At 62.4% G+C, this 57,671-nt stretch carries 43 protein-coding genes and 3 pseudogenes (1 of these 46 running past the window's edge); 23 read left to right on the forward strand and 23 right to left on the reverse strand.

The window, feature by feature from the left end:
* Window positions 1-24 precede the first annotated feature (24 nt).
* A pseudogene (locus KO516_RS05640) lies at window positions 25-1,198 on the forward strand (IS30 family transposase); the annotation flags it as partial.
* A gap of 7 nt (window positions 1,199-1,205) precedes the next feature.
* Here KO516_RS05640 and KO516_RS24080 read toward each other — a convergent pair.
* Window positions 1,206-2,063, reverse strand: a pseudogene (locus tag KO516_RS24080) (IS3 family transposase); the annotation flags it as partial.
* A gap of 194 nt (window positions 2,064-2,257) precedes the next feature.
* Window positions 2,258-2,683 (reverse strand): Fur family transcriptional regulator, encoded by a 426-nt coding sequence (locus KO516_RS05660; protein WP_216002827.1) that lies wholly within the window; start codon window positions 2,681-2,683, stop codon window positions 2,258-2,260.
* Window positions 2,684-3,070: 387 nt separating this feature from the next.
* Here KO516_RS05660 and KO516_RS05665 point away from each other — a divergent pair, with 387 nt between their 5' ends.
* From KO516_RS05665 to KO516_RS05680, 4 genes are all read left to right on the forward strand, one after another.
* A complete protein-coding gene (locus KO516_RS05665; RefSeq protein WP_305833083.1) occupies window positions 3,071-3,976 on the forward strand; it encodes a metal ABC transporter substrate-binding protein in 906 nt (301 codons plus the stop codon).
* A 92-nt stretch (window positions 3,977-4,068) separates the two neighbouring features.
* Entirely contained in the window at window positions 4,069-4,971 is a 903-nt protein-coding gene (locus tag KO516_RS05670) for a manganese/iron ABC transporter ATP-binding protein (RefSeq protein WP_371742032.1), read from the forward strand.
* Entirely contained in the window at window positions 4,968-5,831 is an 864-nt protein-coding gene (locus tag KO516_RS05675; RefSeq protein ID WP_216002828.1) for a metal ABC transporter permease, read from the forward strand. Before KO516_RS05670 ends, KO516_RS05675 begins: the two co-directional genes overlap by 4 nt.
* Entirely contained in the window at window positions 5,828-6,676 is an 849-nt protein-coding gene (locus tag KO516_RS05680) for a metal ABC transporter permease (RefSeq protein ID WP_216002829.1), read from the forward strand. Before KO516_RS05675 ends, KO516_RS05680 begins: the two co-directional genes overlap by 4 nt.
* 112 nt (window positions 6,677-6,788) lie before the next feature.
* Here KO516_RS05680 and KO516_RS05685 read toward each other — a convergent pair whose 3' ends face one another.
* The 3 genes from KO516_RS05685 to KO516_RS05695 all read right to left on the reverse strand — a co-directional run bounded on the left by KO516_RS05685 (window position 6,789) and on the right by KO516_RS05695 (window position 13,267).
* Window positions 6,789-11,141, reverse strand: a complete 4,353-nt coding sequence (locus KO516_RS05685; RefSeq protein WP_216002830.1) for a Calx-beta domain-containing protein — start codon at window positions 11,139-11,141, stop codon at window positions 6,789-6,791.
* Window positions 11,142-11,465: 324 nt separating this feature from the next.
* Window positions 11,466-12,230 (reverse strand): class I SAM-dependent methyltransferase, encoded by a 765-nt coding sequence (locus KO516_RS05690; RefSeq protein WP_216002831.1) that lies wholly within the window; start codon window positions 12,228-12,230, stop codon window positions 11,466-11,468.
* A 44-nt stretch (window positions 12,231-12,274) separates the two neighbouring features.
* A complete protein-coding gene (locus KO516_RS05695) occupies window positions 12,275-13,267 on the reverse strand; it encodes an NAD(P)-dependent oxidoreductase (RefSeq protein ID WP_216002832.1) in 993 nt (330 codons plus the stop codon).
* Window positions 13,268-13,745: 478 nt separating this feature from the next.
* Between KO516_RS05695 and KO516_RS05700 the strand changes: the two genes are divergently transcribed.
* Window positions 13,746-14,735 (forward strand): glycosyltransferase family 2 protein, encoded by a 990-nt coding sequence (locus tag KO516_RS05700; RefSeq protein WP_252737421.1) that lies wholly within the window; start codon window positions 13,746-13,748, stop codon window positions 14,733-14,735.
* Window positions 14,732-15,655 (forward strand): glycosyltransferase family 2 protein, encoded by a 924-nt coding sequence (locus tag KO516_RS05705; RefSeq protein ID WP_216002834.1) that lies wholly within the window; start codon window positions 14,732-14,734, stop codon window positions 15,653-15,655. Before KO516_RS05700 ends, KO516_RS05705 begins: the two co-directional genes overlap by 4 nt.
* 7 nt (window positions 15,656-15,662) lie before the next feature.
* Here KO516_RS05705 and KO516_RS05710 read toward each other — a convergent pair whose 3' ends face one another.
* The 5 genes from KO516_RS05710 to KO516_RS05730 all read right to left on the reverse strand — a co-directional run bounded on the left by KO516_RS05710 (window position 15,663) and on the right by KO516_RS05730 (window position 22,344).
* Window positions 15,663-16,493, reverse strand: a complete 831-nt coding sequence (locus tag KO516_RS05710; RefSeq protein WP_216002835.1) for a sulfotransferase — start codon at window positions 16,491-16,493, stop codon at window positions 15,663-15,665.
* A 46-nt stretch (window positions 16,494-16,539) separates the two neighbouring features.
* Window positions 16,540-18,717 carry a polysaccharide biosynthesis tyrosine autokinase gene (locus KO516_RS05715; RefSeq protein ID WP_216002836.1) on the reverse strand — a complete coding sequence of 726 codons (2,178 nt, stop codon included), beginning with the start codon at window positions 18,715-18,717 and terminating at the stop codon, window positions 16,540-16,542.
* A 75-nt stretch (window positions 18,718-18,792) separates the two neighbouring features.
* The gene (locus KO516_RS05720) at window positions 18,793-19,833 is read right to left on the reverse strand and encodes a glycosyltransferase (RefSeq protein WP_216002837.1); all 1,041 of its coding nucleotides are present in this window, start codon (window positions 19,831-19,833) and stop codon (window positions 18,793-18,795) included.
* A 68-nt stretch (window positions 19,834-19,901) separates the two neighbouring features.
* On the reverse strand, window positions 19,902-20,813 hold the full coding sequence (locus tag KO516_RS05725; protein WP_216002838.1) for a glycosyltransferase family 2 protein: 912 nt from the start codon (window positions 20,811-20,813) through the stop codon (window positions 19,902-19,904).
* Between the two features lie 178 nt (window positions 20,814-20,991).
* Window positions 20,992-22,344: a polysaccharide biosynthesis/export family protein gene (locus KO516_RS05730; protein ID WP_371742037.1), complete on the reverse strand. Its 1,353-nt coding sequence runs from the start codon at window positions 22,342-22,344 to the stop codon at window positions 20,992-20,994.
* On the opposite strand from KO516_RS05730, the gene KO516_RS05735 reads away from it, so the two are divergent.
* Window positions 22,283-23,476 carry a glycosyltransferase gene (locus KO516_RS05735; protein WP_252737425.1) on the forward strand — a complete coding sequence of 398 codons (1,194 nt, stop codon included), beginning with the start codon at window positions 22,283-22,285 and terminating at the stop codon, window positions 23,474-23,476. The two genes, KO516_RS05730 and KO516_RS05735, sit on opposite strands and share 62 nt — an antisense overlap.
* Window positions 23,477-23,591: 115 nt before the next feature.
* Here KO516_RS05735 and KO516_RS05740 read toward each other — a convergent pair whose 3' ends face one another.
* Complete coding sequence (locus KO516_RS05740) at window positions 23,592-27,077, reverse strand: G8 domain-containing protein (protein WP_216002840.1); 3,486 nt, start codon at window positions 27,075-27,077, stop codon at window positions 23,592-23,594.
* Between the two features lie 1,235 nt (window positions 27,078-28,312).
* Entirely contained in the window at window positions 28,313-28,651 is a 339-nt protein-coding gene (locus KO516_RS05745; protein ID WP_216002881.1) for a hypothetical protein, read from the reverse strand.
* A gap of 2 nt (window positions 28,652-28,653) precedes the next feature.
* Between KO516_RS05745 and KO516_RS05750 the strand changes: the two genes are divergently transcribed.
* Entirely contained in the window at window positions 28,654-29,460 is an 807-nt protein-coding gene (locus KO516_RS05750; RefSeq protein ID WP_252737426.1) for a sulfotransferase domain-containing protein, read from the forward strand.
* The gene (locus KO516_RS05755) at window positions 29,457-30,620 is read left to right on the forward strand and encodes a glycosyl transferase (RefSeq protein ID WP_216002842.1); all 1,164 of its coding nucleotides are present in this window, start codon (window positions 29,457-29,459) and stop codon (window positions 30,618-30,620) included. Before KO516_RS05750 ends, KO516_RS05755 begins: the two co-directional genes overlap by 4 nt.
* 12 nt (window positions 30,621-30,632) lie before the next feature.
* Here KO516_RS05755 and KO516_RS05760 read toward each other — a convergent pair whose 3' ends face one another.
* Window positions 30,633-31,580, reverse strand: coding sequence for a glycosyltransferase family 2 protein (locus KO516_RS05760; RefSeq protein ID WP_216002843.1), 948 nt, complete (start codon window positions 31,578-31,580; stop codon window positions 30,633-30,635).
* 250 nt (window positions 31,581-31,830) lie between these two features.
* On the opposite strand from KO516_RS05760, the gene KO516_RS05765 reads away from it, so the two are divergent.
* Genes KO516_RS05765 through KO516_RS05785 form a run of 5 tightly spaced genes read left to right on the forward strand, consistent with a single transcriptional unit; the run spans window position 31,831 to window position 36,770 of the window.
* Window positions 31,831-32,430: a family 16 glycosylhydrolase gene (locus KO516_RS05765; protein ID WP_371742033.1), complete on the forward strand. Its 600-nt coding sequence runs from the start codon at window positions 31,831-31,833 to the stop codon at window positions 32,428-32,430.
* Window positions 32,423-33,385, forward strand: a complete 963-nt coding sequence (locus tag KO516_RS05770) for a glycosyltransferase family 2 protein (RefSeq protein ID WP_216002844.1) — start codon at window positions 32,423-32,425, stop codon at window positions 33,383-33,385. Before KO516_RS05765 ends, KO516_RS05770 begins: the two co-directional genes overlap by 8 nt.
* Before the next feature lie 5 nt (window positions 33,386-33,390).
* Window positions 33,391-34,533, forward strand: coding sequence for a glycosyltransferase family 1 protein (locus tag KO516_RS05775; RefSeq protein WP_371742034.1), 1,143 nt, complete (start codon window positions 33,391-33,393; stop codon window positions 34,531-34,533).
* Window positions 34,530-35,462 carry a sulfotransferase gene (locus KO516_RS05780; protein WP_371742035.1) on the forward strand — a complete coding sequence of 311 codons (933 nt, stop codon included), beginning with the start codon at window positions 34,530-34,532 and terminating at the stop codon, window positions 35,460-35,462. Before KO516_RS05775 ends, KO516_RS05780 begins: the two co-directional genes overlap by 4 nt.
* Window positions 35,463-35,501: 39 nt before the next feature.
* Window positions 35,502-36,770, forward strand: a complete 1,269-nt coding sequence (locus KO516_RS05785; RefSeq protein ID WP_216002846.1) for an O-antigen ligase — start codon at window positions 35,502-35,504, stop codon at window positions 36,768-36,770.
* Here KO516_RS05785 and KO516_RS05790 read toward each other — a convergent pair.
* Window positions 36,767-38,179, reverse strand: coding sequence for an oligosaccharide flippase family protein (locus KO516_RS05790; protein ID WP_216002847.1), 1,413 nt, complete (start codon window positions 38,177-38,179; stop codon window positions 36,767-36,769). The two genes, KO516_RS05785 and KO516_RS05790, sit on opposite strands and share 4 nt — an antisense overlap.
* Window positions 38,180-38,451: 272 nt before the next feature.
* On the opposite strand from KO516_RS05790, the gene KO516_RS05795 reads away from it, so the two are divergent.
* The 4 genes from KO516_RS05795 to KO516_RS05810 all read left to right on the forward strand — a co-directional run bounded on the left by KO516_RS05795 (window position 38,452) and on the right by KO516_RS05810 (window position 46,930).
* Window positions 38,452-39,606: a glycosyltransferase family 4 protein gene (locus KO516_RS05795; RefSeq protein WP_216002848.1), complete on the forward strand. Its 1,155-nt coding sequence runs from the start codon at window positions 38,452-38,454 to the stop codon at window positions 39,604-39,606.
* The gene (locus KO516_RS05800; protein ID WP_216002849.1) at window positions 39,603-39,812 is read left to right on the forward strand and encodes a hypothetical protein; all 210 of its coding nucleotides are present in this window, start codon (window positions 39,603-39,605) and stop codon (window positions 39,810-39,812) included. The genes KO516_RS05795 and KO516_RS05800 overlap by 4 nt, the downstream gene beginning before the upstream one ends.
* Window positions 39,813-40,037: 225 nt before the next feature.
* Entirely contained in the window at window positions 40,038-41,672 is a 1,635-nt protein-coding gene (locus tag KO516_RS05805) for a hypothetical protein (protein ID WP_216002850.1), read from the forward strand.
* A gap of 260 nt (window positions 41,673-41,932) precedes the next feature.
* The gene (locus KO516_RS05810; protein WP_216002851.1) at window positions 41,933-46,930 is read left to right on the forward strand and encodes a family 16 glycosylhydrolase; all 4,998 of its coding nucleotides are present in this window, start codon (window positions 41,933-41,935) and stop codon (window positions 46,928-46,930) included.
* 30 nt (window positions 46,931-46,960) lie between these two features.
* Here the strand turns inward: KO516_RS05810 and KO516_RS05815 are convergent, their stop codons facing one another.
* The 3 genes from KO516_RS05815 to KO516_RS05825 all read right to left on the reverse strand — a co-directional run bounded on the left by KO516_RS05815 (window position 46,961) and on the right by KO516_RS05825 (window position 49,672).
* Window positions 46,961-48,400 (reverse strand): FAD-dependent oxidoreductase, encoded by a 1,440-nt coding sequence (locus KO516_RS05815; RefSeq protein WP_216002852.1) that lies wholly within the window; start codon window positions 48,398-48,400, stop codon window positions 46,961-46,963.
* Window positions 48,397-49,089 carry a hypothetical protein gene (locus KO516_RS05820; protein ID WP_216002853.1) on the reverse strand — a complete coding sequence of 231 codons (693 nt, stop codon included), beginning with the start codon at window positions 49,087-49,089 and terminating at the stop codon, window positions 48,397-48,399. The genes KO516_RS05815 and KO516_RS05820 overlap by 4 nt, the downstream gene beginning before the upstream one ends.
* A 397-nt stretch (window positions 49,090-49,486) precedes the next feature.
* Entirely contained in the window at window positions 49,487-49,672 is a 186-nt protein-coding gene (locus KO516_RS05825; RefSeq protein WP_216002854.1) for a hypothetical protein, read from the reverse strand.
* Window positions 49,673-50,912: 1,240 nt separating this feature from the next.
* Here KO516_RS05825 and KO516_RS05830 point away from each other — a divergent pair.
* From KO516_RS05830 to KO516_RS05840, 3 genes are all read left to right on the forward strand, one after another.
* Window positions 50,913-51,539: a sugar transferase gene (locus tag KO516_RS05830; protein ID WP_252737428.1), complete on the forward strand. Its 627-nt coding sequence runs from the start codon at window positions 50,913-50,915 to the stop codon at window positions 51,537-51,539.
* A gap of 144 nt (window positions 51,540-51,683) precedes the next feature.
* On the forward strand, window positions 51,684-52,649 hold the full coding sequence (locus KO516_RS05835) for a lysylphosphatidylglycerol synthase transmembrane domain-containing protein (RefSeq protein ID WP_216002855.1): 966 nt from the start codon (window positions 51,684-51,686) through the stop codon (window positions 52,647-52,649).
* 49 nt (window positions 52,650-52,698) lie between these two features.
* The gene (locus KO516_RS05840) at window positions 52,699-53,469 is read left to right on the forward strand and encodes an acyltransferase (RefSeq protein ID WP_216002856.1); all 771 of its coding nucleotides are present in this window, start codon (window positions 52,699-52,701) and stop codon (window positions 53,467-53,469) included.
* 62 nt (window positions 53,470-53,531) lie between these two features.
* Here the strand turns inward: KO516_RS05840 and KO516_RS24705 are convergent, their stop codons facing one another.
* The gene (locus tag KO516_RS24705) at window positions 53,532-53,864 is read right to left on the reverse strand and encodes a transposase (RefSeq protein WP_371742036.1); all 333 of its coding nucleotides are present in this window, start codon (window positions 53,862-53,864) and stop codon (window positions 53,532-53,534) included.
* On the opposite strand from KO516_RS24705, the gene KO516_RS05850 reads away from it, so the two are divergent.
* Window positions 53,821-54,000, forward strand: coding sequence for a hypothetical protein (locus tag KO516_RS05850; RefSeq protein WP_216002858.1), 180 nt, complete (start codon window positions 53,821-53,823; stop codon window positions 53,998-54,000). The two genes, KO516_RS24705 and KO516_RS05850, sit on opposite strands and share 44 nt — an antisense overlap.
* A gap of 238 nt (window positions 54,001-54,238) precedes the next feature.
* Here the strand turns inward: KO516_RS05850 and KO516_RS24620 are convergent, their stop codons facing one another.
* The 5 genes and pseudogenes from KO516_RS24620 to KO516_RS05875 all read right to left on the reverse strand — a co-directional run.
* Complete coding sequence (locus tag KO516_RS24620; RefSeq protein ID WP_305833093.1) at window positions 54,239-54,772, reverse strand: ATP-binding protein; 534 nt, start codon at window positions 54,770-54,772, stop codon at window positions 54,239-54,241.
* A complete protein-coding gene (locus tag KO516_RS05860; protein ID WP_216002859.1) occupies window positions 54,744-55,148 on the reverse strand; it encodes a helix-turn-helix domain-containing protein in 405 nt (134 codons plus the stop codon). Before KO516_RS05860 ends, KO516_RS24620 begins: the two co-directional genes overlap by 29 nt.
* Window positions 55,149-55,369: 221 nt before the next feature.
* Window positions 55,370-55,871 (reverse strand): annotated as a pseudogene (locus KO516_RS05865) (hypothetical protein); the annotation flags it as partial.
* 90 nt (window positions 55,872-55,961) lie between these two features.
* The gene (locus tag KO516_RS05870; RefSeq protein ID WP_216002860.1) at window positions 55,962-56,816 is read right to left on the reverse strand and encodes a PCC domain-containing protein; all 855 of its coding nucleotides are present in this window, start codon (window positions 56,814-56,816) and stop codon (window positions 55,962-55,964) included.
* Window positions 56,813-57,671, reverse strand: partial view of an acyl-CoA synthetase gene (locus tag KO516_RS05875; RefSeq protein WP_216002861.1) — the 3' portion only. The gene runs 764 nt beyond the window's last position; the window shows 859 of its 1,623 coding nt (coding positions 765-1,623); its start codon lies beyond the right edge, outside the window; the stop codon is at window positions 56,813-56,815. Before KO516_RS05875 ends, KO516_RS05870 begins: the two co-directional genes overlap by 4 nt.

The raw sequence follows: 57,671 nt of genomic DNA on the forward strand, positions 1-57,671 counted from the left end.
TATGAATCCTGACCCTAACCGTAATCAGCCTCCGGAAAAACCGGGGCGGTTCAGTTCGACTATCGGGCCACTGCCGCGCAGTGGCATGCGGATCGTGCGACCAAGCGTCCAAAGATCGGCAAGCTTGCAGTGAACCCGGTCCTGCGCGACTACGTGCAGGATCGGCTCTCCGGCCTCATTGCCACACCGGACGGAATCGCCTTCGAAGGTCCCGTCAAGCTATGGAAAGGACGGCGAACCGTTCTCCGGCATCGCCGCCGCTGGTCATCTGCCTGGAGCCCAGAGCAGATCTCACAGCGCCTGAAGGTGGACTTTCCCGAGGATCCAACCATGCGCATCAGCCATGAAGCCATCTATCAGGAGCTTTACATTCAGGGACGCAGGGCACTGAGGCGAGAACTCTCAGCCTGTCTCCGCTCTGGGCGCGCACTCAGGCTGCCCCGCGAACGAGCCCGGAACTGGGGCAAGGCCTTCATCGCCGATGCCCTGATGATCAGCGACCGCCCAGCGGAGATCGGCGACAGGGCCGTTCTTGGTCATTCATTGCTCGGCAGTGCATTTGCAAAGAAAATGGCACGAGAGGGGGAAGGCGACCTCATTCTTGGTCTCGGCAGATCGGTGATCGGCACACTGGTCGAACGCACGACCCGCTTCACCATGCTCCTGCACTTGCCGCGAATGGAGGGGCACGGAACGGCCAAGTCCGTCAAGAATGGGCCGGCGCTTGCTGGTCACGGCGCCGAGGCCGTCCGGGATGCCATCGCAGGGACGATCAGCTGCCTGTCTGCCGAGCTACGCCGCTCGTTGACCTGGGACCAGGGGGCCAAGATGGCCCAACACGCGCAACTGCGGATTGCTACCGGTCTTGAGATCTACTTCTGCGGCCCTCAAAGCCCTCAAAGCCCTCAAAGCCCTCAAAGCCCTCAAAGCCCTCAAAGCCCTCCTCGGCCGATTGCCGCGCAATCGTCTGGTGGGCAATGCATGGCAACGCGGCAGAAATGAAAACATCAATGGTGTGCTCCGCCAATACTTCCCAAAGGGTACGGACCTAAGCTGGCATGGCGCTGATGAGCTGAGCGCCGTTGCAAACGCGCTGAACACGCGCCCCAGGGAAACATTGGGCTGGAAAACACCGGCAGAGGCTCTCAGCCAGCTGCTCAAACAGGATATGATCGACGGTGTTGCGACGACCGGTTGAATCCGCCTTGGCTGCCGCGATCAGTGTGGTGCAAGCAGCCCTTGAGCGGTTGCCGCAGTGCGATGCCCATTTTCAGCGCCCGGATGGCCAGGTCGCGTTTCATCCGGTTGCTGACCGCCCAGCCAATGACACACCTCGAATGCAACTCGAGGATCACGGCGAGGTAGAGCCAACCCTCCTGCGTGCAGACATCGCTGATGTCGCCCGCCCACGTCTGGTTCGGACAATCGGCCGAGACGTCGCGATCCAGCAGGTTCGGCGCGATATTGAACCTGTGGTTGCTGTCCGTGAACGCATTGAACCTCTTGTTTCTTTCCACGGAAATGCCGTTCTCACGCATCAGCCGACCGACGCGACGACGCCGACACCCAGATCCAACTCTTTCAGTTCTCCGGTCATGCGTGGGCGGCCATAACTCCCCAGAGACAGGGCGAACTGTTCGCGGATGTGCGCGAGGAACACCATATCCTTTCGCTGGCCCTGGCTCAGCGGACGATTACGGTAGCCGCGATACCCTCGTGGGCTGACATCCAAGATCTGGCACAGCCGCTCGACAGAGAGCATGTCCGCGTTCTTTGCAATGAAAGCAAACCTCATGCCAAGAATTGGATAGCCTTTTTTAATACCTCCCTCTCCTCCCGAAGCATGCGGTTCTCTTTGCGCAGCTCCGCAGCTCCGCAGCTCCGCGTGCAAGATCAGATTGGGCAGCAGGCTTCTCTGGATTGCGCCGATCCTGCTGTATCCAGCGGCTCAGCGTCGAGAAGCCAATCCCGAAATCCGCCGCCACCCGCTTGCGCGGCAAGCCGCTCCTCAACGCAACGCGCACGGCTTTTGCGCGGTATTCCTCGGTCGGTCGTGATGCCATCTGTGTTCTCCCTTGCGACACAAGACGTGGTCCAAGGAGCGGCACAATCCCGCGACAGGTGTCAAAGATATATCATTCGAGACGCCGCTATGCACGGATCTCTGGTCATGAGGGCAGCCTCAGGCAGCCGGTCCAAATCGGGTGGTTCCTTTTCTGGGGGCAGGGCCAAGCTTGAAAACGAACCGGCTCTGGGCCTACCGGCGTTTCTTTGCTCTCACGTAGATCTCGAAGCGATGCCCGACGATATCGAAGCCGTGCTCATCGGCGATCTTTTTCTGAAGCTCTTCGATCTCATCGCAACGAAATTCGATGATTTCATCGGTCTCGACGTTGACGAGATGATCGTGATGTTCCGAACCGCCCGCCTCATACCGCGCGCGACCGTCGGCGAAGATATGACGCTCGATCAGACCGTAACTCTCGAGCGTATTCATCGTGCGATAAACCGTGGCGATCGAAATGCTCGGAGCGAGCCTGACAACACGCCGGTGGAGCTCCTCGGCATTGGGATGGTCGGGGGAGTCTGACAGGATCTTGAGAATGATCCGTCGCTGCTCGGTCACCCGCATGCCTTTTTCCTTGCAGAGCTCTTCCAGCTTTTTCTCGAGATTGTCTGTCATTCCGCCCGCTTCTTGCGTTTTTTCGTCACCCGGCATCGATGCGCCCCCGAGACTGGCTCGCAAGATAGCAGGTCGGCCCGGAGGGGTCATTACCGGATACGCCCCTGACCAGAGTGTCCATGTTTACGGCGGTTGCATGTGGTGTGGCCAGGGCGGGGTAGGGCGCAGATCCCAGACGAAACTGTGATCCTGCGCGGCGGGTCCGTGGCGACTTTGATCTGGTGCAAAAAGGGGCTGCGCCATGGGGCAGCCTGAGGAGGTACCATTATTGCGAATGAATTGCAGTTGCAATGCGTGCGCGATGCGCTATCACTATTGCGACTCACTCTCAATTATTGTGCAGGCGGTGGACGCCAGAGATTTGATTGGACCATGAAAGGACCAGCTATGACTTTGACGATGATGCGGCTGATGGGGGCGGTGACGGCAACGGCGCTGACGAGCGGCGCCGCATTCGCTGACGAGGAGCGGATGAAGGTCGTGACCACCTTCACGGTTCTGGCGGATATGGCGCAGCAGGTGGCAGGCGATGCGGCGGATGTCGTCTCGGTGACGCGGCCGGGGGCCGAGATCCATGGCTATCAGCCAACGCCGCAAGATATCGTGCGCGCGCAGGGTGCGGATCTTATCCTGTGGAACGGCATGAATCTGGAACTGTGGTTCGAGCAGTTCCTCGCCAACCTGAAAGATGTGCCGTCGGTGACCCTGACAGAAGGCATCGAACCGATCCCGATTGCCGCGGGGGCCTATGAGGGGCTTCCCAACCCGCACGCTTGGATGGGGCTTGATAACGCGCTGATCTATATCGACAACATCCTCAAGGCCTTCGTCGAGAACGACCCGGAAAACGCGCAGATCTATGCCGACAACGCCGCGACCTATAAGGAAGAACTGCGCGCCACGCTCGAACCGTTGCGCCAGCAGGTTGCTGCGATCCCCGAAGCGCAGCGCTGGCTGGTGACCTGCGAAGGCGCGTTCAGCTATCTCGCGCGCGACTTCGGCATGCGCGAGCTGTACCTCTGGCCGATGAACGCCGACCAGATGGGCACGCCGCAACAGGTGCGCGCGGTGATCGACGGTGTGAAGGAAAACGATATCCCCGTGGTCTTCTGCGAGAGCACCGTCAACACCGCACCGGCCGAGCAGGTGGCGCGGGAAACCGGCGTGCATTATGGCGGGGTGCTGTATGTCGACAGCCTGTCGGAACCCGATGGCCCGGTTCCGTCCTATCTCGATCTGCTCAGGGTCACGTCACAGACGGTGGCGGATGGCCTTACGGCAGACACGCACTAAGATCTTCCTTGAAGAAACAGCCTGCTGGGCAAAGGATCGCCCGGCAGGTCTTTGCCGTTCGAGGGACCGACCTCTCCAACAGAAGGCGCAAGATGAAACATGACATGCAGATGAATGACGCAATACCCTCCGAAGGGTTTGGTCCCGGAAGCGGGATCGAGGCGCGGGATGTGACTGTAAGCTATCGCAACGGCCATACCGCCTTGCGCAACGCCACGTTCGAAATTCCCCGCGGCACGGTGACGGCTCTTGTGGGGGTGAACGGGTCTGGGAAATCGACGCTGTTCAAGGCGATCATGGGCTTTGTTCCCGCGGCCAAAGGCAACATCCGCCTGCTTGGGCTCGACGTCAAGCAGGCGCTGAAGCGCAACCTAGTTGCCTATGTGCCGCAATCCGAAGAGGTCGATTGGTCCTTTCCGGTTCTGGTCGAGGATGTGGTGATGATGGGCCGCTACGGGCATATGGGCTTTCTGCGCCGCCCCGGTCAGGCCGACCGCGACGCGGTGGACAGGGCGCTCGGGCGCGTGAACATGCTGGAATTCCGCCACCGCCAGATCGGTGAGCTGTCCGGCGGGCAGAAAAAGCGCGTCTTCCTTGCCCGGGCGCTGGCGCAGGACGGTCATGTGATCTTGCTGGACGAGCCGTTTACCGGCGTCGATGTAAAGACCGAAGACCAGATCATCGCCCTGCTGCGCGAATTGCGCGACGAAGGGCGGGTGATGCTGGTCTCGACCCATAACCTCGGCACGGTGCCGGAATTCTGCGACCGGACGGTTCTGGTGAAAGGCACGGTTCTGGCCTATGGGCCGACGAAATCCACCTTCACCCGGGAAAACCTCGAAGCGGCCTTTGGCGGCGTGCTGCGGCATTTCACCCTCGGCGGCGCGGATCTGCACGATGACGACGATACGCGCAAGCTGTCGATCCTGACCGATGACGAGCGGCCCTTCGTGCAATATGGCAACAAGACCAAGGTGGTGGAAGAGCAGCAATGAGTACGCTTCTCGAACCGTTCACCTATGGCTACATGACCAATGCCATGTGGGTTTCGGCCCTTGTCGGCGGCGTCTGTGCCTTCCTGTCGTCTTACCTGATGCTCAAGGGTTGGTCGCTGATCGGCGATGCGCTGTCGCATTCCGTGGTGCCGGGGGTGGCCGGGGCTTATATCCTTGGTCTGCCCTTCGCGCTTGGCGCCTTCATCTCGGGCGGGCTCGCGGCGGCGGCGATGCTGTTCCTGTCGGACCGCTCCGGGCTGAAGGTCGATGCGATCATCGGCATCATCTTCACCTCCTTCTTCGGGCTGGGTCTGTTCATGGCCTCGGTCAATCCGATGGCGGTGTCGATCCAGACCATTACCATGGGCAACATCCTTGCCATCACCCCGGAAGACACGCTGCAGCTGGCGCTCATCGGCTTTGTCTCGCTTGCGATTCTGCTGCTGAAATGGAAAGACCTCATGGTCGTCTTCTTCGACGAAAGCCACGCGCGGTCGATCGGCTTGCGCCCCGGCCTGTTGAAGGCGGTGTTCTTCATGCTGCTCTCGGCTTGCGTCGTGGCGGCGATGCAGACGGTCGGGGCCTTCCTCGTGATTGCCATGGTGGTGACACCTGGGGCCACCGCCTATCTGTTGTGCGACCGGTTCTCGCGGCTGATCCTGACCTCGGTCGCCATCGGCACGATCACCAGCTTTGTCGGCGCTTACGTCAGCTACTTCCTCGATGGGGCGACGGGCGGGATCATAGTGGTTCTGCAAACGCTGATCTTCCTGTGCGTCTTCGTCTGGTCGCCCAAGCATGGGCTTCTGGCGGCGCGGCGCAAGGCCGCACAAGCGCTTCAGACGGAGGTGGCGCAATGATGGACACCCTTCTTTTGCCGTTCCAGTTCAGCTTCATGCAGAATGCTTTTCTGATTTCGCTGATCGTTTCGATCCCCACCGCGCTGCTGTCCTGCTTTCTAGTGCTCAAGGGCTGGGCGCTGATGGGGGACGCGGTCAGCCATGCGGTGCTGCCGGGGATCGTGCTGGCCTATATCCTTGGCTTTCCGCTGATCCTCGGGGCGTTTGGCGCGGGCATGGTGACGGCCCTCGCCACTGGCTTTCTCTCTGACAACAGCCGCGTGAAGCAGGACACCGTGATGGGGGTGGTGTTCTCGGGCATGTTCGGGCTGGGGATCGTGCTCTATGTTTCGATCCATACCAACATTCATCTCGATCACATCCTGTTCGGGAACATGCTGGGCGTCGGAACCGAGGATCTGTGGACTGCCGGGCTGATCTCGGCCTTTGTCAGCGCTGCGCTGCTGCTGAAATGGAAGGATCTGATGCTGCATGCCTTCGATCCGGCGCAGGCGCGGGCCTCGGGGCTTCCTGTCGGGTTGCTGCATTACGGCCTGCTGACGATCCTGTCGCTGACCATCGTGGCGACGCTGTCGGCCACCGGGCTGATCCTTGCGGTGGGCCTGCTGATCACGCCCGGCGCGATTGCCTTTCTGCTGGTGCGCAGCTTTGGCAAGATGCTGGCGGTGTCAGTCGCGGTCTGCATGTTTGCGATGCTGGCGGGGACCTATCTGAGCTTCTTCCTCGACAGCGCCTCCGCACCAACGATCGTGCTGATCCTGACGGCGATCTTTCTCGTGGCCTTCGTGCGCAGAACGTTGCTGACCCGGCGCGCCTCCTCCGGCAAGGCACAGTTTCAGAGCTAGGGGGCCGGCGCCCGCAGGCGTATGGCGATATCCGCGACACGCGCAGAGCAGGGGCAGCGGCGGTTGCCCCCCATCCAAACCGGCCCGGGCGGGATGCGCCCGGGCCGCTTGCCTAGAGAAAGGCGATGGTCGCGGTTTCCAGTTCGGTGGCGGTTACGCCCTCGATCAGCACAGACCCGGTTGCCCAGGCCAGCAACACGCCATCGGCCTGATCGGCGACGCTAAGATCCGACAGATCCGTGACACCGACCCGCAGCTCCAGTTGATCGTCTGCCAAGGTAAAGTCGGAAATCACATCGGCGCCGGTGCCGCGTCCAAAGACAAACACATCCTCTCCGGCGCCGCCGGTCAGCGTGTCGTCTCCGGTGTTGCCCACAAGCCGGTCGTTCCCCAGATCGCCGTTCAGGCTGTCATTGCCGCCGCCGCCGTTGATCCGGTCGTTCCCCGCGCCGCCCCAGACCGTATCGGCGCCGAAGGCCCCGCCTTGGGCAGTGTCGATATACAGATCGTGGCCATTGCCAAGAAAGGCCCGGTCGGTGCCGTTGCCGCCTTCGACACGATCATTGCCATTCTCGCCGTAGAGCGTGTCCGCGCCGCTGCCGCCGACCAGCGTGTCATGGTGAAAGCCGCCGCGCAGCACGTCATTGCCATCTGCGCCGACAAGCGAATCCCGCCCACCATTGCCGTACAACAGATCATCGCCGCCACCGCCATTGATCGTATCATTGCCGCCATCGCCCCAGACCGTATCTTGCCCTAGCGCGCCGCCCTGAGCGGTGTCGGTGTATAGATCGTTGCCAAGCCCGAGCCGCGCCATGTCGGCTCCGTCGCCACCGCGCACCGTGTCGTTCCAGCCCCCTGCCAGCAGCAGGTCCGCGCTGGCCCCGCCCTCCAGCAGGTCGGCGCCGTCACCGCCGATCAGCGTATCGGCGCCGCTCTCGCCGTACAGCGAGTCATTGCCAAGACCGCCTTCGACGCTGTCATCGCCAAGCTGGCCATGCACAAGATCGTCGCCGCCGCCGGTCGAGATCGTATCGTTGCCGGAGCCGCCCCAGACCGTGTCGGCCCCTTCGGCGGTGTTCTGCGACGTGTCGGTGTAGACATCGTCGCCGCCGCCAAGGAAGGCACGATCTCGCCCGTCGCCGCCCCAGACGCTGTCGTTGCCGTTGTCTGCCCACAGCCGATCCCTTGCGGTGCCGCCGTGCAGTTGATCGGCGCCGGTGCCGCCGTGCAGGCTGTCATTGCCGCCGCCACCCTGCAAGGTGTCCTCGCCGTCTTCGCCCCAGAGCACGTCATTGCCCGCTTCGCCCGCCAGAAGATCGTTGTCAGCGCCGCCGAACAGCGTGTCATTGCCGAGGCCTCCTCGCAATGTGTCGCCCCCGGCTTCGCCGCGCAGCAGATCGGCGCCGTCTTCGCCGACCAGCAGGTCGTTATCGAGCCCACCCCAAAGCCGGTCATTGCCCGGGCCGCCCCAAAGCCGGTCGCGCCCAGCGTTGCCGAACAGCGTATCGGCGCCGAACCAGCCAAAGACCGTGTCATTGCCCGCCAGTGCGTCGATGTTGTCGGCCCCCATGGTGCCGATCAGCCTGTCATCCATCGTTGTGGGCGTGCCGCCATAGCCCGCGCCATCCTCGATGCTTACGGTGACCGACGGGATGGTACCATTGACATAAGTGCCTGCCCGCGCTGTGAAATTGAGCTGAAAGGTCTCGGTGCCCTCGACCAGATTGTCGCTGCGGGTGCGCACCAGCACGGTGGCGCTGGTCTGTCCGGGAACAAAGGTGACGGTGTCGGTGACAAGCGTGACATCGTCGCCAAGCGTCGCTGTGAATCCGGTGGCGGTGACATCGAATGTTTCCGCCGTGGTCAGCGGCTGCGACAGCTGCACCTCGATGGCGCGCAGGAAGGTGCCGCCATAGCCCTCGAACACGGGATCGGGCGAGGCCAGCAGCATGGTGTTCGACCCGGCGCCGTCATCATCAAGGATGGTCGCGTTCGCGCGCAGCGTCGACACGCCGCCCGCAAGGCTGGCGTTGGACGATTCATCATACAGTTCGATGGCGAAATTCTCGTCGCGCTCGTCGCTGCTGTCGCTGCGGATGTAGACGTAGATGCTGGCGGTCGTCTCGCCCGCGGCAAAGGTCACCGTGCCGTTGTTGCTGGAACTGCTCGACGCGTAATACAGATCATCGTCGTCGGCCGAGCCGGTCAAAAGCGTGCGGTAATTGACCGTGACGGCATCGGTGGCCGGTTCAGACAGGGTGACCACAAAGCGCAGGTATTCCCCTTCCAAGTTTGTACTATCCGCGATCGAAATTACCGGTCCCAGACCACTGTCGTCGTCAAGAATGGTCGCGGTTCCAACCAATCCGCCGCTTCCCAGGGACACGCCCAATGGCGGTGTGACGACAAGCGAAAACGCCTCGGATGGCTCTGACAGCCGATCGCCGAACACGGGGACCGCCACGGTCGCCGTGTTTTCACCCGCAGCGAAGGTGACGGTCCCGGATTGCGCCTGATAATCCTGCCCGGCGGTGGCCGACCCATCTGCGGTGCTGTACCTCACGGTCAGCGCGCTTGAGGCGGGCTGCGACAGGTCAATCTGGAACAGCGCCAACTGGCTGCCGCTGTCGCCTTCGATCAGCAAGGGATCAGAAACGAACAGATCAAGGTTCGGTCCGGTGCCGTCATCGTCATAAATCACGGCGTTGGCGCTCAGTACGGCGGCGCCTCCGGCAAGCGCGGCGTTGTCGGATTGATCGTAAAGCTCGATGCTGAAGTTCTGATCGCGCTCGTTGGTAGAATCGCTTCGGGCGTAAACATAAATGCTGGCGGTGGTTTCGCCGGGGGCGAAGGTCACCGTGTCGTTGTTGCTGCTGCTGCTGGACGCGTAATAAAGATCATCCTCATTGGCGGTTCCGTTCAGCAGAGTGCGGTAGTTGACGGTGACCGCATCGCTCGCCGGTTCCGACAGGGTCACCACGAACCGGATGTATTCGCCTTCAAGCGCTGCGCCATCCGCAATCGAAATCACAGGTCCGGCGCCGCTGTCGTCGTCGAGGACGGTGGCTGTCCCGACCAGCCCGCCTGTTCCGAACACCGAATTAGAGGGCGGCGTGACCACCAGTGAAAACGCCTCGGTCGGCTCGGAGATCATGTCTCCGAAGACCGGCACAGCGACGCTGGCGGTGGTTTGGCCCGGCGCAAAGGTCACGCTGCCCGATTGGGCCTGATAATCCTGCCCGGCAATGGCCGATACATTTTTCGTGGTGTAGAGGACGGTCAGCGCGCTTGACGCTGGCCGCGACAGGTCGATCTCGAACAACGCCAGCTGGCTGCCGCTGTCGCCCTCGACCAGAACCGGGTCGGACACGAACAGATCAAGGTCCGATCCGGTACCATCGTCGTCGTGGATGATGCCGTTTGCACGCAGTACCGGTGCATCCCCTGCCAATGCGGCATTCGCGGATTCATCGAAGAGCTCGATGGTGAAATTATTGTCAATTTCGTGGGTGGCATCGCTGCGGGCGTAGACATAGATGCTGGCAGTGGTCTCGCCGGGGGCGAAGGTTAATGTGCCGTTGTTGCTGGTGCCGGTTGGGGCGTAGTACAAATCGTCATCATTGGCGGTGCCGTTCAGCAGGGTGCGATAATTAACCGTGATCGCATCAGTCGCCGGTTCGGACAGGCTTACCACGAAGCGCAAGTACTCGCCTTCGAGCGCCGCGCCATCTGCGATCGAGATCACCGGACCGGGGCCGCTGTCATCGTCGAGGATCGTCGCGCTGCCCACCCGCCCGGCGGTGCCGGTGAGCGGTCCAGAGATCGGTGTAATCACAAGATCAAACGCTTCGGAAAATTCCGAGATGCTGTCGCCGATGATCGGCACCGTGACCAAGGCGACGGTCTGCCCGGTGAAGGTGATCGAGCCGCTGCGCGCCTGATAGTCCTGCCCGGCGGTGGCAGATCCGTCGACGGTGCTGTAGTTGACCAGCAATGCGGTGGAAGGAATCTGCGACAGCCGGACTTCGAACACCGCGTTGCGGGTGCCGCTGTCCCCCTCGACGATGGTCGGATCGGACACGAACAGATCGAGGTTTGATCCGCTGCCGTCTTCATCAAGGATCACACCGGTCGCGCTCAGCGTGTTGCCGCCGCCTGTCAGATCGACATTTGCCGACGGATTGAACAGTTCGACCACGAAGTTCTCGTCGCGCTCATCATCATTGTCGCCGCGGGCGTAAACGTTGATGGTCGTGGTGGTCTCGCCGGGGCTGAAGGTGATCGTGCCGTTGTTGGTGTTGCTGGTCGGGGCGTAATACAGATCATCGTCGTTGGCGGTGCCGGTGGTCAGGGTGCGCCACTGAACTGTGGCTTCATCGGTCAGCGCCTCCGACAGTGTGACGGTGAAGGTGACATATTCGTTTTCAAGAGCGGTGCCGTTGGAAATATCGATCGTTGGCATGGGTAATCCCCGTCATTTTAACTGGTTAAAGTACACGCGAACCGCAAGGAGGGTGCGCAAAGCTGGAATTTTACCGTATCGAGAGGGGTTGCAGGCCCGACACCGGGGCGGGCGCTGTCTTTGAAATGCCAAAGGCATGATTGTCGATGCCAGCATCGCGCAAACCAAACCACACTCGATACCTACGTTAATGAATCGTTAACCCGACTTCCCGAACGGTACGCCGCAGCTTTGCGTCGCGTCAACATTTTGTGAGCAACCGGCGGGTCGCGACGACACCAAATTGGGCCCTGCGCGATGGACGCCGCGATTTCGCTTTCGGCATCAATCCTTTCGTACGGCCCTCAGGATCACCGGATTGCCGATCCTGTCGGACAGCCCGGCAAGCTGCGCAATCCGTTCAAGCGCCGAGGAAATCTCGGGTCGCTTGAGGGTCCGGTGCAGCACCATGGGAAAGACGAACTGGCCGGTCTCGCGAATGTTGCAAAAGCCGTGGCTATCAAGGGCGGCGTGCATGTCACGGCGGGCAATGGTCCGATAGCGGCGCGTATCGCCCTCGACTTTCTTTTTCAGCCCAAAGAGCAGCGGCTCTAGCAGGTTGGCGCCGCCCGGAATCGGATAGTCGAGGATCACCGCATGCCGGGCGACCCGCGTCAGTTCCGACAGATGCTGCTGCCAGTCGGCGACATGGGCCAGCATCCGGAAAGACGTCACCACGTCGAAACTGCGATCGGCGAAGGGCAGGGCGGTCAGACTGCCGATCTGCGTTTGCAGCTCGGGATGCGACAGGTCACGAACACGGCCAAGCGCCAGCTCGCAGCTGGCAAGCACGCAGACCGGGTGGCCACGGGGCAGCAACGCATCGGCCACCTGCCTGTGCCCCCCCCCGACGTCGAGAACCCGCGCCCCGGGCCATGGCGCGATCATCTGGCGCAGGATCTCGGTCTGGCGCGACAGCAGCCAGGTGCCGGCCACCCCTTCGAAGCGGCGTGCATAGCGTTCGGACGATGAGTCAAGGTCTGGCGCCTCTGCGCCGATGTCCGGCTGCGCCAGCGGGCTGCCATTCAGATCCGTGTCTGTCGTGTTCATATCACTCAATACCCAACCAATCGAAATGTCTGAAAAAGGCGATCTCAGGACGGCGTCAGATAACCCCGCTCGGAATAATCCTTGATGATGTCGGCAACCTCGCCGGAAAAATCCTGTTTCGGTTTGAACCCGAGCTGGGCGCGCGCCTTCGAGATGTCGAAGGCGCGGTTCTTGAGAAAGAACGACACGCGCCGGGGAAACAGCGGCGGTTCAATGCCAAAGGGCTTGCACAAGGTCTCGGTCACATGCGCCAGCGCCATCACCGGGCCGGTCGGAAGATGCAGGCCCGGTTCTGGCACGTTCAGCTGCCGCGAGATCTCCTGAACCGTATCCTTGAGGGTCATGTACCTGTCGCCGCCGATCAGGTAGGCCTCGGCGTTGATCTGCGTGGCCTGCATCGCCAGCACGAAGGCCTCCGCCAGATCGCGCACATCGATCCAGTGGGTCAGCGCCAGACCTTTGCCAACGTAAAAGAACTTCTTCTGCGCGATCATCCGGAACAGTTTAAGCGTCCGGGTGTCGCCGGGGCCGTAGATCATCGCCGGGCGCAGCACCGCACCGCTGATCTGCCCTGATTTGAAAAAGGACATGGCGATGTTCTCGCCGGCAATCTTGGATTCCTGATACAGATCGCCGGGGTTGAACGGCATGGTCTCGTCGCCGGGCGGGTTCGCGACATGGCTGTGCACGCCGTTGGTCGAACAATGCACGATGCGCGGCACGCCCGCTGCAATCGCCGCCTCGAACACGTTCTGTACGCCCGCGACATTGACATCGTGAAACGCCTTGTCCGGAACGTTGGCCTGCCGGAACAGCGCCGCAACGTGATAGACGCCGCTGATGCCCTGCATGGCAGCGGGCAGCGTTTCGGGTTGCGTGATGTCGGCGATGATCACCTCGGCATATGGTTCAAGCGCCGCCGCCTGTGACGCCTTGCGCACCATGGCGCGCACCGCGATGCCCTTTGAATGAAGATGGCGCACAAGGTGCTCGCCAACAAATCCCGCCGCTCCGGTTACCAGATAAAGACCTTGCATACCAAACCCTCTGAAGCCCGTGAAATTCGGACAGGGACAGTGTGGGCCGCGTTGGATTTTCTGGCAAGACCGGGACGCGAAGTTTGCCGATTCAGACTCGCCCGCAAAAACTGGCGGTGAAGATATCATCCGTGCCGGCTATTTCCGGCGCGGCGCGCGTGCATGGCAGCGGATTTTCGGGGTTCAGAGCCTCGGCGCGCAGCTGTGCCTTGCAAAGACGAATTGTCTGCCGGTAAGCTTGGCCTCAAGGTCATTTCGATCAAACTGCGCCCGGTGTCATCTTGTCTTTGATCGGGTCTGTATTTGTATTTACCCCCGGTCTTCCGGGGGGTTCCAGTGCACGAGGTTGCTTGACCATGTTCCGGACCGTCACTCTGCGCGCATGCGCGCCTGCCACGGGTAGCATGGCGATGATCGCAGCGCCGATTGAGCGACGCTGGCACGCAGAGATCCGGCGATGAATGCGCAGGATCCCGTGATGCATCCGAAGCCAGCTGTGCTGCCCGCCGAGGTTCTGGTGGGCATCCCGGCGCTGAACGAGTCCGCCCATATCGAGGCCTGCCTGCTATCGCTGCTTGGCGACGATCCCTTCATGCAGGACGTGACGCTGATCGTCGCCGACGGCGGCAGCAGCGACGACACCCGCGAGATCGTCCGGCGCCTTGCGACGCGCCTTGCGAACCTGCGCCTGATCGACAACCCGGCAAAGCTGCAAGCCGCCGCCATGAACGCCATCGTCGCAAAGGCCGGGCCACAGCACCGCTTCCTTGTGCGCTGCGACGCCCATGCGGCCTATCCGGCGGGCTATGTGCGGGCGGTCGCCGAAAGCCTCGCGCAGCGGCCCGAGGCGGCATCCGTCGCGACGGTGATGGATGCGGTCGGCGAGGGATGCTTTGCGCGTGCGGCGGCCTGGGTGGTCGACACGCCGCTCGGGTCGGGCAAATCGGCGCATCGGGGCGGATCGCAGTCGGGTTGGGTCGATCATGCCCATCACGCCGGTTTCCGGCTGGACTGGTTCGGCCAGATCGGCGGTTACGATCCGGCGTTTTCCCACAATGAGGACGCCGAGCTTGATCACCGTCTGGGTCTTGCCGGAGGGAAAATCTGGCTGGATGCCGATATCCGGCTGGATTACCGGATGCGCCCCACGCTGCCCAAACTGTTCAGGCAATACTGGAACTATGGTCGGGGCCGCGCCAGAACCGTGCTCAAGCACCGGATGCGGCCGCGGCTGCGCCAGATTTTCCCGCTGCTCGCCGTGCTTGGCATCGTGGCGTCTTTGGGGCTGGGGCTGCTTTGGTCTCCGGCGCTGCTGCTCGCGGCCAGCTATGCTGCGTTGATGGTGGGGGTCTCGCTTGCGGGGGCCGTCGCGTTGCGCTCGGCCTGTGGGCTGTTGGCCGGGCCGGCGATGGGCGCGATGCACATCGCCTGGGGGCTGGGGTTCTTGCGACAGGTGATCTTGCGATGAGCGCGCCGTTTCACCGGATTGACGCCTTGCTTTGCACCTTCCGGCGGCCGGAAGTGCGTGACACGCTGCTCTCGCTCGAGGCGCTGGACCTGCCAGCAGGCATCGATCTGCGCATCGTCGTGGCCGACAATGACGACACGCCGAGTGCGCGTGAGATCGTCTTTGAAACGGCGGCGCAGATGCGCCTGCCGGTGCTTTACCTGCACGCGCCGGCCTTCAACATCTCGGTTGCGCGCAATGCCGGGCTGGAGGCGGCTTCGGAGCGACAAGCCGATTGGGTCGCCTTTCTCGACGATGACGAACGGGCTGATGCCGATTGGTTGGCGCGGCTTGTGGCCCGCGCAAAGGAAACCGGGGCCGACGCGGTATTCGGCCCGTCGCTGGCCGAATACGGCCCGGATGCGCCGGACTGGATACGCGGTCAGGATTACCATTCGAACCGGCCGGTGCGTCGCGGCACGGTCGTGCAGACAGGGCACACGTGCAATGCGCTTTTGCGCTGGAACAGTGCCGCATGGCGCGATCAGCGCTTCGACGTGGCACGCGGCAGGGCAGGCGGCGAGGACACCGAATTCTTTTTTCGCCTGCACCATGCGGGTGCGCGGTTCGAGATCGCCGAAGACGCGATCGTGCGCGAAGGCGTGGCGCCGTCCCGGATGACCTTTGGCTGGATTCTGCGCCGCAAGTTCCGCTCGGGGCAAAGCTATGCGGCGGGTGCGCACGGCTGGAAAAGCCGGGCGGCGCGCTGCGGCTTGGCGTTTGGCAAAGGCCTGTTCTGTGCCTGTACGGCGGGGCTGTTCGCGGCGTCGCGCGCCGGGCGCAATCGCTGGCTGTTGCGCGGGGCCCTTCATGCGGGCGTTGTCGCAGGATGCCTGAACCTGCGGCAACCGCAGATCTACGGTCTCGATTCCCGGCCCTGAGCCGCCGTCACACCTGCCAGGAGTCGAAAGGCAGCCCGGACAATACGCGAAAGGCGCGGGCATCGGGGGCCAGCCGTTCTGCGATTTCGGCGCGCAGTTCGGGCCCGATTGCAGGGGCAGACCGGTTCGGAGCGACCGACAGCAGGTTGCGCGCCTTGTCCCGCGCGCCCCGGCTGATGTAGCGATCAAAGCGGCGCAGGCCGCGACTACGCCATGCGCGCTGCACAAAACCGGGCAGGCGCGCGTTCGATGCGGCGTCGTTGAACGTGGGAATATCTGCGATACCGTAGCGAGAGACGCCGACGAAATCGACCACCCCATCCATCACCGACTGAGGGTCACGGCGCATCTGGTCGAAGTCGATGATCAGCAGCTGTTCACGGGCGAAGTGTTCCAGATAGGCGTTGATCTGCATGGTGTAGCGGCTGGTTTCAAGCATGTTCTGCCCGACCCGCGAGGCCATGAGTTCCTCGGGTTTGACCCGCGCGGTTCCGGTGCTCCAGGCATGTTGGTAATGCGAGATCAGACGATCGACAGGGTCGCGCGCCAGAAAGATCAGCCGGACATCGGGCAATATGCCGTGAATGCGCGCCGGAACGCCGCGCCACAAATGGCACATGGCGTAATTCGGCGACGCTTCGCCATAAATCGAGTATCCTGGATCGAACTGGCTTTGATACCACGACATTCCAAGCGGGAAGTTCATTTTAGGAACGAAGAAATCGGTTTCCTTCATCCGCGACATACCAATTTCGGGATGATTGGACAGATGATGATAAAGAGTGGTCGTGCCAGCGCGCATTGCGCCGATCACGATCAGGCCGGGAAGGAGTCTCATAGGTTTCATCCAAACTCCCTGTGATATTCTGGCTCCGACAGGTGCATTATACGTACTTGTATTTCTTCTGCGGTGCCTGCGGCGACATGGACAAAACGCTGATCATTTGCTGAGGATCAAGCTTTGCAAGGGATTCAAGCGCCGTCTCGACGGTGCCGGCATCCATGCCCCAGCGCACCATGAATACAACCTGATCCGCGGCACGGATCATCGGCGAGGCGTCGGATACCGGGGTCAGTGGCACGGTATCGAGGATCACGGCGCGGTAGCGCTGCTTGAGGTCCTTGAGCAGATCTTCCATCGGTTCCGACAGCAAAAGCCCTGCAGGATCGCCAAGACCGGAACGGGCGGTCAGCACATCTGCGCCGGAGTCGGGATCCTTGCGAATGGCGGCGTCGAGCGGCAGCTTGCCAGTCAGGACGTCGATCAGATCGGGGGTCGAGGTCATGTTCATCCGGCGCGCCAGCGACGGGCGGCGCAGGTCGGTTTCCACAAGGATGCAGCTCACGCCCATCTGCGACAGCGAGCGGGCGAGCAGAATGCTGGTCGTGGTCTTGCCGCAATCGCTTTCGCTTGAAGCAAAGGTCACGATGGTGCCGACTCCCTTTGGCATGCCCAGCAGCAGCTGGCTGCGCAGGGAGCGGATGCTTTCGGAAAGTGGGCCGAGCGGCTGGCGACGCACATGGTTCACCGGGTTTGCCGTGCGAAGCATGAACCGCCGCGCCCTTGGCTGAACCAATACCGTGCCGCCGGTCAGCGCCCTAAGCTGCATGGCGCTGCGCAGGGCATTGTCGGTCAGCGCCATCATGAAGACGATGCCCATGCCGGCAAACACCCCGCCGATGCCACCAAGCGCCACCGACATCGATTTACGCGGCGCGATCGGCGAGGTGGGCACGTCGGCATAGGAAATGACCTGAGAGTCGCTTTCCTGAAGATCGACGCTTTCGCTGGTCTCGGTGAATTTGTCGAGGAAGGTGGTGTAGACCGCCTGCTGCGCCTGGTAATCCCGCTCGAGCTGGGTCAGGCGCACCTCGCGGCCGGCCTGTTCGATGGCGCGGGCTTCAAGCTCGCGCAGCTCCGTGCGCAGCACATCGACCCGCGCGGCGGCGAGATCGACGCGCTGCGCCTGCTCGTTGCGCAGGCGGCGCGCCTCTTCGGCGATGGTCGACTCGAGCCTGTCGATGGCCGCAACCGTCTCGACGGTCTGGGCGGTGTCTGCGCCGAACCGTTCCAGCAACAGGTCGCGGCGCTGACGCAGGCTGACGACTTCGTTCTGCAGGCTGTCCAGAAGATCGGACTGGAACAGGCCGGTCGCCGCAATGGCGCCCTCGCGTTCGATCAGTGAATCGATCCCCGCAAGATCCGACTGCAGCTCGGCAAATTCCGCCGAGGCATCGTTGACGCGCCGCGACAGGTCTCCGATTTGCTGGGTCAGAAGTTCGCTGCCGCCAAACCCTTCGGCGAGGTTGCCGGTCCGGTAGTCGATCACCGCCCGTTCCGAAGCCTCGAGCTTCTCACGCATGCCGCTGATCCGCGTTTGCAGCCCGGTGGTCACCCGCCGCAGCCCCTCGAACTTGCGGTCAAGCTGGTCGTCCATGTAGACATCGACCACCGCATTCGGGATGGCCGAGGCAAGGAACCTGTCGGTCGACGAGAATTGAATGTCGACAAGATTGGTGTTTCCGACCTGCCGCACCGACAGGTTGGTCTTCATCTCACCGACAAAATCCGCCTCTTCACCAAGCAGCTCGCGCCCGGTGCGGGCGGCCAGAAGCACCGGATCGGTGGTTTCGCCGCCAGCTTCGGCATCGCCCGTATCCGGCGGGGCGACACCAAGAACCCGCTTGAGCGCCTCGACCGCAGCGTCGGCCAGCTGCACCAGAAGCGACGGGTCGGGTTCCGGCGGGCGCAGCGCGATGTTGAATTCGGGGCGCGTTTCAAGCTGTAGCCGTTCCGACACCTTCGACAGCAGACGCCCGGAATTGATGATGGCGATTTCGCCGGCAATCGCGTCGTCGTCGATTTTCAGATCTTGAATCAGCGCGCCCAGCACCCCGTCCGCACGGTTCGATTGCCCCATGAGGATCTGTGCCTTGGCAGCATAGGTTGGTTCGACCTCGAGCACGATGATGGCGGCAATCAGCGCGCCGGCAAAGCTCGTGGTAGCAATGATCCACCAGCCCCTTTTCAGAATCCTGAAAATGCTGCCAAAATCGATCACTGTCTCGTGTCGATCAGATTTCGCTGGAGGGTCCATGGTTCGTGTCGACAGGGGAGGTTGCCAGTTCAAGTTTATCTATCCGTCATTGGAAAACGCACGTGGTGAGATCACGTTAGACGTATTCAGTCCGCCGGTGTCCGAAAGGTCGGCCCCGGTGATGATCTCTCGTACGGCATATTGTTTAAGACGCCGGGAATTTGCGAAGATTACGATCTCGCCAACAAGTCCGATGGCCACGATCTGCACGCCCATCACCACCATCAGCACAGCAAAGATAAGCGCAGGGCGATCTGCGAGCGGCTCGCCCATCAGCTTCTGTCCGATCAGCACCGCCGTGGCCAGCATGCCAAAGACAAAGATCGGCATGCCGATCGCGCCGAAAAAGCGCAGCGGGCGGCGCAGGAAATTCAGCACGACGTAAAGCGTGATCGCATCGAAAAAGGCCACGAAATGCCCCAGCGGGCGGAACACGTAGCGGGCGGGCGCCTTGCTTCCAGAGGATGCGCTGCGCAATTCGACCTCGGTCAGCTTGTAGCCACGCAGCCCGGCGATCACCGGAATGAAATGCTGGCGCACGCCAAATCCGGTCACGTCGTCAAGCACCGCGCGCCGCGCCAGACGCGTGCGGCAGAAGGGATCGCTGGGGCTATGTCCGAACAGGCGCGCCAGCAGGCGGGTGAAACGCCGCCGCCGCCAGCCCTGCCAGCCATCCTGCGGCCGGTTCTTCCGCGCCACGGTCAGCATGTCGGCATCGCCCAGCATCTCGGGGAGACGGGGCAGATCTTCGGGGGCCACCTCGGGCCATCCGGCAAGGGTCAGCACCAGCTCGCCGCGTGCCCGGCGCATCGCCACGGTCAGCGCGGCGTCGTCGTCGCGCCAAGGCCGCTGCCCCAGCACCAGCAGTTCGGGCCACTCGTCGCTAAGCTGGTTCAGCGCGGCCATGATCGTGCCATCGCGCCCATCGGTGGCGCAGATCACTTCGTAGGGTCGATCCATCGCATCAAGGTCTGGCCGGACGCTGGCCAGCGTCTCTGTCAACTCTTGCATCGGCTCTGCGGCCACAATGACCGACAGAAGCCCGGGGGGTGGTTTGTCGATGGATCCGCCAATTGTCATGAAAACCTCTTACGCAAAGTGCTGATGATAAAACTACAAGGCCCGCCCGGATGGCCGGCACGCCATACTTATGGCTCGCGTTGCTGAAATATGGCCCCGGTAACCAGGCCTAGGAACAGCAGGAAGACCGCCAGCGTCACCAGCAGCCCGACCACCGCCGTCTCGACGACAAGATCGGGCCCGCCCATCGTGAGGGCCGCGAAAAGCGCCATGGCCGCCGACAGGGCTGCGGCCCCGGAAAAGCGCGCCAACGGGCGGCGCGTGAAAATTTGCAAAGTCTTGATCGAGATAAGATCCAGCAGCACCTTGAACACGCGCGACAGGCCGTATTTCGACACGCCAAAGCGCCGTGCGTGATGGCGCACCCCAACCTCGGCCACCCGAGCCCCCATCTGCGTCGTCATCGCAGGAATAAAGCGATGCATGTCGGAATAGAGCGGGACGCGCTTGATCACCTCGGCCCGGTAGACCTTGAGAGAACACCCATTGTCGCGGATCGGAATGCCGGTGACCTTGCCAATCAGCCAGTTAGCGATCTTCGAGGGCAGCTTGCGCGTCAGGAACTTGTCCTGCCGGTTGATGCGATAGCCGACCACAAGATCGTAGCCTTCGTCCAGCTTGCTGAGCATCATCGGAATGTCGAGAGGATCGTTCTGAAGATCGCCGTCCATGGTCACGAGATAGCGTCCGCGTGCATGGTCGATCCCGGCCATCATCGCGGCGGTCTGGCCGAAGTTGCGCTGGAACCGGACCACGACCAGCCGCGGATCGCTCTGTGCGATTTCGGCAAGGCGTGCGACCGAGCGATCGCTTGAGCCGTCGTCGACAAAGACCAGCTCGAACGAACGCTTCATCGGTTCCAGCGCCGAGACGATCTCCTTGTGCAGGAGTGCGACATTGTCTTCTTCGTTATAAATGGGCACGCAGACCGAAACCTCGGGGGCGCTGCCGGAAACTGATGCGGTGTATTCCAGTGGCATGGATACGCAGCCTCTTTGTCCATCAAAAACCGGGTCCGACCGGGGGACAGTGACCCGATAACCAGACCCGCACATTTACCAATTGCGCCAACTGTAGCACAGTCGCTTTCTATCGCGACCTTTTTCCGCAGCCAAACGGATTTGCCAATAGGCCTCCGGCAAAACGCCTGTTTCGGCGTCAGTTTCCGCTTGCGCCAAGCTGCGCCTCGACCTCCAGAACATCGGCCGGAAACAGCCGTGCCGTCGCGTCGACCTGCAGGCTCTCTTCGCTGCTATTGCCCTGCCGGGTGATGCGATAGCGCATCTGGACATCGGGCGCGCCTTGCGTCGTCGCCAGCATCGCCTCGGCGCCAACCAGCAGACGCAGATTGGTGTCCCGGCGCGCCGCGAGCCGCTCGCTCTCGGCCTCGCTCTGCTGCAATTGTTGCAGGATCTCCAGCCGCCGGTCGGCTTCAAGAGCGATTCGTTCGCGGTCGAGTTCCGACAGATTCTGCCGCGCCCGATAGATCGCGGTTTCCGTGTCCAGTTCGCGCGCCTCGAGGTTGATCAGCTGACCCTGCAGGGTCACGAGATTGTCCGATCGCAACAGCCCGCGTTCCTGAAGCGTCTCGGCCTTTTCCACCGAACCGCGCGTCAGCGCGACCTGCTTGGTCAGCCCGACAAGCTTTTCCTCGAGCGCCGCAATCTCGGTCTGAAGCAGGGCGCCGCTGTTCTCGAGCGATTCGATCGCGCGATTCTGCCCTTCGCGACGGCTGACGAACAGGTCACGCTCGTGCGCGATGATCTTCTCCAGCGCCTCTGGCCCGTCGGGATGCGACAGGTCCTCGGGCGCGGTGAACACGCTGGCGCCGCTCATTTCTGCGCGCAGGCGGGCGGCGCGCACGGCTTCGCGGGTGGCATCAAGGCTCAGCTCCCGCAGGTTACCGACGGTGCGAACCGCGGCGCTTTCGCCCTCGAGCCCGTCGATCAGCGTGGTCGTGGTGCCCCCCGCCAGCGCCATTGCCTGTTGCACGGTCAGACCGGGCGAAAACGGGTAAGCGCCGGGGCGGGCAACCGCCCCTAGCACATAGATCGGCCGGTACTCGACCACGGAAACCGAGACGCCGGGCTTGTCGACAAGCCCAAGGCGCGTCTGCAATTCGGTTTCAAAGGTTTCGGCAATATCGGACAGGCTGCGGCTTGCGGCGGGCACCGCGCCCACGATCGGCATCATGATCAAGCCGTCCGTGCCAACGGAGTAGGTGCCGCTGAGCGCGCTGAACTCGGAAAACTGCAGGGCGATGCTGTCCCATTGCACAATCCGCACAGAGATCTCGTCGCCCGTATTCAAACGGTACGTGTCTTGTGCAATGGCGGGGCCCGTCAGGGAAAAAAGCCCAAGCGTGGCAGCAAGGCGCAGCAGGTTTGTTGTGCGATTGCGACCTGTATGGAATAACTCGTTCATTCGGGTACCCGGGACTATGGCTTTTATGACCGTAATTACAGCAATTGTGCCGACCTTTAACCGCGCGAATTTCCTGCGCGAGGCCATCGACAGTTTGACCGCGCAAACACTGCCGGTCGAGGAAATTCTGGTGTGGGACGATGGATCTACCGATTCCACGCCGGAGGTGGTCAAATCCCTGTCGGGTCCGATCCGATATTTCCGCAGCGCCAATGGCGGCAAGGCCCGGGCGCTCAACGGGGCGATTCGCGAGGCCCGCGGGGATCTGATCTGGATTTGCGACGATGATGACATCCTGTTTCCGGATGCTGCGGAGCGTCTGGTTGCGGCGCTGGCGCGCAGCCCGAATGCCGGTGTCGCCGCTGGCAGCTACCGTCGCTTCCGGGACGATCCGTTGACCGGTGAGCGGATCGAGAGCGGGCCGGGCTATTGGCCAGATCTGTCTCAGGGATCGGTTCTGCGCCACCTTCTCGAGGATATCTTCCTGTTTCAGAACGCCACCCTGGTGCGCCGTACCCTCTATGACAAGGTGGGGCCATTCCGCGAGGATCTGGCGCGGTCCATCGATTATGACATGATCGTTCGGCTTGCGCTGCACGCGCCCTTCGCCGTGATCGAAGAGCCGCTGTTCAAGCAGCGCAAACATGATGGCGTGCGCGGTCCGGCGGCGGCGCGCCACGCGGCCGCCCAGTCGGACGCGGTGTGGAAAGACGCGGACCGCGCGCTGTTCGCGCCCTTTCGCGAGTCGATTCCCCTGTCGGTCTACGCCGGGCTGTTTGACGGCGCGCTTGCGCAGCGGGCCGGTCGCCTGCAGCGGGGCTGCGTGTTCGCACGCCGGACGGATTGGGAGAGTGCCCTTGAGGATTTCGAGGCCGCGGCGTTGCTTTCGCCCGATATCGCCTTGTCCGCTGTTGAGGTGGCAATCTGCCGACGTTCGGTTGCGGGCAAGCATGGCATGGCCGAAGCTCTGACCGGGACCAGCCGTTCCCGGCTTGATCGGCTGGCCGGTTCCGGCCCGCTCGGAGGACAAATCGCCAGCGCGATTGCACGCGGAGCGCTATGGCGGGGGCGGGCGGCGCTTTCTTCAGGGCAGTTTGCGGAGGCGGCGCAGATCGCGCGGTTCGTCCTGTCGCCGACGCTGCGCAGCCGTGGGGCGCGGCCTGGCGGGCCTGCAACGCCGCTAACGGAGCGGGCCGAGCCACTGCAGCTTCTTGGCTGAAGCATTGAGCTTAAATGTAGAACCCGCGCAGGCTGTGCTGCGCGGGCCATGACCGGCGCTGCGCCGACACAAAGTCTTGCCCCGGCGCAGGTTGGCGCCGGGGTTTGTTGTTGGCTCAAGCAAGCATCGAGTCGGAGACCGTGAAGATCACTGACTGATCCACCATGAAATCGGATTGTTCGACGTCGTTCAGAACTGCGAGCGCGTGAAAGGTTCCGTCCACGTCGATGCCGACCCGAAGGCCCGGCTTGATGTCCTTGAACGACACCGCATCCATCATTTCTGCCTCGTTGAAGCCCAAGACGTCGGCAATGCCGGAAAGGTCGATCTGGTCTCCCTCAGTCTGCGAGAAATCCGTAACGGTGTCGCGATAGCCGTCCAGCGTATCGGCGGTAAAGACGAAGGTGTCCGCCCCCATACCGCCGGTCAGACTGTCGATATGAAGGTACCCGTCGATGAAATCATCACCATCGGTCCCGACAAGGGTATCCCGGCCCTCGGTCCCAAGCATGACGTCCTGCTCAACGGTCTCGCTGGTCTCGTTCGCGGGTTCCCCGGCCTCGGCCTCGGTTTTGGTACCAGTATCCGTGTCGGTTTCCGCCGGCACGTCGGGCTCGCTTGGGGTCTCTTCGGTGCTGGTGTCTGGCTGGTCCTTTGCCACGTCCCCACTCGTTAGGATCATCGAGTCCTGGATCGAGAAATCGGCTTCCTTCACGCCTTCAAGAGCCGCCAGCGCGTGGAATTCCCCGTCAAGCTCGATGCCGACGCGCAGGCCGGGCTTGATGTTCTTCACCGAGACAGCCTCTAGCATGGCGGCCTCGTCCAGCCCCATGGCATCGGCAATCCCGGACATGTCGATGAGATCGCCCTCGGCCGATGAGAAATCGGTGATCCAGTCGCGGTAACCGTCGAGCGAGTCGGCGGTGAAACGGAAGCTGTCCGCACCTTTGCCGCCGGTCAACGTGTCGGTGAGATAGCCGCCATCCATAATGTCGCTTCCGGCGGTTCCGACGAGTGTATCTCGGGCAGAGGTTCCGAGAATGATCGTGTCGTCGCTGCTTCCTGCCGTATCGCCGTCGGTCGCACCGGCGGCGCTGTCATCATCGGGCGTGCTGTCCGTGGCGTCTTCATCTTCGTCGTCTTCGACAGTATCGTCCGGCACGCTTGCTTGCGGTGCGTCGGGAGTGTTGTCGACGACGTCGCCTTTCGTATCCTCGTCGGTTGTGGTCTCGCCGGAATCGCTGTCCGTTTCAGCGTCAGGCATTTCCGTGCCCGTCCCGTGGTCGTCGGTGTCGGTATCGCTGTCGTCGTCTGTCGACGGGGTGGTCTTGCCGTTCGTCGTGTACCATTCCGGATTGTTGATCGTCGGCGTGGGATAGGAGTCGAGCACATACGGCGAGAGCTCGGCCTCGGTCATGTTGACGACCTCGATCTCGATGATGACCGGGTGTTGATCACCTGTCAGACGATCGGTGATCCAGTTCACCACCGGGCTCACCCAGGTGCCATCGTCTTTCTGGATGACCCCGTGCAGATCAAGGAACATCTCAAGGGTGAATTCGCGAAGCAGCCCGCCGGAAGAGGCCCCTAGGAGCAGGTCGATGCCTTCGAAATCCTTGCTCGTGCCCTGTCCACTCGGTGTTTTGGCAACCACGTATTCGTTGAAGTTGCGCACCCCGACGGAGTCGGTGATCGTGCCGGTGAAGTTCAGCGTGAGATCATTCTTGCCGATGGTCATGTCAGACCCGGCATCCGGTGTGAAGGTGATGGCCTCGATCGGCGTCAGACTGGAACTGTCGAGGATCTGCGGCAGAGCGTTGGTGTAGTCAATTCCGTGGAGGGTTTTGTAATAGTCGATCAGATAGCTCTCAAGCGCGCTGCTGCTTACGTTGCGCATCAGGTCGTCCTGGTCGATGTCGAGCCCGACATTCACGAAGTCCGTATCGATCAGCACCACTTCGTGGTTCAGGCCCCAGCTTTGGTAGCCGGTATCGAAATCATATACTTCGACGTTGTTGAACACGACGGAAGACGTCTTGCGCATGATCGAAAAGCCGACGTCCGATCCCTGCCAGACCGAGTCAATGAACATGTAGTTTGACGCGTAGTTGTCCAGCGATACCGCCTTGCTGCCGCCCCAGACGGTAAATTCGCGGAAGACACTCATCGTGTCGGTATCGTCAGAGAACTGGCGGTGGAACACCCGCAGGCCTTCGCCGGTGGCGATCGAGGTGTTGTTGTTGAAATCGATGATCGGCGGTTCTTCGTGATCGAGCGCCACGTCGAAGGGCGAGGGATCATAGGGCAGCTGTTCGCGTTCGAACATCTGGCGGTGGATGCCGTCCTTGGGCGCCGAGGGGTTCGCCGCGTCTTCGGGGAATTCCTCGATTCCAAAGTAATTCCAGCCGATGGCCGCGTTCGCGGCGATGTTGTCCTGCTGGATGATGACGCGCGACTGGTTCTCGTAGGCCGAACCTTCGACACCGACGGCGTCGTGCCCGCTTAGATAGGTGCTGGCGACCGAGCTTACGAGGTTGCCCGTCCACATCCCGGTTTCGTCGCCATCTTCGGACACCATGCCTGCGCCGACCGTGTCATAGATGATGCTGTCCATGATGTTGGCGTCCGACGAGTGCTGGACGATGCCCCAGCCCGGCGAGCCAGACACCGAGACGCCCTGAATCATGTTGCTCGGGCTGTCCGGGTCGGTGCCGATTTCGTGCAGGTGCAGCGGGTAGCGGCCTGTCGGGTTGGTCGACGTTCCGGTCGGGATGCTTTCGTCGGTACGGCCGAGGTCGGTAAATTCGGCGAACATCGCCGAGTTTGCGTTCTCGCCGTGATCGACCATGTCATTCATCAGCATCACGTGACCGCGCACCCCATCGGGGTTCTCGGAGGTGAAGACCACATTGCGCGACAGGTTGCCCACATAGGTGGTGAAATCATAGCCGGCGGGCGGCTCGTGATCGTAGTTCAGCGGCTTGTCGAAGGTGACGGTCTGGCCTTTGACCGAAACGATGGTGCGTGTCTCGTCGGCGCTGCCGTCGCCGGTGCCGACGATCAGGATCGTGTCGCCGACCTTCCAGTTGGTCAGGTCGCCGTCCAGATCGACAGAGCTGGACCCACGGCTGACGGAATTGCCGGAAATTTCGAGATGGCTTTCCTTGGCGGCGCCGTTGATGTCGACATGGCCCATGGCAACAAGCCCATGGCTCAGCATTTCGGGATCGGTGTCGGTGTCGATGGGCGTGTCGCGGAAAATGATCTGCGCGGTGACGTCTGCATCGACAGCCGTATCATGCATCGAGCCGATCTCGATCTGCGATCCCATGTCGGTGACAATGGTCTCGACCAGCATGGTCGTGTCCTGATCGGTGGCCCAGTCCAGCATCCCCGCGACCCGGACGGTCGCCAGCGGAGTCGTATCATCCACATCGTAATCGACGGTAATTCCGCTCGGGATGTAGACATGCGCCTCGGCGCCCGGAACCTGCCCGTTTTTCCAGGTCGACGGATCGGACCAGGCACCGTCTTTCACTGCGACATGGGTCGCTTCGTCGACGGGAGCGAGCGCATCCAGCTGCGCAGCATGCTCTGTCATCATAGGTATTTCCCTTCATTCTTTTCCGTGGGTCGCGCGAAGTGCTCAGAGTGATTGCACGCGACGATTTCGGTTGCCGTTGGCTCAACTGGATTGATGGCTCGGGCCGCGATCGATCGCGGTTGAAGAGCGCACAAAGTTTCCGAATACGATGCCCATCCCCATGGACCCGCATTTCAAGCGAAGCTGACGGTATGATTTCCCTCTTATTTCAGACTTTTAGAGCCGTCTTTTATCTTGCGGTATTCGTGCCCGGTGACTCTGTCCCGTCGTTTAGTTTTCCCCATGGTTCAGAGCCTCAAACTGTTCTACCGTGTTACGTCCAACTGATTTTGCGGCCTGTCGCCCACAAGACACCGGCCCTTACGTTGGGTCGGGATTGATGATCAAGAAAATCGAATGTGTCTCTTGGTTGAACCTCACGTGGCTGGCTGGTCTGACGGGGGTGACTGTTATCCTTGTGGGTGAAGAATTGGCTAACGGAAAACCTTGAACTTGCCTCGAATTCGCCGAATTGGGCGGTTTCGTGCCGACCCCGGTATGCTGATTCAGCCTGTCACGGGCTGCTGACACATAAGCGCGTCTGCGGGCAAAAGGTTAATTTTGGCGTACTGCAACGGGTTGTCCCGATTGCCTATAAGTTGCCGCAAAGTCAGCGGGCGCTGAGCGAAGTTCTGCCCACAACATATGACCCATTTTGTGTCAGCTAAGATTTTGCCGATTCAAGCATCAGAATGAGGCGCTGCTGTCACGTTTCATGCGCTATGCGCACAAGCTTTGGGGGTGCGGGCACCTTGAAATACGTCGCATGACACGTCTTGCATGCGCAGAATCGGCGCGGCAGAACAGTACGGACAGGGCAGACCAATCGCCGCGATAGAGATCGGGCGTCACGCATGTATCAGGCGCCGCCAGGGGCAAGAACGATCCAGCACGGCCTATGAGAGAGCCCAAGCGATAGGCCTGAGTGACCCCCGCCGTCATCGCCAGCATATGGAATGCGACGAAGCTGCTCACCCCTCAGCACATCAGTGCGACCCCAGGAGGCGAGGGGCCGTGCTCTTCGCGGGTCTCTTCGGGCATTGTTTGATCCTCTTTGCGGATGCGGTCGTCGATCATTACCCCCTTAAAATGCCTTGGAGCTGCGATCCGGAGCGGTCAGCAAAAGCGTATCTCAGGCCATTTAGGTACAGCCCTCCTATCCTTTCGATCATCTGCAGCAGGGCGCGGAACGTTCATGCATCGATATGCCCGAAGCATCGCGTTTTAGCCGCATGAAGGCCGGAGCTGACTGTCTTATCCAGCCCCAGCGGGCACGGATCGTGCCGGTTCAAAAAGTCGCCCTTCGCCTCACCCCAGCCGGTTGCGCACCCCGGTTCGAAGATGACAGAATGAGGTTGGTGGATCAGATCCTCGGCGTTCCCTGGCAAATCCTGGGGGCCTGCGGACCTGGCATGGCCTTCAGCCTTGCCAGAACGAGGATCATCGCAGATAATTTTTTGGTAGTGATTTAAGGAGGCGGAGTATGCGCCCGGGTTTGATTGGAATAGGCGCACAAAAATGCGCATCGTCATGGTTGCATGCGATTGCTGGGTCACACCCCGAAATCGGCATTTCAGACCCTAAAGAGGTCGATTTCTTCTCGTATTACTTCGACCGTGGCTATGCGTGGTATGAGGGCCATTTCGTCGAGGGCCCGTCGACGCGCGTCTATTTCGAAAGCTCGCCATCGTATTTCCATGACCCGCGCGCGCCAGAGCGGGCCTTTGCCTATCGCTCGGATCTCAAGGTGTTGGCTCTGCTGCGTGATCCGATCAAGCGCGCCTTCTCAAATCACCTTCACGAGATCATCAAGGGACATATCCTGCCCTGCACCTTCGAGGACGGTCTGGAAAACAATCCGGCCTATGTGGAGCAGGGCCTTTACGCGACGCATCTTGGCCGCTGGTTCGATGCGTTCCCCGCCGATCAGGTGCGCGTGATGTTTGCCGAGGAAATCTCGATCGACGCCGGCGCGGCCGCGCGGGACGTGTTTGCCTTTTGCGGTGTCGATCCGGCCTTCGACAGCCCGATCCTGCATGAACGCCGCAACGAAAGCGACCGGGCCCGGCTGCCGGTTCTGCGCACCGGGCTGCGGGCGGGCGGGGACTGGCTGCGGCGTCAGGGCATGGAACCGGCGCTGGCGCGGCTCAAGCAGACGGGGCCTGTTTCGGCGCTGCTGAAGGCCAACAAGGTTGATATCCGCAGCGAGATTCCTCCGATGACCGCAGACACCCGCGCCGCGCTGACCGAGCGTTTTGCACCCGAGATGGACCGGCTGCGGCAGATGCTGAACCGCGATCGGCTGCCATGGGATGCCGTGCGCCTCGCGTCCGCGTCATGAGCAAAGCCCGCCCGAGGCTGATCGTCTTTGGTTTTGACGCGGCCGAAGCGGCGCAGATCCGACGGATGCGCAGCTATCTCGATTGCGGCTTCGATGTCATGGGGTTCATGATGCGGCGCGCGAACATGAACCTTGATTTCAAACCGTTCTGGGACAATGTGCACCTGTTTCAGACCATCAACGGCGGTCTGCCATGGCGGGTCGCGGCGGTTGCGGGGTCGGTGCTGAAGGTGCTGCTGCATCGCCGCAGTCTGGTGGGCGCCGATGTCATCGTCGCGCGCAATCTCGATCTGCTGGCCGTCGCCGTCGCGGCACGGGCAATGGTGCGCCCGAAGCCGCGGGTGATTTACGAATGTCTCGATATCCACGGTTTGATGACCGATCCGGGGCTCAAGGGCCGCGTGACCCGCGCGCTGGAACGCGCCTTGCTGGCCCGCACCGACGCGCTGATCATCTCGTCTCCGGCGTTTCTGCGGGAATATTTCGCGCCGGTGCAGAAATGGGACGGCCCCGTTGCGTTGGTCGAGAACAAGCTGTGGATCGAAGATGGCGGGCCCGGTCGACCTGCGCCGCCTAGCGCCGCCACGCCGGATGAGTGGACCGAGGAAACACCGATACGGCTGGCGTGGGTCGGAACGCTGCGCTGTGCCCGAAGCCTTGATATCCTCGCGCAAGCCGCGGAACGCATGGGGCCGCGGCTACAGATTGCCCTGCATGGGGCGGTGCATCACCACGCCGTGCCCGATTTCGACGCCATCCTTGCCCGGCATCCGAACATGACGTGGCACGGCGCCTATGATTATCCCGACGATCTTGCGCCGATCTACGCTCAGAACGATCTCGTCTGGTCGCAGGATCTTTGGCAATGGGGCACCAATTCGACGTGGCTTCTGCCCAACCGGATCTACGAAGCAAGCTATTTCGGCTGCCCGTCGATTGCCGTGGCCGGTACCGAGACCGGCCATCGGGTCGAGAACGGCCTTGGCTGGACGGTGCCCGAGCCGAGCGCAGATGCGCTCTGCGCCTTGCTGAATCGGCTGACGCCCGCCGAGGTCGCCGCCCGGCGCCAAGCGCTGTTGTCGAGACCTGAATCCGAGTTTCGCCAGTCCGCCGCAGAGATCAGCAACGCCTTGCGCGCCGGGATGCCCACCGCCGCCTGACGATGCGCAGCTTTATCGGGCCGGCCTGATCCGTCGTGTCATCGCCTCAGCCACCTGCCTCAGCAGCCGGCCCGCCGCTTGGGGGCGGCGCAGCAGCGCGGCGGCGGCGGCGGCAAGGCGACCGGCCCGCAGCGCATGCAGCACGGCTTCGGTGGTGCCAAAGTCGAGAAAGCGCCGCATGTGCCGGCGCAGCAGCCGCCGCGCCTCGGGGGAAAGCCGCTGCGCATGCTGGTCCAGAAATGCCGCATCCGCCCGTGCCAATGCCGTTGCATGATCCGGGTTCAGCCGGGAGGAGATCGTTCCCGATGCGCGTGTATAAAGGTAGCCCGCCTTTGGCAGGACCCACAGCGCACCCCCCGCCGCAAGCACAGCGGCGATCAGGTGGAAGTCTTCGCCGTTGCGCAGGGTTTCGTCGTATCGAACCCCATGGCGTTTCATAAATTCTATCCGGATCAATGGCTTGAGATACCCAAGACCCGGCTTGCCCTGTTCCGCCTGACACCCGGCAAGAAAGGTCTCAAGATCCCAGCAGACGGGCTCTGTCAGCCTCAGCGATGCAAGATGCGTCGGCCCGGCGGCATGGCCCGCGCCATCGACGGGCTGAAAATCATCATAGATCGCATCGGCGCCCTTCGCCTCGCCAAGCGCGATCATCGAGGCAAGCCGCCCCGGTGCCATCGCATCGTCAGCGTCGAGCACCGCAACCCAGCGCCCCTGCGCCGCCGCGAGCCCGGCGTTGCGCGCCGCTGCCGGGCCGCCGTTGCGCGACTGACGCAGCGCCCGAACCCGCCCGTCCTGCGCCGCCAGATTCTGGGCCAGCGCGAAGGTCCCATCGGGCGAGGCATCGTCGATCACGATCACCTCGACCGAGACATCATTCTGCGCCAAGGCGCTGCGCACGGCATGGGCAAGGCTCGCTTCTGCGCACCAGGCGGCGATGATGATTGTTGCGTCAACCATTTGGGCGATCTACCATCTGCTCATAGTTCGTTACTTGGTTAGGAATGCGCGCATGCGGATTACCCGCGTCTTCCCGTATTATTCAATCTTGGCGGGGTTTGTTCTTTGCGCAACCGTCATTGAGTCTCCGGCCGCTACGAGCGGGGCTTTTCTGACACGACTCGACGATCTTCAGGACGACGGGGCGTGGTACGTATCGACCTTCGCCATAAAGCGCGACAGTTTTCGCACGGCGTGGAAGCGAGGGTCTGTGACACGGCCTCCATCTGGCGGAACCATGCTGTCGCTGGTGCCCGCCCCGGTGGAATCGTCCAAGGATTTCTTTGGAGCAGAGCTTCAGCGCAAGCAGCGCACCCATTTCGGCCGCTACGAGATCGTGATGACCGCCGCGCGCGGCTATGGGGTGATCTCGTCTTTCTTCACCTACACCGGGCCGTTCTTTGGCGACACGCATGAGGAAATCGACTTTGAATTCCTTGGGCGCGACACCACGAAGGTCTGGCTGAACCGCTTTGTCGATGGCCAGAAGCTGCCGGGCCAGTGGACCGACCTTGGCTTTGACGCGGCGGATGGTGCGCATACCTATACGCTCGACTGGTTGCCCGACCGGCTGGTCTGGTCGGTCGACGGGCGCGAACTGCTGCGGGTCACCAGCGCCGAAACGGCGATTCCGCAGATCCCGCAGCGCATCTATCTGAACATCTGGGGCGGGGGCGCCGCGCAGGAGGGGTGGGCGGGCGAGGCCCCGGATCAGATCCGCGCCCATGCGATCTATCATTGTCTGTCCTATCGCCCGGTCGGCGCGGACGCGCCGATGTGTTCTGACAAGTCGGAGCCGGTGCATGACTGAGCCGTGCGTCTCTGTGCTGATCGCGGCGTGGTCTGCCGAAACGACGCTGATGCGCGCCATCGACAGCGCGCTGGCCCAGAGCCTGCCGGTCGAGGTGATCGTGATCGACGATGCCTCGCCCGACCGCACCGCAACCCTTGCCGAGGCGCGGGCCGCCACCGATCCGCGCCTGCGGGTTCTGCGCCAGACGCGCAATCAGGGCCCGGCAGCGGCGCGCAACCGCGGGCTTGAAATCGCCCGTGGCGAGTGGGTGACGGTGCTTGATTCCGATGATTTCTTCTGCGAGCCGGACCGGTTGGCGCGGCTGGTGGCGCTGGCCGAGGCCGAAGGCGCGCAATTCGTCGCAGACGATCTTTGGAAGCTTCAGGACGGGGCGCTTGACGGGCCGCGCCGCAGGATGATCTCTGACCAGCCGCTGGGCGTCGTATCGCTGGATGCGGCAGGTTTCGTGGCGGGCAACCTGTCGTCCTGGCATGGTGGTCGGCGCGAATACGGCTTTCTCAAACCCCTCATGCAACGGCGTTTTTTGCGCGAGCATGGGCTGTGCTATGCGCCCGATATCCGGCTTGGCGAAGATTACGTTCTCTACACACAGGCGCTGATCTCGGGGGCACGTTTCGTGCTGACCGATCCGATGGGCTACGCTGCCGTGGTGCGCTCTGGCTCGCTGTCGGGCTGGCATCCAAGCGAGGCGCATGAGCGGCTGATCGCAGCGGATCGCGCGCTTCTGGCGCTTCCGGGCGTCGATGCGCCGACCCGCAAGGCCCTGTCCGCCCACCTGATGGAGCAACGCAAGAAATGGGCGTGGCGGCAGCTGATCGACGCCAAGAAGGCCGCCGATCCCGCCGCCGCGCTGCGCTGTTTTCTGGCGCCGCCGCCGGTTCTGGCCGATCTGCTCGGCAAGCTGGGCAAAGAGGTCGCCTCGCGCCTTGGGCGCAGGCTGGGTTTGCGGTGAGCGCAGTGTTCGACATTCTCGTGGTTGCCGATCCGCGATTTTCCGGTGGCAGCACCTCGGCGCTGGTGGCGGATGTGACCGCCATGGCAGAGCTTGGGGCCTCGGTCGGGCTGGTGTTTGTGCGCTCGGGCTATCTGGACGATGCGCGGGATGCCGAAAACCCCAAGGCGCTGGCGCTGGCCGATCTGGACGGCGTCACGCGGATCTCTCCGGGCACGGAGGCGCGCGCGGGGCTGGCCTTTCTGCATCACCCACTGGTGTTCTTTCGCGGCATCGAAGAACGGCTGACCCTGAGCGCCGAACGCTCGGTGATCGTGACCCATCACGCGCCGTTTCGCTCGGACGGCTCGCTGGAATGGGATCCGGTGGTGACGCGGCGCCGGGCCCGGCTGGCAACCGGCCTGTCGGCATGGTTTGCGCCGATCTCGGGCGTGGTGCGCGCGCAGCTGGCCAGTTTCGCGCCGCTGATCCGGCAAAGCAGCGGCGATTGGCCCAACGTGTTCGATCCGGGCGATCTTGCGCCGACCCGTCCCGCGCTTCTGGGCCCGCCTTTGACCATCGGGCGCCATGGCCGCCCCGATCCGCTGAAATTCCCTGCCACGGGCCCCGAGATCGACGCCTCTCTGCCGGCAGAGAACGGAACTCGCGTGCGGGTCCTTGGCTGCCCGACCGAGGCGCTGATCGCCCGGGGCGCTCATACCGACCGCTGGGAGGTGCTGCCCTTTGGCGCAGAGCCGGTGGCGCAATTCCTCAATTCGCTCGACGTTTTCACCTATCACTACCACCCCAACTGGCTCGAAGCCTTTGGGCGCACGGTGGCCGAGGCGATGCTTTGCGAGCGTCCCTGCCTGCTGGACCCGCGCTTGAAGGCAACCTTTGGCGACATGGCCAGCTATTGCCAGCCCCATGAGGTGGCAGACGCCTTGCGCCGCATGGCGGCCGCGCCGGACGCGGCGCTGGCCCGCGCCGCCGCCGCGCGTGATACCGCATTGCGCCGCTATGGCGCCGCCGGGATGGCGCAGCGGCTCGAGGCACTGCGGCGCGATCGCGGTGATGCTGGCAGGGCGGGTGCCTCGACCCCTGCCATGCGGGTGGCCCGCAAGGCTGTGGGGCTCTATCGTCGCAGGGCACAGGGGGACAGTGGGTGAAATCGTCAACGGGCACCATTCAGAAGGGGCGGCGCGAGCGGATCCGAACCGGCTTTGCGCTGGCCATGATGCTGCGCCGCAACCGGCAACGCAGCGACGGCAGCCCGCCGCCGCTGTTCATCATCGGCTCGGGTCGGTCGGGAAACACGCTGGTGCGGCGCGTTCTGATGGCCACCGGCGCGATCCACATTCCTCCCGAGACATTCGTGCTTGGCGACATCATCGAAAGCTGGTCGCGGCTGCACGGCCTGATGTGGCGCGAAAAGGTCTGGCTGTTCTGCGCCCATTTCGAAAAGCATCCGCAATTTGCCGATTTCGGGCTGGTGAACCTCAACGATTTCGCCGCCGAGGCGATTGGCCTGACCGATCGCTCGTTGCCGTCGCTGATCGCGGCCTTCTACCGGTATCTTGCGCGGGCGGACCATTCCGAGGCGACACGCTGGGGCGACAAGACCCCCTACAACACCTTCCACCTGCCGGCGCTGCGGGCCGCCTTTCCCGATGCGCAATTCCTCTGGCTGGTGCGCGACGGCCGAGATGCGGCGTTGTCCTACGTCGAGGCGGGGCTTTATGACGATTTCCAGACCGCTGCGGCGCGCTGGGTCGATGCGAACAGCGCCTGCGAAAGCCTCGCGCAGACCGGGGCCGACGTGTTTCGCATATCCTACGAGGCCCTCGTGGAAGACCCCGAAGCCAGCTTTCAGGACATCTGCGACTGGGCCGGCCTGCCGTTCGAGCCGGCGATGCTGACGGCGCCAAGCGCAAGGCTGGGCGATGTCGAGGCCCATGCGCATCATGAAAATGTGCGCTCACCGATCTCGGCGAAATCCGTCGGGCGCTGGAAGAGCCGGCTGAGCCGCGAAGACCTCGCACAGGTGCGCGGAGAGTTTGCATCCATGTTGGAGAAGATGGGCTATGAACCACATTAACGCGCCCAGAACCTCGCAGACGTGGCAGGGCAAGCCGCAATGACAAGTCTTGCCCAGCCGATTCATGGCGGAAGCCAGCATGGCAGGCTGCGTCTGCATATTTCGAACGAGCGTCGGGATCTGCTGCTGTTCGCGCTGTGGTGCCTTGTGACCTTCGTGCAGTTTCCGGGCGATAGCCTGATCCTCTACCCGCTGGCACTGTACTACAGCTGGGCCATCCTGCGCGATCAGTCTCGCATCGTCACGTTGATGGCCAAATCATGGGTGGTGTTGCTGTTCCCGATATGGTGCCTGATCTCGCCGATCTGGGCGGTCGAGCCAGCGGCCGCGTTCAAGAAGGCGGTGTATCTCGGGCTGACGATCATGATCTGCTATCAGGTCGCGGCGACGATGCGGCCACGTGCGATCCTGTATTCCCTGTTCATCGCGGTTGGCGGCATCGGCTTGATCAACGTGGTCTATGCCTATGGCACCGGCGATATCACCACCGGGATTTTCGCGCAGAAGAACACCATGGGCAAGAACATGGTGGTGCTTTGGGTGATCTGCGTCAGCGTCTTCATCGACAGCGGCTCGTCACGGGGCATGCGCCTCGCCGGGCTGGCAATGTCCGGTGTTGCGGTGCTGATGGCCTTTCACAGCGAGTCCGCCACCGCCGTGCTGCTGATCTTTGGCACGGGCGCGCTGATCGCCCTTTCGGTGATGTTCCTGATCGGCGGCCTCATGCGCCTGAGCCGCGTCGCCGCGCTGTGCTTCGGACTGGCGTTCACCAGCATCGTCGGTGCCGTGCTTGTGTCGAACATGCAGTCGAACCCGGCGGAGCTTGTGCTTCAGCATTTCGGCAAATCCTCGACCCTGACCGGCAGAACCGTGCTGTGGGACTATGCCGAAATGCAGATCGCCGAGCGGCCTTTGCTGGGGGTCGGCGAAGACGGGTTCTGGCAATACGCCCAATCGCCGCTGGTGCGAAAGATCTTTTTCGAGTTCTACAAGAAGCCGGGGGATTCGTTTAACTTTCACAATTCGTTCTACGAAATCACCGTACATCAAGGGCTTATCGGCGTGGGTATCGCCAGCATCGCGCTGATCTGGGCGCTGCTTCAGGTGGTGCGAGGGGCGCTGGTGTTTGGCGCGACACCGCAGATCTTTTTCCTTGCGATGGCTGCGGCGGTTCTGGCGCGCAGCATGACAGAGGCCGATTTCCTCAAGCCCTTCGTGCTGTTTCACATGGTGCTATGGATCGGCGCGCTGTCGTCGTTGCGCCTGCGGATGCAATACGAGGACGCGTGGCGATTCAAGGAATCCTAGCGCCCGAAGACGGCGAGGGCGTCACGCAGGCGCTGGCGCAGCAAGACGGCGGCCACGGCCCAGACGGCAAGCAGCAGCAGTGCCGCCCAGACCAGTGTCGCCCATCCCGAAGTCACCGCGGTCAGCCCGCGCCCTGCAAGCCATAGCAGCAGGCCAATGGCAACCGGCGTGGCCAGCGCGGCATAGGCGGCCTTCAGATCAAGCGTGACGGCGCGCCCGACGTGCTGCCACTGGCGTGGAATGAATAGCAGCGCCGCCACCGAGAGCGCCGCCGCCACCGCCGTGACCCCGAAGGGCAGGGCGATCGCGACAAGGATCAGGCGCAGCAGCGTTCGTTCCACCCCCATCCGCAGCTGCAACCCGGTCTGGTTCATCGACTGGAACAGCACCCCGGCGTGGGAGATCGACGCTTCGATGGCAATTCCCGGCGCAGCCAGAGCAAAGATCATCGCCGCCGGGATCCATGTGTCGGACAGCAGCAACGCAAAGGCGGTCTCGCCAATCGCGGCCAGCAGCGCCATCGGCGGTATGATGACAAAGCCAAGCAGCAACACGCCCCGCACGTAGATGTCGGCCACCCGCGCGCTGTCGCGCTGCGCGGCGCTCATGTGCACAAAGGCGATGCGCGCGAAGGGGGCGGCAAGCCCTTGCAAGGGCAGGTTCTGAATGCGCTGGCTCATCGAATACTGACCGAGCGGCGCGCTGCCATGCGCATAGCCGATCATCATCATCGGGATCTGCCGCTGCGCCGTCATTAGAAGCGAGACACCAAGCACGTTGCGGGCAAAGCCGATGTGATCGCCAAGGGGCAGGCGCTTGCGCGGCGACAGCGGGCGAAACCCGCTTAGCAGCACCGCCCCAAGGCATTGGACCAGCGCAAGCGTGATCTGCTGGGCGATCAGCGACCAGGCCCCGGCCCCGAGCATCGCAAGGCTGACCACGATCACGAACCCGGCGATGGCCGCGACGATGCGCAGCGTTGCCAGAACGGGAAATCGCTTTGACCGCTCCATCACCGCAGTCGGCACTGCCGACAGCGATTGCAGGAAGGGCACCATCGCCAGCGCCATGATCAGCGGCCCGACAGAGGGCCGGTCGAACAGGCCCGCCCAGAGCGGCGCGATCAGCATCAGTGCCACCCCCAGCCCAAAGCCGATGAGGCAGAGAAACCAAAAGACGCTGCTCCATTCTGCGGCATCGAAACTGTTTTTGCGGATCAGCGACCGGCCAAGCCCCGCGTCGCTCAGCAGCTGGGCAAAGACGGTCACCGTCATCGCCAGTGCAACGTCTCCGAAGGCTGCAACGTCAAGATAGCGCGCCACGATTGGCAGGACGAGCAGCTGCGATAGCGTGATAAACACCTGCGATCCTGACAGCGAGCCAAGATTGACCAGAAAATGCCTTGCCACAAGAAAACTCCCGGAGAGAATATCGCTCAAACAATGCGATGGCACGCTACGATCAACTTCACTAGCCTGATTAGTCAGGTCAAGAGTGCGTAATCTGGCAGGAAATCGTTAAGGTTGACTTTCTACCGGATCAGGGCGCCAATGATGCCATGTACCTTGTGTTCACTCTCATCTGTACGGAGAGACATATTGAGCCTCAACCTTCGTTGTTCGTGCCCAAGATGGCGAGTTTTGCCGATATTTTGTGCGTTCCGCGCTGAAAATGGCCCTCTATGCGCATTTTGATTCTCGCCCCACAACCGTTTTTCGTGCCGCGCGGCACACCGATCGCGGTGCGCGCCCTGATGCAGGTTCTTGCCGGGCAGGGGCACGAGATCGACGCGATCTGCTTTGCCGAGGGCGAAGATCCCGGCATTCCCGGTGTGGGCCTTTACCGGTTGCCAGCCTTGCCCGGACTGCGCAGTGTGCCGCCCGGTTTCTCGCTGAAGAAATCCGTCTGCGATGTGATCATGCTGCCGATGGCAGCGTGGCGGCTGTGGCGGGGCAAATATGATCTGGTCATCGCGGTCGAAGAGGCCGCCTTTCTTGCGCTCGCCCTGAAACCGGTCTTCGGGGTCCCGTATATCTATGACGTCGACAGCTCGATCCCCGAACAACTGAACGACAAGTTCGCCTTGCCTGGCTGGCTGCACAGGCTGCTCTCGCGCGCCGAAGCGCGGGCGGCGCGGGGCGCGGTCGGGGCAATCACCTGCTGCCGCGCGCTCGAAGAGCTCGTAAAGGGCTATGTGCCGGGCCTTCCGGTGCAGACGCTCGAAGACGTGACGCTGATCGCCGAGGCGGGCGCGCCGCCCGAGGATTGCCGCTTTGACGAGCCCGTCATCATGTATATCGGCAACCTCGAAAGCTATCAGGGCGTCGATTTGTTGATCCGCGGGTTTGCCCGGTCCGAAGGGCCGGGGCGTCTGGTCATCATCGGCGGGGTGCAGGCCCATATCGACGCTTTGCGCAAGCTGGCGGATGAGGTTGGCGCCGCCGACAGGGTCAGCTTTCTCGGGCCGCGCCCGGTCGAGCGGATCGGCGATTATCTGTCGCGGGCCGACATCGTGGTGTCCCCCCGCACGCAGGGGCGCAACACGCCGATGAAGGTGTATTCCTATCTCGACAGCGGGCGGCCGTTGCTGGCGACACGCCTGCCGACCCATACGCAAGTGCTTGACGATGAGATCGCGCTGCTGGTCGATCCGACGCCCGAAGACATGGCACGGGGCATCGCGACCCTGCTGAGCGACGCAGACCACCGCGCCCGGCTGGTCGAGCAGGCCCGCCGCCGCGTGGCGGCCGAATTCAGCCCGGACGCTTACGCCCGCAAACTGACGTCGTTTCTGAATGAAACCATCGCCCCGCGTCTTGCAGAGGAAAGGCAATGACGGAGTCGATGCGCCGAAATTGGGGAACTGCTTGGCCTTTGACCGTTTCGCAAAAATCCGAGCGGCCCGATGAATTGGAAAAGATGCGCAATATCAAATCTCTGCTTGCAGATGTCCATCTGTGGTTGTGCCGTCTTTTGGATATGCAGCTTGAACAGTTTCCGCAGGGGAACTTTACTCGATTCAAGAGATTTCAATCAGTCTAATTCACATCTGGATGCGCCGCGTCGAGATGGTTGGGGAACAACACGACACCACACAGGGCGCGATCGGCGCGAATATGGCGATGGTCTTTGTCAGACACTGACATTTACATGGCGTCAATTTCCGCACTGTATACGTCTGGTCTGCAATAGCGTTTGGGCTGGGTTGCGAGCGATCCGCGCGACGGCCTTGCCATGCGCCACATCGATGTTCCGGGAGCGAGCTTGATGCTTCGAACTGAACGGCATGTTACAATTCTGAGGGCCGAACACGAGGCCCTGCTCTTTACCGGCTTCGTTCTACTGGCCGCCGTGTTTGGCCGGCTTGGACACCTTCAGGCCGCACCGGGATATGACGAGCTTTATCATATTCTTGCGGCGCAGAGCTGGCTCGAGGATGGCAGTCTGCGGCTGTATCAGGGAAGCTATGAGCGCACGCCGCTTTATACCGCGCTGATCGGCTGGATGTTCTCGTTGGCCGGCGAGCCGAGTCTCGTCATGGCGCGTCTGCCCAGCGTGGTGTTCGGCGCGCTGACCGCTGCTGGCGCGGCGCTCTGGTCGCGGCGGGTCGGCGGTTCGGCGGTCGGCTGGATCGTCGCGCTGTTCTTGCTGTTCTGGCCCAGCGGCATCCAGCTGTCGCAGACCATTCGCTTTTACACCCTGCACGGCATGCTGTTCTTTATCGGGGCGATCGCGGTTTATCAGCTGTTCGAACCCGGCCAGAAGACAGTGGCCCGGCTGGGGCTGATCGGGCTGGCACTGGCGGCGCTGTGGTTTGCCAATCAGTTTCAGGACAGCACGCTGGTCGGCGTTCTGGCGCTGGCGATCTGGATCGCGGGGTTCGTCGCATTGCCGAGGATCCTGCAGCACAAGCAGCGGGTCGCCATTCTTGTCGTTCTGACAGGGCTGCTGCTGGCGGCGGTCACGGTGGCATTTTCAAGCGGGATGCTGGCGTCGATCTGGGAAAAATACACCATTTCGCCCTGGGGCAGGGATATCACCGCCTATCATCGGGTCTTCAGCCGGTTCTACCCGGCGATCTGGTCCTTGACGCCGTTTCTGGCCATTCTGGCCTTGCGATCCTTTCCACGCCCTGCGGGCTTTTGCGTGACGCTGGTGGTGGTCGGGCTGATCGTGCATTCCTTCGCCGGGGTGCAGAATCAGCGCTATGTCTATTACATCAGCCCCTTCATGTTCACGCTCTGGGCGATGGGCCTTCTGGTGCTTGTCCCGGCACTGGCGGACATGCTACGGCGGGCGCTGTCTGGCCTGCCCCGGCCGTTCTCGGATGGGCGGGCAATGCGGGGCATTCTGGTGTTGGCCGCGGGCTTTGCCGTGCTGACGCAGGATGCGCTGCCCTTGTCGGTGAAGCTGATGATGGGGCGGGTGGCGGTGCCGCTCACACGGGTCGCGGACTGGAGCGACGCCCGACCGACGGTGGAGGCGCTGGTCGAGGACGGCGCGCTGATCGTCGTCAACAACGAGCTGTCGGCGCTGTATTACCTTGGCGGTTTCGACGTGGTGTTCAGCAACAACTGGCTTCCCGAGATGAACGAGACCGAGTTCGCCAGAGACCCCCGCACCGGGCGGCCCCTGATCAGCGATCCGGAGTCGCTTCGGGCCTTGGTGCGCGCCTATCCCGACGGGGCGTTCGTTGTGTCTGGCGAATGGTGGAAACAGTGGACGAAGAACAACAGCATCGGCGCCCTGCTTCAGGCCTTCGATGTGCCCGGCGTATCGCTGACCACGCAAAGCGCCGGGCCGGTCTGGATCCTGCACTGGCGCAACACCGGCCACGGCGCGCCGGATGACGCAAGCCGTGCCGTGCGGGCGATTGTCGATCCGGGAAAGTGGACGCGCTGAGGTCATGGCGCGCGCAGTATGGTTAATGCCGGGTATTGCGCCGCCAACTTCGCCGGCACCTGTCAGAATCCGTACAAAATGGCTAAAATTTTGATAAAACAGGTCGAGATTCGCTCCGACCCATGTATTATACGTGGGATTTTCGTGATCCTGCTCCCGGTGTTCGGACGTTTATTTTCAGGGGTCGCGTGTCGCGCTGCTTAGCTGCGCGGCGAGAGTGTTGGTTATCAGGTATTCGGGTAAGGGGTGCAAAAGTCATTATGTCTGAACTCAGGACGTTTTCCGAGACATTCGATTCATACGATACGTCGCGATGGTACAGTTCCAACTTTGCTCTCGAGGCAAGCTGGAACCAGACCGCGTGGTCCGAAATCTATGTCACGACGCCAGTCGCAGGCGAGGTGGCGCTGACCTTTGACGGGACCGATCTGTCGGGCAAACCTTTCACCGGCGCTGAAATCCAGTCCATCGACAGCTTCAGCTACGGCACCTACGAGGTGCAGATGCAAGCGTCGGACGTGTCCGGCGTGGTGTCGGCGTTCTTCTTGTTCAACAGCGAGTATTTCGGCGCGGACGAGCATAACGAGATCGACATCGAATTTCTCGGCAACGACACCACCGTGATGAACATCAACTACTATCACGGCGACAGCAATCTGGGTGCCTCTGGCAGCGTTCAGGTGGCGCTGGGGTTCGACGCGGCAAGCGCAATGCACACCTACAGCATCGAATGGATGCCCGACGGCATCCGCTGGTACGCCGATGGCACGTTGCTTTACGAGATCGACAGCGCCACCGCTCCGATCGCGGTGCCCGACGAAGACATGCGGATCTATTCCAGCCTCTGGACCGGGGCCGAGCAACTTGAAGACTGGCATGGCCCCATCGACGAAGATGCGACGGCGCAGGTCAACCTGTCTTCGGTGAGCTATGTTCCCTATGCCGTCGAAAGCGCCGGGGCCGAGGTGTCTTTCGCCGGACAGACCGAAGCGCTTGTCGTCGACATGGCGGCGGGTACGTGGATGCGGGCGCTGCGGCTTCTGCCGATCGGGGATTCGCTGACCGAAGGCATGGTCAACGCCAACCTTCCGGTGCCCGAAGACCGCACGGTGCTGGATGGCTACCGGCTTGACCTGTTCGAACGGGTGATCGCTGGCGGCGGCTGGGTCGATTACGTCGGCGGGCTTCAGAACGGCCCCGACAGCTTGCTTGACCCGGATCACCACGGCGTCGCTGGCAAGTATCTTTCGGCGATCGTTGACGATTCCTCCGGGACGTCGGATTTCAGCTACGCGCTCGAGGAATACAACCCGGACATCGCGGTGTTCCTTGCGGGCACCAACGATTACCACAACAACGGCGAAGCCTACCTGCTGTCGGATTACCTGCCGCAGATCGTTGACGACACGCTTGCGGCGATTGAACAATTCTATGCCTTTGCCGGAAACGAGAACCGGTATTTCGTGGTCTCGACCCTGCCGCCCAAGGCGCGCGGCGGCGTCGACCCGGATTGGTACGAATTCATCAACGATGGCTATTCCATGGTGGATGGCGTCGCGGTCGTTGGGGATGCGGGCAATGGCACCTTTGTCGCGGGCATCCGGGACACGGTTGCCTCGCTTCAGAGCACCTATCCGACGCTGGTCCTGTTCGACAATCCGATCACCGATATCGGCGACCTGACCTACGATCTGATCCATTTCTCAGAATACGCCTACATGACCTATGCCGAGGCGCTGTACGATACGCTTCAGGCGGAAATCGGGCTGGACGGCAGCGGCTTCCCCGAACTGGTCAACGCCTTGCCCGCATCGAGCGATGTCACCGGCGGCGAGGCGGGCGACCGGCTTGGCGGCAATGCAGCGGCCAACACCCTGCGGGGCGGCGGTGGCGACGATTATCTGGAAGGGCGCGCCGGGGCGGACACGCTTGAAGGCGGCTCTGGCAAGGATGTCTATGCCTTCGGGCTCGATGCGTTGGACGGGTCGACCGACACCATCCTCGACTATTCCGCCGCCGATGGCGATGTGCTGGACCTTGGCGCGATCATCGACGCCTACGGCTGGAGCGATGCCGAGATCGCCGCGAATGTCGCGATCACCGATGGGGCTGCCGGAGCCGAGGTGTCGATCACCACACCCTCCGGAACCTTTGTGCTTGCGCTTGTGCAAGGCGTCGCGGCGGCCGATGTCTCGCTTTCGACGACGCAATTCACCCAAGTCTTCACCCGTGAAGAGGAACTGCTGGGCACTGACGGCGACAACCTGCTGTATGACGTCGATGAAGGCCGAGCGATTTATGGCTTTGCCGGGCGCGACGTATTGTATGGCCGCGGCGGCGACGACAGCATCTACGGCGGCACCGGGCTCGACAAGCTATACGGCGGCAGCGGGGCCGATACCTTTTACTATCGTGCCGAAGATCTCGATTCCTCACGCGATTCCATCTTCGATTTCTCGATTGCCGAGGGTGACAAGCTCGACCTGTCGGATTTCGGGGTGGCCTATGGCTGGACAGCCTCCGAACTGCTGGCCCAGTTGCAGCTGCAGGAGAATTCCGGGACCGATCTGCGCGTATCGCTCAACACGCCCGACGGGCTGCAGAAATTCCTGTATATCTACGGGGTGACCAAGGACGAGATGCTTAACTCGGGGGCGCTTATCCTTGAGGCCGGTCCTGCGCCCGACAGCGGCGATGACGATGGCAACATGGCGCTGAGCGTGCCGGACGATGTGATCGACGCCTCCGAAGCCTCGGCGGTTGTCGTCACGCTGACAGGGCTGGATGACGACGCAACGGCGGTCGTGACGCTGGTGGTTGGCGGCAGCGAGCTGACCCAGACGGCGCTGGCGGATGGCGATTATGTGTTCGCCCTGACGGGGCTGCCCGACGGGCCGGTCACCACCTCGGTCACCGCGACAGACGGCGGCGGCAACGCCAGCACCGTCAGCGGCCCGACCATGACGCTGGATGCCGCCTCCGACACCTCGGCGGACGAAGACGGCAATCTGGCAGTCGCAGCGCCCGACACCGAGATCAGCGAAAGCGAATTCGAGGCTGTGGTCTTCAACGTCACCGGGCTGGATGCCGATGCGACGGCGGTGGTCACCGTCAGCGATGGCGCCGGCGGGTCCGTCGACAACGCCGCCGCACCGCTTGGCACCAATGGCAGCGTGGTGCTCGACCTGTCGGCGCTGGCGGATGGCGCGCTGACGGTTACGGTCACCGCGACCGATGCCACCGGCAATGTCGCCAGCGTCGCGGGACCGGCCATGACGCTGGACAAGACGCTGGACGCCACCGCCGATGCCGACGGCAACCTTGCCATCACCGCCCCCGACACCAGCATCACGCTGGGCGAAGAGGGCGCGGTGGTGTTCTCGGTCTTCGGGATCGACGATGACGCCACTGCCATCGTGACCGTCAGCGACAGCCTTGGCGGATCGGTCAGTAACAGCGCCGCACCGCTCTCCGGCGACGGTGACGTGGTGTTCGACCTGTCGAGCCTGTCCGACGGCGCGCTCACTGTTTCGGTCACCGCGGCGGATGAGGCGGGCAACAGCGCCAGCGTCTCTGGCCCGACGGTCACGCTGTCGACCGCTGAAGCGCCGAGCGTCCCAGAGCCGACGATCACCGGCACCAGCGGCGATGACAACCTGAACGGCGGCGGCAGCGACGATGTCATCGCCGGTCTTGCGGGCAATGACAACATCAAGGGCCGGGACGGCAATGACTGGCTGCTCGGCGATGCCGGCAATGACACGATGAAGGCGGGGGCCGGTGACGACACCCTTGTCGGCGGGCTTGGCGCCGATGCGCTGACCGGCGAGGCAGGCGCCGATCTGTTCCTGATCACCGCTGCCGACCTTGACGGGTCGATCGACGACATCAAGGATTTCACTGGCGCCGAAGGCGACGTGATCGAACTGCGCGACATCATTCCCGACGGGCTGAGCGATGCCGAGCTTTCCGGTTATATCCAGGTCTGGAAGGCCGGCACCGTGGGCGAGTTGCAGGTCGACTCCAGCGGCACCGGCTCCTCTTGGGTCACGCTGGCCTATATTCGCAATGGCGGCGATTTCACCTTCGATGCGATGTATGCCGCCGGGGAGATCGTCCTCACCTCGTCCGGCCCCCCGCCGGACAGCGGCGATGATGACGGCAACATGGGTCTGAGCGCCCCCGACACCAACATCGACGCCAGCGAGAATTCGGCGGTGGTCGTCACACTCTCGGGGCTCGACAGCGACGCCACGGCGATTGTCACCCTCAGCGCCGACGGCACCGATCTGACACAAACCGCGCTGGCGAATGGCGATCTGGTGTTCGACCTGACCAGCCTGCCTGACGGGCCGGTCACCAGCTCGGTCACCGCGACCGACGGCAATGGCAACGCCAGCACCGTCAGCGGCCCGACCCTGACGCTGGACACCGCGCCCGACACCTCGGCGGATGAAGACGGCGATCTTGCCGTCAGCGCCCCCGACACGGCGATCACCTATGGCGAGGATGCGTCGGTGGAGTTCGTGGTCTCGGGGCTGGACAGCGATGCGACGGCGGTGGTGACCGTCAGCGACGAGGCGGGCGGATCGGTCGACAACGCCGCCGCGCCGCTGGGCGCGAACGGCAGCCTGTCGCTGGATCTGTCGAGCCTCGCCGATGGCACGCTCACGGTTCAGGTGACGGCCACCGACGGCAGCGGCAATGTCGCAAGCGTCTCCGGCCCGGCTGTTGCGATGGACACCACCGAACCGTCGGTGCCACCCGGCGCGCTGGTCGGCACCGATGCCGATGACGATCTGCGAGACGGCAATGACGGAACGTTGATCATGTCGCTTGGCGGCAATGACCGGATCATCGCCAACGGTGGCGACGACACGCTGCTTGGTGGCGACGGCGATGATTTCCTGCGCGGCGACAATGGCGACGATGTGCTTGATGGCGGCGCGGGAAGTGACACGCTGCGCGGACAATCGGGCGCGGATGTGTTCGTGTTCTCGATGGACGCGCTCGATGGCAGTACCGATCGCATCGACAACTACAGCGGCGGCTCGGGCGAAGGCGATACCATCGACCTGAGCGCCATCGTCTCGGGCTATGGCTGGAGCGAGGCAGAGGCGAGCAGCCATGTGGTGCTGACGCAATACGGATCGGGGGTCTATCTTGATCTGGTCTCGACGGAGGTGACCCAGACCCTTGCAGACATCCGCAGCATCACGCTTTCCGACATCTCGATGGATGATTTCGTGCTGGTGTAAGGCGCAACAGGCTTGGCCCCCGCAGGGGGGCTAAGCCGGCAAATTCGCCATGGCCGCCGCTGCGGCAAGTTTCTCTGATACACTGGGCGCATTCAGCAGGCCGGTTTCGGCCCAGAGCGTGCGCCGCACCGTCACATCGCTGAGCGAGGTGGCCATTTCCTGATCTGCGGCGCGGCGCAACCGTTGCGCCAGAGTCCCTGCATCGCTGCTGCGCGGATCAGGATCGACGCTGTCATCCACCGGTAGCGGCGTGTCGAAGCTGGTCGAGGGCAGGGCGCCTGTGCCAAGTTGCAGCAGCGCCGCGTCCACCGCCCGTTCGGCAATCAGCCGCGCGGTGGTGTATTTCACCCCCGCCACGCTGATCAGCCCGCCCAGCCCTTGGGCCGAATGATCCAGCAGGCTGCCACGGGTGTGACGTTTCCCCCCGCCGCGGCTGTCATCGATATTCGCCGGGATCACCCCTTGATGGACCCAAAGCACATCCTTGCGGCCAAGCCCAAGCTGCGGACAGGCGAGCGCCAGTTCGTTCAGAAAATCATCGACGTCGCTGTCGGCTGAGTGGTCGAGGCTGCTCTCATGCGTGCCGATGATGGTGCGGCCCTGCCACGGCGTAAGGAAATACATCCGCCCGCCGCGATCCACCACTGCATCGGATTGCGACCGGCTGACCACCGCGAAACCGCGCCTTCCGACCTCTCGGTCGACCACCAGATTCGTCGCCCTGAGAAAGCCCGGAAACACCGCCGGATCGCGCAGATGCGGCCTGGCAAGCGCGGCGGCAGCTTGCCCGGCACAGGACAGCGTGACGCGGGCGCGCAGCTGACCTTCGGCCCCGGTCAAGCGATCGCGTAGCCGCGCGCCCGTCACCCGGCCATTTTCAGAGATCAACGCGCTGGCGTCCATGTAGTTTGCCGCCAGCGCCCCGGCCTCGATGGCCGCGCGCAAGCAGGCCATATGCAGCCGGTTCACGTCACACAGTTGTCCGTCCCGCCAGACACCGCCGCCGCTGAGCCCTTCGGGAGCAAAGCCGCCAAGACGCTGCCGCGCGGCTTTTGCGCCGACAGCACGCGCACCGTTGTAATGAGGGCCGCGCAATCCGCGAGATGCCAGCGTGTAGATCGCCGCTGCGGCACCAAAGGCTTCTGGCCCGCGAATACCGTGCCCGAACAAGGGGATGGTGAACTCCAGCGGCGTGCAAATCGGCGCCGCTGCCCGCTGCCAGAAGGCGCGTTCGCGCGCCGAGGCCCGCAGCCGCGCAAAGTCGAGATGCTGCACGTAGCGAATGCCGCCATGCATGAGTTTCAGCGAATTATGCGAAGTCGCCCCGCCGAAATCGTCGCGCTCGACAAGGGCGGTGCGCAGGCCGCGCAGCGCCGCATCCCGGGCCGCCATCAGGCCGTAAATGCCCCCCCCGATCACCAGAACATCGAAGGGCTCGTCGCGAAAGGCGTCAAGCGTGGCGCGCCTCACGAAACGGTCCCCGCCGGGCTGGGCTGCGCTTTGCGGCGCCGCAATCCGATCTGTTCCGCAATCACTGCCCTGAAGCCTCGGCGCGCTCCGATGCGCCGGGGCTGTCCGCGCAGGGTGAAAAGATGCTCGCCCAGGGCATGCGCCGGGCGCGCCTCGTCAAGCGGAGCGTCGATCAGACAGCCAAAGGCTCCGAGTCCCGCCTCCGCGCCGGGCAAGGGCAGGGGATCAGAGCCGGGTAGGATCGGCACCCCGTCCCGGAGCGCCTTGGCAAAAATCGCCGGTCTGGGCCAGATCCACGGACGCCCGGCGTTGTCGCCCAGCATCAGGCCCGGTGCATCGGCCCTGATCAGCTCGGCGACCAGCGCGCCGCGCTTGCCAAGCCATTTCCCAACGCCCCATGGCAGAACCGCAGGGATCTGTCTGTCTTGCAGATCGGCAAGGACGGTGCGAATCGACAGGCCGTCTTCAAAGTGCCCTGCGCTGGCCAAGGCAAGCACCTCGACCCCCTCGCAAGTCTGGATCTGCCGACCCGCGATCAGCACCAGCCCCGCGCCACCTGCTGCGCAACGGGCCCGTAGCGCGGCAGGATCGTCTTCGATCCGGTCAATGGTCCAGCCGCTAGGCGCGAGGCGGCCCGTGGCCAGCGCATCGAAAGCGTTGTCGCGCGCCGTTTCGGTCAGCATCATCACCAATGGAGCGGACCCATGCCCAGCACGTTGCGCTGCTGTGAGCAGGTTGTCGCGCCCTGCCGTCAAGGCACGGCCAGGGTCTGCAGATTGATAGAGGTGAACATGTGTATCGACTGCGATCTGTCGGGAATCGTCGGGCCGCATGGCGCCCGGATGGGCAATGACAGTGTCCAAAATCCGCCTCCTGCAATATGATCAGTCAATAGAGTCAGGCTTGCACAGGTCCGGTTCTGGAAAAAGCGCAAACAGGCTGGCCCGTCCGCTGAAGCACGCGCAGTTTCGCATCGCGACGGCAGGGTCCGTCGTCAGCCCGCAGTCATAGTCTATTGCCGCCAGTCTGATCGGCATCAGTCGATGCGTCGTCGATGGCAGGGCCGCGCCTGAGCGCTGAGGGGATTCAGTCGTCCGTGTCGCGAGGATGGCAGGGCAGGATCGTGTTGCACAGCAGCAAAGCAAGCGCGATCAGCACGGGCGCTGTCAGGAAAAAGGCGCTTGTCGCCACCCACCAACCTGCTCCAAGCTGAAGCAAAGACACACTTAATACGAGTGCCATGATCGGCGAGCTGATAAATAAATGTCTCATTCTTTCGTCCCCGTCACACTCAACACCGCGGGCAGCTGTGGAAAATCCACCTTGAGACTCGTATCCGCAATGTGTCCTTCCTATGGACGCGCTGCGTTCAAAACAAGATGAGTGGCCGGTCCGTGGTGCCAAACCGCGTTGAAACGTCGCGTCCGAATCACATTTTCCGCGCTCACCGCTGAATAATCCGACAGGAACATCCGGCGGCTCAAACAATGATTGCGATGTGCCACCTTGGGAGGTAGCGCATCTTGCGTTGTCGGATGAGCGCCGAACCATGATTTCCCTCACAACATAAACGACCGACTCTGGATCGCACCCAAGAGCCCCACCGTGGATTTGGAACTTATACACAATTGTAGTTAACCCGTCGTTAACGCCGTCGTGAGGGGCGAAAACCCGCCGAAGAACGCCGTTTCCCGTCCTCGCAGAGGGCTTGAACGCAATCATCTGGTTTGTGTTTGCGATCTCGACATGGCCGGTTCATCGCGCCGGCGATCACTCAGTGATCGAGCATTCAGGCACATCGCCCAAGCCCGATTTCCCGGCCCCGGTGACAGGACGAATCGTCCGCGCAAGAAACTGTCGACCCACGCTCGGCGGTGTGCGGGCGACTTCGTCGGAAACGACGGGTCTGTGCTGGAAATCTGAGCGGATCGATTTCTGGTTCGCGTTTCCCTGATGGTGGGTGATCCCATGCGCCGGGGCCAACAGATTTCGAAGTCGATATGTATTGGACCCGGCGCAGTTTGCACGGTCATGCCGATGAGACTGCAGTGCCGCAAACGCCCGGCGCTGATGGGTTTTCCGAAAAATTCAATCCGTATAGAGTTGTAGGCTCTGCGTCATGCCACCTGGGGCCGCCGTGCGTGGCTCAACCCAGCCCACACGGCATGGGAGATTGGCCGCATTTATGGCTCTCCTGTAAGGGGCTGCGCCCGGCGCGGACCGCGCAGATCGGGGCAGGTCGGGGTTGAGTTTCCAAAATTTATAGCATAGATTTTTGCTATTATTTGTTGTGTCTTCTAAGTGTTGGCGACGCGCTTTTGTTGATTTGTGCGCGCCGTTTGTTGTGAGTGGGTAGTGTGTAATGTCGGAGCAAAGATTTGAAAGCCCTATATCTGAAAGGACGATTGCGGACTGTGGCGCGGAACCTGCGGTCGATGTCCTGCCATTTTTCTCAATTGCGCCTCGAGCGGTAGTTCGCTCGAATGTCCATCGCCGGGGTTGGCCCGGCACCATGCGTCGGGCCGTCGGGGGAACGCCGAAACGCATTTTCGACATCGGTTTTGCGGCACTAGCGATTTTGTCGCTGCTTGTGCCGATGCTTCTGATCGCATTTCTGATCAAGGTTGGATCGAAAGGGCCGGTGTTCTTTGTTCACCAGCGCATCGGTCTGAATGGCAGATCTTTTCCCTGCCTGAAATTCCGCACCATGGTCGTCGATGCCGACCTTCGGCTCGCCGAGTTGCTGGCAACCGACGCCAACGCGGCGAAGGAATACCACGAGACCCGGAAATTGCGGAAGGATCCGCGCATCATCCCGATCGTGGGAAGCATCCTTCGGAAACTCAGCCTCGATGAGCTTCCGCAGTTCTTCAACGTGTTGATGGGGCACATGAGCGTCGTCGGGCCGCGCCCGGTCACATCCGAGGAGATTTCCAGACATTATGGCTGGTCTCATCCTTATATCGATGCGCGCCCCGGCATCACCGGCCTTTGGCAGATCTCTGGTCGCAATGATCTTGGCTATGACGAGCGGATGGGGCTGGATGCGCATTACGTCAAGAACCTGAGCTTTGGCATGGATCTTGCGATCATCATCAGGACCGCCGCCGTGGTGTGTCTGCACCGGAACGGGCACTAGCCCCAAAGCCCGCAGTATCGCCCTGCGGGCTACGTGAAACCTTGGGCCATGACGTCGCAAATTGCGCGCCGTCATGGTCGTCGGAGCATCATGGTGTCGGCAATATGCGCCGGATCATGGTCGAACGCAGAAAAGGTGCGCCGAATGAGCAGGTCCAATCTGGTTTTCGCGATCAAGTTGATCCTTGGCATCGGTCTGGTCTATCTTCTGCTGTCGCAGAAGGATGTCTGGCAAGGCGCAACTTCGCTGCTGTCAGGACTGTCGCTGCCCGGCGTCGTGGTGGTGATGTTAATCCCGATTCCACTGGTCTGGGCCAGCTGTCTCAAGTGGCGCCTGCTTCTGCGCTACCGAGACTGTATCGTCGGGCTGCCCAGCCTGATGCGCTATTATACCATTGGCTATTTCTTCAACAATTTCCTGCCAAGCAGTGTTGGCGGCGATCTGGCGCGGTCTTATCTCGTGGGGCGGCGGATCGGATCGCAGGCAGAATCCTTTGCTGCGGTTTTTCTCGAAAGACTGACCGGCTTGCTGACCCTCGTGGCGCTGGCGGTTATCGGATTTGCGGCCACCCCGTCCTTGCATGACGATCTGCTGGTGGCCGGGTCTATCGCGATCATGGCCGGTGGCTGCCTGTTCCTGTTGGCGATGATCTGGTTGCCCGACAGGCTGACCGAAGCGCTGAAGGAAAAGGCCTGCAAACACCGGCGCACCGCCCGTCTTGTCGAGCGCATCGAAGAGATGCGCACCGCCTTGGCCAGCTTCTGGAGCGCGCCCGGGATCGTGTTGCAAAGCTTTGCCTATTCGATGCTGTATCACCTGCTGACCGTGGCAAATATCTTCATCACGGCGCGGGTTCTCGGGATTGATCTGGATCTCGTTTCGCTTTGGGCGGTGGCGCCGATCATTCTGGTCATCGCGGCCCTGCCGACCACGCCGGGGGGCATCGGCGTCTGGGAATGGGCATTTTCGGTGCTGCTGTTGCCGATCGGAACCGAGCTCGAGCATGGCCTTGCGGTGGCCTTGTTGCTGCGGGCCCAGTTGCTGGTGACCTCGCTGCTGGGGGCGGTGTTCTATGTATTCGACGGGCGTGGCCGGCTGCGCGAGGTTTGACAGCCGATCAATTCCAACTTTCAATAGACTGAGGACAGGGGGGCCAACGATGGGTGAGATTTCCTACAAGGTTCAGGACGAAGTTGCCGGTCGCAAGACCACCTCGATGCAGAAATATCAGGACATGGTCGTCGGATCCCGCGATCTCTGGGCCCTTGTGAAATACGAGCTGATCGTCTTGTTCGTCAGCGCCATCCCCGGCGCGCTTGGCCTGTTCCTTCGGGGAAAGCTGTATCCGGTGCTGCTTGGTGCCTGCGGCAGTGGCGTGGTCTTCGGGCGCAACATCACCCTGCGTCATCCGCACAAGATCAAGCTTGGCGATCGCGTCATCATCGATGACAACGTGATGCTTGACGCCAAAGGCGCGTCGAACAGCGGAATTTCCATTGCCAGCGATTGCTTCGTCGGGCGCAATTCGATCCTCAGCTGCAAGGATGGCGACATCGAGATCGGTGAGCGCGCCAACATCGGTTTCAATGCCGAAATCTTCTCGTGCAGCAAGGTTCGCATCGGCGCCGACAATCTGATCAGCGCCTACACATATGTCGTCGGGGGCGGGAATTACGATCTCGACCAGTTCGAAAAGACCATCAACCGTTCGCTGCGCGAGGATCGCGCGCGCGGCGTCAGGCTCGAAGACAATATCTGGATCGGCACGCATTCCGTGCTGATGGATGGCGTCACCATCGGCAGCGGAACTGCGGTTGCGGCGGGATCGGTGGTCACCGGGCCGATGCCCGAAGGCGTGATCGCCGGAGGCACGCCGGCCCGCGTCCTGCGGAAACGGATGTCTGGCGCCGAACCTAAAAAATCGGCCTGAACCATCCTGTCCAAGTCGAACCGCCCAGCGTTTTCAATGCCGAGAACTTCTGCCCCGACCGATCAAGGTTGTCGCCACCTCGAACGGTGGGCTCCGCGTGGTTCCATCGCCGCATCTCGAGATGCGGGCGGAGCAATCCACCGCTCCAGACTTCGTGGCGTGAGGTCCAGAAAGGCCCCAACGTTCTCGGTTCGCCGAAACCGCGAAAGGTCATCGACCAGCGCGAGAAAATTCAGAGCCACGACGGGACCGACGCCAGCAACGGTCATCAATCGACGGGCGACAGGATGCGTCCCTGCTTTCTCCTTCACGGCACGATCAAGATCTGCAGCCGCTTGGACACAGCGTGGAATGGGCGGCAATGAACCCATCCGCGATGCTGCGCAGCACTGCATCGCGCTCCCCTGCAACAGCGATTTGGTTTCAAAAGACCTGCCGGTGTCCGCCTTTCCCGATACCCGTCAAACGGATGCCGAAGGTCTTGAGAATCCCCCGGATATGGCCCTCGAGATCTTTGTGCAGGTTGATTAAATGCGCCCGCGCACTGACAAGGCAGCTGATCCGAGTCCTCGCTCTGAACGCGGACAAGGGGGGAACCAGCCTATGCGCGCCAATTGCGCAAACTCTTCCGCGTCAGTAGCATCGGATTTGTTGGGGCGAGCCGGCAGGCTCATGTGCGTCTTGCGAGCATCGATGCGATTGGCAGAACGTCCCAGCCGATCCAGACGGCGCTGGAGCCAGATCGATAGTTGGCACCTTTCATGCACGATCACCTCTGGCGACAGCGACCTCGTGCGAAACCAGCCCGCCCCGCCCTCTGGGTTGGCTGGCGAAACGCCACCTGCCACAGTTGTCCCCGTTCCATCAATGACGCAGATATCTCCTGTAGCGAGAGGTCCAATCCGGCATAGTCGCTCATGGTCCTTCTCCTCACGGATTTTCTCGTGAAGCCAATCTGCCAGACCTCGTTTGCCATCGAGAGCGAGCGCCGCAAGGCCGATGGCAACGGCAAGATGCGTCTTGCCCACGGCGGAGGCCCCAGGAGCAGCACGGCCTCGCCATTGGCAATGAAACGTCCGGTAGCGAGGTTCCGGATCTGGCCGAGGTCGATGGAGGGCTGCGCGGCAGAATCGTACCCGGTAAGGTCGCGGTGGAACGGGAAACGGGCAAGGCCGAAGCTCATCTCGATCCGCCGTTGATCCTCGCGAGCGATCTCGCGTTCACACAGCATGATCAGCGCCTCGCGGATCGTCAGCTTCCGCCGCCCGGCTTCATCAAGGAGACTGTCGCGCTGATCCCGCATGGTGAAACGTTCTGCGCTGCTTGCACGACAGCCAGATGCCGGCCTCCTGCATCCATTTGCACAAACTCTTTCGCGACGCCCTCAGGCTGTGGTTTTCCGCCAGCTTCTCGGCTGCGAACCTGCGCCCAAAGACGGCGTAGCGCTCACGGATCAGCGTCAGCGCAAACTCAGGTACCGCGGGATCGATCCGGTTGTTGGACGTCCGTCTGCGGGCCTTGTGCGGGATCGCCGCCGGACCATCGGCCTGAAACGTCTTCACAAGCCGGAGAATCTGCCGTGGGCTCAGGCGCATGACCGAAGCTGTCGCCACCGCAGACATCCGGCCACGTGCCACATCACTTGGGATTTCGATCCGGTTCAGCTCGCGCTCGCTCATAACCACCATTCCCACGGCCGCACCCCAATCCTGCCCATTCAGGACAGTACGACACTTCAGCTTTGCTCATGTGGGACATTCTAGCTTGGCGCTGACGAATAAAGATCTATTAATCTGTCTTATGTAATATATGTCACAAGACAGTGCAACGCCCACAAGCCGTCCGCCGGCGATGTCGAAGACGGATGGCCTGCGTCTGTACTCTGTAGCACCGGCGGCATGAGGCTCCGGATACCCCTTTCGGCGGACAAGGGAGAATCCACTTCGACACCCAGACCTTCGCGGTTGAAGTCGTCCGGAACGTGCAAGAGCCGGAATGCGCGACCGTCCCCAAGACGATCGGCCATGCCACCCCTTCTCAGCGATGCTTTGCATCGCCTGCCCGGGGCAATGATCGACCAGGCCATGTTCGGTGCCTCTGGCATCGCCAGCGCATCGGGTTTGTCGCGTTTTAACCGTTTTCGGGGTTTGTTTGTCACCCGGCAGGGTATCCCGCAGGGATGTCCCGAGAGGGGCGCAAGTTCCGCTCAAGTTCACAGTCGATCCGGTAAACCCTTTTGTGATTCCAAATATGGACTTTGACATTGCGCACATGCAGGAAGCACAGCCCAAAGCCCAAGTCTTCCGGGCCTCGGGTAACCCAACAAGCAGATCGGCTATCTGCTCCTTCTCGTCGCTCAGCAGGGGGCTGTAGCGATAACAAGCCGCGCTGACCCCAAAGGCTTACCGCTAGGCCGATGCCCAGAGCGCCGGGTGTGATCCCGAAAGGGGCTGTAGGCGCTCATGCGGAAGACCGCCTGCTTGCGGTTCCGGTCAGCTTTCGCCCAGCAGCACAATTTCAGCGGTGACCGAGACGCAACCCTGCCCTGTGACCAGCGTGCCGCCAAAGACATCCCCGGCGCTGTCGACAACCGTCACGGCGATCTCGGCATGGTCTGGCCCGGCAGCCCCGCGCTGCACGAGAAATTCGCTGATATGGTCGCGCATGATACCGCCATCGGCGAAGCCCGCACCATTGAGGCTGCCCAGCCCGATCACCCGCGCGCTTTGCCAACCCAGCCGGGCGCAGAGCGTCATGCATGCGGTGGGGATGTCTTCGTTCGGGCGCAGGGTCAGGCAGACCGCCTGCGGCGCGTCCATGTCCTGTCCGCGGGCGGTGAACAGCTCGAAATTGGTCTCGAGGTCGGGCAGGCGATCAAACGCGGCGCTGGCAAAGGCAAAGCCACTCAGCACCTGCCCGGCCTCTGGCAGGGTGTCCATACCCAGCAAATGTCCAAGCGCCTTGTGGCCATTCGCGAGCTCCCAGATGCCGTGGCAATGGATCATGCCGCGCCCCCGATGCACCCCGACCGAGGCATAGCCCTGCGGGATCCGTGCCGCACCGCTAGGACGCTGCGGCGCGGAATACCATGCCAGCCGGTCGGCTCGTTCGGACGGTGCGGGCACCACGTAATCCAGCGTCTCGCAGCGCAGCTCCGCCAGTTCGACAAAGCCCGAGCGCCCGGCGAAGGCGGCACAGATCGCCGCCTCGACCGGCTGCGTGCCGTCGAGCGGAATGCGCACCGGTACCAGCCGCGTTGCCACGGCGCTGACGCGCGGTTGGATGTCCGGGCCAGGATGGCGCAGCGGCGGGTTGATCGCCGCAACCTTGCGAGCCAGCGCTGTCATGAGGCCGCCCCGAGCACCAGCCCGCGTTCCACCAGCGTTTCGAGGATCAGCTTCTTGGTGATCTTGCCGTAGCTGGTCTTGGGCATTTCGTCGAAAAAGAACACCTGCCGGGGGAGTTTGTAGCCGCTGACCTTGCCTTTGAGATGCCCAACCACATCGGCTTCGCCAACGCTCGCGCCGCTGCGCGCCACGCAGACCGCCACGCCAACCTCGCCCCATTTTGGATCGGGGATGCCCAGCACCGCCACCTCGCTCAGCGCCGGATGGGTCAGAAGCTTTTCCTCGATCTCGCGCGGATAGACGTTCGAGCCGCCAGAGATGTACATGTCAGAGCTGCGCCCGGTGATGTACAGATAGCCCTCGTCGTCGAGATGGCCCAGATCGCCGGTGCGAAAGAAACCATCGCGAAAGCTTTTGGCGTTGGCTTCGGGGTTGTTGTAATAGCCGGCAAAAACCGCCGGGCCGCAGACGCAGATCTCTCCGGTTTCGAACGGGGCCATCTCTTGCCCGGCGTCGTTCTGGATCGACACCTGCATGCCCGTGCGCTCATAGCCGCAGCTGCCAAGGCGCATCACCACATCATCAAGGTGATGATCGCAAGGCGGCAGCACGGTGATGTTGCCCGTCACCTCGCCAAGGCCGAAATACTGCGTCAGCACCGGCCCCAACCTTTCCAGCGCATATTTCTGATCGGCACGGTACATCGGCGCACCGGCATAGATGACTTGGCGCAGGCTGCTGCGGTCATAGCAATCGACCGCCGGATCCTCGACCAGCATCTTGACGATGGTGGGCACGGTGAAAATATCGGTGACGCGGTGCTCGGCCACCAGCCGCCAAGCCTCGGCAACGTCA

Source organism: Citreicella sp. C3M06, from assembly GCF_018860705.1.
In the GTDB taxonomy this organism is placed as follows: Bacteria; Pseudomonadota; Alphaproteobacteria; order Rhodobacterales; family Rhodobacteraceae; genus Salipiger.

Coding starts and splice junctions, on each gene's coding strand:
- KO516_RS05660 (WP_216002827.1), bottom strand. CDS start 2,683: ATGACAGACAATCTCGAGAAAAAGCTGGAAGAGCTCTGCAAGGAAAAA.
- KO516_RS05665 (WP_305833083.1), top strand. CDS start 3,071: ATGACTTTGACGATGATGCGGCTGATGGGGGCGGTGACGGCAACGGCG.
- KO516_RS05670 (WP_371742032.1), top strand. CDS start 4,069: ATGAAACATGACATGCAGATGAATGACGCAATACCCTCCGAAGGGTTT.
- KO516_RS05675 (WP_216002828.1), top strand. CDS start 4,968: ATGAGTACGCTTCTCGAACCGTTCACCTATGGCTACATGACCAATGCC.
- KO516_RS05680 (WP_216002829.1), top strand. CDS start 5,828: ATGATGGACACCCTTCTTTTGCCGTTCCAGTTCAGCTTCATGCAGAAT.
- KO516_RS05685 (WP_216002830.1), bottom strand. CDS start 11,141: ATGCCAACGATCGATATTTCCAACGGCACCGCTCTTGAAAACGAATAT.
- KO516_RS05690 (WP_216002831.1), bottom strand. CDS start 12,230: ATGAACACGACAGACACGGATCTGAATGGCAGCCCGCTGGCGCAGCCG.
- KO516_RS05695 (WP_216002832.1), bottom strand. CDS start 13,267: ATGCAAGGTCTTTATCTGGTAACCGGAGCGGCGGGATTTGTTGGCGAG.
- KO516_RS05700 (WP_252737421.1), top strand. CDS start 13,746: ATGCATCCGAAGCCAGCTGTGCTGCCCGCCGAGGTTCTGGTGGGCATC.
- KO516_RS05705 (WP_216002834.1), top strand. CDS start 14,732: ATGAGCGCGCCGTTTCACCGGATTGACGCCTTGCTTTGCACCTTCCGG.
- KO516_RS05710 (WP_216002835.1), bottom strand. CDS start 16,493: ATGAGACTCCTTCCCGGCCTGATCGTGATCGGCGCAATGCGCGCTGGC.
- KO516_RS05720 (WP_216002837.1), bottom strand. CDS start 19,833: ATGACAATTGGCGGATCCATCGACAAACCACCCCCCGGGCTTCTGTCG.
- KO516_RS05725 (WP_216002838.1), bottom strand. CDS start 20,813: ATGCCACTGGAATACACCGCATCAGTTTCCGGCAGCGCCCCCGAGGTT.
- KO516_RS05735 (WP_252737425.1), top strand. CDS start 22,283: ATGACCGTAATTACAGCAATTGTGCCGACCTTTAACCGCGCGAATTTC.
- KO516_RS05730 (WP_371742037.1), bottom strand. CDS start 22,344: ATGGCCTCGCGCAGGAAATTCGCGCGGTTAAAGGTCGGCACAATTGCT.
- KO516_RS05740 (WP_216002840.1), bottom strand. CDS start 27,077: ATGACAGAGCATGCTGCGCAGCTGGATGCGCTCGCTCCCGTCGACGAA.
- KO516_RS05745 (WP_216002881.1), bottom strand. CDS start 28,651: ATGACGATGCGCATTTTTGTGCGCCTATTCCAATCAAACCCGGGCGCA.
- KO516_RS05755 (WP_216002842.1), top strand. CDS start 29,457: ATGAGCAAAGCCCGCCCGAGGCTGATCGTCTTTGGTTTTGACGCGGCC.
- KO516_RS05760 (WP_216002843.1), bottom strand. CDS start 31,580: ATGGTTGACGCAACAATCATCATCGCCGCCTGGTGCGCAGAAGCGAGC.
- KO516_RS05770 (WP_216002844.1), top strand. CDS start 32,423: ATGACTGAGCCGTGCGTCTCTGTGCTGATCGCGGCGTGGTCTGCCGAA.
- KO516_RS05785 (WP_216002846.1), top strand. CDS start 35,502: ATGACAAGTCTTGCCCAGCCGATTCATGGCGGAAGCCAGCATGGCAGG.
- KO516_RS05795 (WP_216002848.1), top strand. CDS start 38,452: ATGCGCATTTTGATTCTCGCCCCACAACCGTTTTTCGTGCCGCGCGGC.
- KO516_RS05800 (WP_216002849.1), top strand. CDS start 39,603: ATGACGGAGTCGATGCGCCGAAATTGGGGAACTGCTTGGCCTTTGACC.
- KO516_RS05805 (WP_216002850.1), top strand. CDS start 40,038: ATGCTTCGAACTGAACGGCATGTTACAATTCTGAGGGCCGAACACGAG.
- KO516_RS05810 (WP_216002851.1), top strand. CDS start 41,933: ATGTCTGAACTCAGGACGTTTTCCGAGACATTCGATTCATACGATACG.
- KO516_RS05825 (WP_216002854.1), bottom strand. CDS start 49,672: ATGAGACATTTATTTATCAGCTCGCCGATCATGGCACTCGTATTAAGT.
- KO516_RS05830 (WP_252737428.1), top strand. CDS start 50,913: ATGCGTCGGGCCGTCGGGGGAACGCCGAAACGCATTTTCGACATCGGT.
- KO516_RS05835 (WP_216002855.1), top strand. CDS start 51,684: ATGAGCAGGTCCAATCTGGTTTTCGCGATCAAGTTGATCCTTGGCATC.
- KO516_RS05840 (WP_216002856.1), top strand. CDS start 52,699: ATGGGTGAGATTTCCTACAAGGTTCAGGACGAAGTTGCCGGTCGCAAG.
- KO516_RS05850 (WP_216002858.1), top strand. CDS start 53,821: ATGGGCGGCAATGAACCCATCCGCGATGCTGCGCAGCACTGCATCGCG.
- KO516_RS24705 (WP_371742036.1), bottom strand. CDS start 53,864: ATGCAGTGCTGCGCAGCATCGCGGATGGGTTCATTGCCGCCCATTCCA.
- KO516_RS24620 (WP_305833093.1), bottom strand. CDS start 54,772: ATGCGGGATCAGCGCGACAGTCTCCTTGATGAAGCCGGGCGGCGGAAG.
- KO516_RS05860 (WP_216002859.1), bottom strand. CDS start 55,148: ATGAGCGAGCGCGAGCTGAACCGGATCGAAATCCCAAGTGATGTGGCA.
- KO516_RS05870 (WP_216002860.1), bottom strand. CDS start 56,816: ATGACAGCGCTGGCTCGCAAGGTTGCGGCGATCAACCCGCCGCTGCGC.